We start from the raw sequence: 57,671 nt of genomic DNA on the forward strand, positions 1-57,671 counted from the left end.
TATGTTGAATAATCGGAGATAGAGTTTATGGCTAGCGGTAAAGAGATAAAAGGTAAGATCGGCAGTATTAAAAATACGCAGAAGATCACCAGCGCTATGGAAATGGTTGCAGCGTCTAAAATGAAAAAGGCGCAAGATCGTATGGCTTCAAGCCGTCCATATGCTGAGAATATTCGAAATGTGATCGGTCACCTGGCAAACGCTAACCTTGAATATCGTCATCCATATTTGGACGACCGCGAAGTAAAACGCGTGGGCTATATTGTGATTTCTACTGACCGTGGATTATGTGGTGGATTAAACACCAATGAATTCAAAAAGGTGGTCAAAGAAGCACAAAAATGGCAAGAACAAGGTGTCGAAACAGACTTTGCAGCGCTAGGCGCTAAGTCTGTTGCATTCTTCAATCGTTTTGGTGGCAGTGTATTGGCCGCTGAATCTGGTTTAGGTGATGCGCCTACAGTCAATGAAATTATTGGCTTGGTACGTATTATGTTGGATGCATTTAACGATGGCAAAATAGACCGTTTATATTTGGTATTTAATAAGTTTGTAAATACCATGGCGCAAGAGCCGCAGATCGATCAATTGTTGCCTTTGCCAAAATCTGAAGAAAAAGAATTACAACACCGTTGGGACTACATATACGAACCAGATCCTAAGCCTATCTTAGATATGCTTTTGGTACGTTTTATAGAGTCTCAAGTATACCAAGGTGTCGTTGAAAATGGCGCGTCTGAGCAAGCCGCTCGTATGGTTGCAATGAAAGCAGCAACTGATAACGCGGGTGACTTAATAGATGATTTACAACTGGTATACAACAAAGCTCGTCAGGCTGCAATCACACAAGAAATTAGTGAGATTGTGAGTGGCGCGGCAGCGGTGTAGGCAAAGGTTTTAGAATTTAAGAGGAATTAACATGAGTCAAGGTAAGGTCGTCCAAATAATTGGCGCCGTAGTGGATATTGAGTTTCCACAAGATTCGGTTCCAAAAGTATATGACGCATTACGAGTTGCCGAAGGTAACTTGAAGGGTCTGACCCTAGAAGTGCAGCAGCAACTTGGTGGTGGCATAGTGCGTACAATCGCATTGGGTACTACTGACGGTTTGCGCCGAGGCTTAACAGTTGAAAATACTGGTGAAGCTATTCAGGTTCCAGTTGGTACAGCCACGCTTGGTCGTATCATGGATGTATTGGGTAACCCAATCGATGAAGCAGGTCCCATTGGTGAAGAAGAGCGTATGTCTATTCACCGTGAAGCCCCTTCTTATGAAGATCAATCAAGTTCAGTTGAACTGCTAGAAACAGGCATCAAAGTTATCGACTTAGTTTGCCCGTTCGCTAAAGGTGGTAAAGTTGGATTGTTCGGTGGAGCCGGTGTTGGTAAAACTGTAAACATGATGGAATTGATTCGTAACATCGCTATCGAGCACAGCGGCTACTCAGTATTTGCTGGTGTAGGTGAGCGTACTCGTGAAGGTAACGATTTCTATCACGAAATGAACGATTCAAACGTACTAGATAAAGTATCGCTAGTTTACGGCCAAATGAACGAGCCTCCTGGAAACCGTTTACGTGTTGCCTTGACTGGTTTGACTATGGCGGAGAAATTCCGTGATGAAGGTCGTGACGTATTGTTCTTCGTAGATAACATTTACCGTTATACCCTAGCCGGTACAGAAGTATCTGCACTACTAGGTCGTATGCCGTCAGCTGTAGGTTATCAGCCTACCCTAGCTGAAGAAATGGGTGTACTACAAGAGCGTATCGCGTCAACCAAAACTGGTTCAATCACTTCAATCCAAGCGGTATATGTACCTGCGGATGATTTGACCGATCCATCACCAGCCACCACCTTTGCTCACTTAGATGCAACTGTTGTATTGTCTCGTGATATCGCGTCTTTGGGTATTTACCCAGCGGTTGACCCACTTGATTCTACGTCACGTCAACTTGACCCATTAGTGGTTGGTCAAGAGCACTATGACACGGCTAACGGTGTGCAAACTACGTTACAACGTTATAAAGAGTTAAAAGATATCATTGCTATCTTAGGTATGGACGAATTATCTGAAGAAGATAAACAAACTGTATCTCGTGCTCGTAAAATTCAGCGTTTCTTGTCACAACCTTTCTTCGTAGCAGAAGTATTTACTGGTTCACCTGGTAAATATGTATCTTTGAAAGACACTATCAGTGGATTTAAAGGCATTTTGGAAGGGGAATTTGATCATCTTCCAGAGCAAGCTTTCTACATGGTTGGTTCTATCGAAGAAGCAAGCGAGAAAGCGAAAAACATGTAATTTTCGGCCCATTTAGCTCGGCCTCTTGGTCGGAAGTGCTCAGGTATAGTTATACATTGCGCGCTTCCTCCTAGACTCCAAACTAAATGCGCTCCGAAAACCAGTTTTTTCTTAGGAGGTTTTTATGGCAATGACAGTACATCTAGACGTAGTAAGTGCCGAAGTCAGTATTTTTTCTGGTTTGGTCGAAGCTATTCAGGTGACAGGTAGTGAAGGTGAACTTGGGATACACCCAGGCCACGCACCTTTATTAACTACGCTTTTACCTGGGATGGTACGTCTTGTTAAGCAACACGGTGATGAAGAAACAATCTACATCAACGGTGGCGTGCTTGAAATACAACCTGGTACAGTGACTGTATTGGCCGATACTGCTATTCGTGCAGAAGACTTAGACGAACAAGCAGCCTTAGAAGCGAAGAAACGCGCTGAAGAGCATATCGCCAACCAAGGTGCCGATTTTGATTACGCCGAAGCAGCCGCCGAGCTAGCCGAAGCCATTGCCCAGTTAAGGTTAATCCAAAAACTGCGTAAGTAAATCAAAATTAAATCATTAAAAAAACCAGCTTGATTGTAACGTCACGCTGGTTTTTTTGTTTTTATATTAGTTACTTGTCTAGCACTTGGCTTTGAATATAACTTTGCCATTGCTTGAGTGAGGGTAAATTAATATCACTCGGTAAGCCATCATTGTGTAATTCAATAACATTTCGCTTTGCTAAGTTTAAAGATTGAATACTTTCAGCAAAATGTTCCAAAAATAAAGTACGCATACCGCCATCACTTAGCACTTTAAGTAAACCCTTTTCAACTTGTTGGGCCAATTCCTCGGACTGGTAAGAAACGAAGTAATATACCGGTAGTGGATAATACAAGGCTAACCTTTGTCCGATAGCCAATGACGGAAATTGCTCAACATTTTCACGGTAATCACTCAATACTTCGTGTAAACCTCGGGGGAAATAATCACCGCGGTTACGCTCAATCATCGAGTATGCCAATTGCCGATTACTGGTAATAAAAGTAGGTATCTTATTGTTTTCAAGCACCTGAGTGTCAGCCCAACCATTGACAAAAATAGCGTTTAATCGTCGGAGCTCTTTGATGCTAGAAATACCAGTAAATTTGCTCTGATTTTTGTTATTAATCAAAAAAACACGGTAGCCCAGAGCACCAAAATAAATGGGAATTTGAATGGCCCTTAATCTATCCATTCTTTGCTTTGTTACGGCTAAAGCAGTTATATCAATAAATTTACTCTTAGCAATAAGTCTAACTTGGCGCTCTTTTGACTGCACCAAATCTTGGTTATATATAAATTGATACTGATCTCGCCAATCACTTGCGCTTAATGCTAAATCTAATAATTGGCGAACATAGGAATTTTCCTCACTGCCAACCCTTATAGTCCTACTCTGGCCATAACACCTGGGTATAAAAACTAAGCAGAAAAATACCAAAATCCATGGCAGGCTAAAGAGATGTGTGTAAAAAATATTATGTTTTAGGGAAAACGTTTGAGTCAAGACGCCCACAAACCTTACTAATTTAGAGCAAAAAACAATCATAACTGTATATTTAAAAAAGTTACACTCATAGGTTACTCTTTTTATATAGACACCCAAAACAAAAATGGCAATTTAACTAAACTGGACTAATCTTTGATAAGGAAACAAATCAAAGGATTGATGTCATGGCTCAACCTCGTAGTTCTCAAATTAGTTTGTCGGATACTCCTTATTACCATTGTGTTTCGCGCTGTGTTAGGCGCTCTTTCTTGTGCGGGATTGATAATTATTCAGGTCAAAGTTATGAGCATCGTCGTGGATGGGTGGAACAGCGCTTATTGTTTTTGTCTTCTGTGTTTGCCATTGATATATGTGCTTATGCGGTGATGAGTAATCATGTGCATGTGGTGTTACATGTGGATGTAGAGCAGGCGCAGTCTTGGAATGATAATGATGTACTGAGCCGCTGGCATCTCGTGCATAAAGGCACCTTACTCACTCAGATGTTTTTGAAAGGTGATGCCTTAAGCCAAGCGCAACTTCTAACGTTAGATGACACCATAGCCGAATATCGCAAACGCCTATATGATATTAGCTGGCTGATGCGGGACCTAAATGAATACATCGCACGAGAGGCTAACAAAGAAGATGACTGCACCGGAAGGTTTTGGGAAGGACGGTTTAAATCCCAAGCGCTGTTAGATGAATCAGCCCTGCTGGCCTGCATGGCCTATGTGGACTTAAACCCTATCAGAGCTAAAGTAGCCGATACCCCTGATACTTCAAAACACACCAGTATTCACACCCGTTTAGCAGCGATACCACACGCCCACACTCAACACTCGCTCATGCCATTTGTCGGCAATCCCAAGCAAAACATGCCAAAAGGCATCGCTTTTTCTCTCAAAGACTATTGTGAGCTAGTGGATACCACAGGCCGAATTATCAGAGGTAACAAAACAGGCCACATAGACCATCAACAGCCACCCATATTGCAACGATTAGGGTTATCAGATGAACAGTGGCTCACCCTTACCACCGAATTTGAACAGCACTTTTGTTATGCCGCTGGGGCAGAAATGCTGATGAATAAGTTTAAACGCCATACTGGCCATCAACGAATACGGGGTATGGGTAAAGCGAAAAGTCTACTGCACTGCGCTTAATCCTTTAAAACAAGTAAAACGAAACAATTTACAGAGTAGTTACGCCTGGAAAATGCAAAAACAACCTAAATCCAATCATATAAGCAATACAAAGCTCACCTCCTAAGACCCAAACGACACCAGTCACTGATTCTGCATAAAACGCTTTGCTATTTTTGTTAAGTTTTTATTATGGGTGGCTAGTTAAAAGGATGATGCGGTTTAGAGGTGAGATTTATTATAAGAGCCTCACTTTGTTGGTTTGTGCTACTTTTTAATATTATTCCATGGAAGGTGAGTGAATTTAAATGCTACATATTCAAGCAGACGACAGAGAAAGTACCAGTGGGATATTGGGTTTGTTACAAGATCATCCCCAAGTTGCCCTCGAAATTAAACGTATGGCTTATGGCGATTACCTTATTAATAACTGGCTAATAGTTGAGCGCAAACAAGTTAAGGATTTATTGGTTTCAATTATTGATGGTCGTTTGTTTCAACAAGCTAATAGAATGTGTCAATCGCCCTATCAATCCCTGTTGATAATTGAAGGGCAAGGATGCGATGTTCAAAATTCTAGAATGGACAGACGAGCGATATTGGGTGCTTTGACATGTATAATACCATTCTCCATAAATAAGTGACCACTCAGCGAGATTTTAAAATGGCTTAATCAAGGCGCTTGAATAAAGTAATAGTTATTCTATTGCGAATTCGAGCAACGCAGAGTAAGCCCTTTTAAAACTCGCCCTAAAGGGAAAGCCCCAGCCACTCTTGCGCTGCGTACTCACTATTTGAAAGGGATTGACCATTCCTGCATAGTGACCTTACGCAAAAATGGCTGGGACTTTCTGAGTGGTCACTTATTTATGGAGAATGGTATAAATTTAAGTTAATGTATTCCGCTACGTATTATTTTAAATAATGGATGTTAGCCCTGCTAAATAAATGGATGCAAATACTTAAAAAATTCACTAATCCTTGGTTTACTTCTGAAAATGTCATGTCACTTTCCGCTCCTTTAATAGGAATGTGTGTTGTCTTTAGTTGTCTAGCATTACTTGGCTACCTTTGCGGTATTGAATTGCTTTATCGGCCATTAGGTTATGACGAAGCCACTCATCCGTTAACGGCTATTAGTATTTTCCTTATTGCGCTTGCTATGTGGTTTGGGAGAAAGTCACCCACCTCATTCTCTCCTTATATAATGGCACTTGTTGCGGCTCTTATTGTTGGCTTTAGGCTGATAGATTTTTACTTTTCCTTGACACTGTCAGAAATTTTCACACCTTTTAAAGCACAAGTTGCGGCCGATATACAATCCGGCAAAAGCAATGCTATGGGTGTGAATACGGCCGTGATGCTATTTATTATGGCTGCGGCAGTTGTGTTCAAACAAGCTAATAAGCTGGTTGTTTCACAACTGCTTGCTTTTATTAGTTTAGCCATACCTGTCACTTCTTTAACCGGTTACGCGTACAACATTAGTGCTTTTTATGGTCAAATGTCTGAGCCCACTAGTATTTTTGGTTGTGCGCTTGGAATTTCAATACTCGCTGCAACGGCTAATGCCGGTGGACTAAAAGCAATTCTAAGCACACATTCTGGTGGCACTATTGCTCGCGTGCAAGCCTTGGCTTGCTACTTAATCCCGCTTCTTTTGGGTTTTTTAGTCATTAAATCTTTTAATACCACGGCCCAACAAGCGTATTTAGTTTTTATGTGGTGGCAGTTTGTTGGTTTATTATCTTCATAATCACTGTTTCGGCCATGATGCATGAGGCAATTGAGCAAAAGCATCAAGAAGCCAAGGCTTTATTAGAAGAAGCGGCAATGACAGATCAACTAACGTCTTTACCTAATAGACGTAAGCTTATGGAAAGGAGTGAGTTTGAATTCGCGCGCATTCAGCGCACCCAAGTTCCCATGTGGCTGCTACTAATTGACCTAGATTATTTCAAAAAAATTAATGATACCGCAGGGCACTTAATCGGCGACAAAGTGTTAGTAGCTGTGGGTAAGGTAATAAAAGACACTACCCGTACCACCGATATTACCGGTAGGTTTGGTGGTGAAGAGTTTGCAATAATATTAACCGATACCACCAAAGAGGGGGCGCTGCGAGTTTCAGAAACCTTACTAGAAAGGATTGCCGCCATGGACGTAATTGGTTGGACAGATACCCATGGGGCCATTACCGCTTCAATTGGAATTGCTTCATCACAAGATGTTGCTAGCCTCAACCAGCTATTTGATAATGCCGATAAGGCGCTTTACCGCTCTAAATCTAAAGGGCGAAATTGCGCAGTTTTTGCAGAATTGAGTTAGCCAACCATAGTATTTCTTTATCTATTTAAATTTCAGCCGGTTATTTTTCTCAACTCACATTATTCTCTGTCATAAAATTGATACGTGAAGGCACAAGAGTGTCAATTTTTTTTACATTTAAGATAACTCTACATCCCACAAAAACCATAAGTCATTAATATTATTAACAAAAAAATAACTGGCACGATTTTAGCTTTGATTCAATAAACAAATCAATAACACTAATATAAATTGGGGAAATGTATGAAAATAACTACTATTTATAAAAAAACAGCGGCTTTGGTACTAGGTGCATCTATTGCATTAAGTAGTACTGTGGCTACTGCTGGCATCGAGTATTCTGATATATATGTTTTTGGCGATAGTTTGTCTGATACGGGTAACATTAAAGATTCCGCAGGGTTTCTTGATTTTTTTGTCAAGAATACTGTTGGCTACGGTGACAATGGCCGTTTTTCAAATGGTGATGTATGGCATGAATACTTATCTGCAGATTTGGGACTAAATTCAACGCCAATTTCTCGTGACGGTGGCAACAACTACGCTTATGGCGGTGCATTATCTTCTGGTAGTCAAGGTTTAGAAGATTTATTTATAGAAGGTATGGATGCGCAAGTTAACCAATATATTTCAAAATCATCAAATACCGCTGATACAGATGCGTTATATATCACTTGGATAGGTGGCAACGACGTACGTGGTCTAGTTGGTCAAGCAAATCCGCTTGCTGGTATAGAACAAGCTCTTGATACTATGGCTGCATCTTTAACGCAACTACTTGAAAGTGGAGTAAGCACATTATTGGTACCTAACTTACCTGATCTTGGCGCTATTCCAGAGTTTGCGAATACAGTCAACAGTGCTCAGGCTCATGACTTGACGGTTGCATGGAATGAAGGCTTAGAAAGTCGTTTAATGAAGCTAAACCTTCTATCGAATGCCGATCTCTATTATTTTGATGTGTTCACTACCTTCAATGAGTTGCTGGCCAATCCTGCAGATTTTGGGTTTACCAATACCAGTGACCAATGCCGTAGTTCAAATTTCTTCGGAGAAAGAGCCTGTTCTGGGGCTGATGGGTATGCGTTTTGGGATGAAATTCACCCAACTACTGCCGCTCACAATTTACTAGCCGATTATGCTTTTGACTTATTAGAAAGCAATAATGTTGTAGTACCAGCTCCTAACGCTGTTGTTTTAATCATCTCTGGTTTATTGATGATAGGTGTACAACGTAAAAAGTTTCGCAAAAACTAATTGTGGCTTCGTTTATGCTGCATTAAACAATTAAAGCTGTAAAACTATTTGGGGATGCATATTTGCATCCCTTTTTTATTTTATGTCACAATGCATTTAAGCTTATTTAAGGTACTGATTTTATGATGATTTTTCGTTTGTTGTTAGTGATATTACTATTCGTTTCGTATTCTAGCTTTGGCCAAGTGGCCACTACCGTGCTTGATATGCAGCTACAAGGAAAAAATCAGCAAGATTATTCGTTATTTTTAAGCCAAAATCATGTTGCAAATATCAACAAGCAGCAACAACTTCAAGAGCTGTACGACCGTTCTAGCAAAACCTTATATATTCTTGATCATAAACAGCAACAATATCGCAGCTTTAGCACAGCAAAAGCCAAGCGCTATGCCGACGGTATACAGGCTATGTTTGCTGATTTTGAAAAGAAAATCGGCCAGCTACCCAAGGACCAACGTGCAAAACAAATCGCAAGGTTAAACAAGCTATTTAACGGCGGCAAAAATACTCCCCCCGTGAAAAGTCAATATAGCGCCACTAAGCAACAACAAGAGTTAGCAGGCGTAGGATGTGAGTTGTACGAGATATACGAGCAAGAAGCATTAAAAGGGCAAACTTGTGTGGCCGAGCCAAACGCTATTATAAATGGAACGGGGTTATTAGAAATGTTGCAAACCATGGATAGCATTTACACTCTAATTGTTGACTCAGTTCAGGGAAAACTTCACCTTAATTTACCTAATAACCCTATGGCACCACTGGCGAAGCTGGGAAAAATTCCCCTTAGCATTGAGCGCCATTCTTCGGGTTTATCAATGCAGCTAGTGTCCGTCACACAATCAACAGTCGATGAGGACTTTTTTAGCTTACCATCAGGCTTTACAGAAGTTAAAGACGATATGAATAAGCAGCCCGCTAGCCGCTAGAGGCATTTTTAGAAAGCGTGGAAAAGGCGTTTATTTATTTGGGAAACAGCCAATTCCAGAATCCATTCCACGCTTGTATTATTAAATAACCAATAAGAATAGCGCCAAGCATCTGGCCTATCACTTCAATAATTAATGCCACTTGTCACCTTTCTTGGGTGGATTTTATAAACTTCGCTTTACCCGCCACCCAGGTTTCTAGCACTTGAATAGCGGTTAAGTGTTCAGTCGGCGTTTCTAACGGGTTACTAGAAAGGCGCACAAAATCGGCGTATTTACCCTGCTCGATGCTGCCTATTTTGTTATCAAGCCCTAACTGCCATGCACCATTATAGGTTAGGGCTTTAAGACCTTGTTGCTTGCTAATACTTTGAGAGGCGCCTAACACTAAACCCTGATTACTTTTGCGGGTAATGGCCGTTTGCATTAGATGAAATGGCGCCGCAGGAAACATAGGCCCGTCTGCATGTAATGTGGGGTGCATATCCAAATCAAAGGCATCTTTTACGCGTAGTACACTTTGGGCTCTTTCTGGACCTATAAGTCCGCCAGATAAAGCATCACCATAATAATAAATGTGGTTGATGTGAAAACTCGGGGTCATGCCGATTTTGGCCATTTGTTGTAAGCTTTGCGTCGAAATAAGTAAGCCGTGCTCTATCCTATGTCTTTGCTGTTTAAATTGAGCACTTTGAAAACTGCTCATAACGTCTGCTACTTGCTGACTAGACAGATCGCCTTGGCTATGGATCGCCAGTTGCCACCCTTTTTGGCTGTACTTTTCAATCTCTGATAAAAATGCGCTTTTTGATAATCTCGATGCCCCTGCATCATCTGGTTTTAAGCCCAAAGATGTGGTTAGCTCGCTGCTAGTATAGTGCTCAGCAAGCTGCATAGAGCCGGTATAAGGCGAGCCATCGTGCCACAGTTTTACCCCTAAAATAGCGAAGAAGTCATCACCATTATCTGGCTGCTCGGGAAGGGATGCAATTTCATCTGTGGTCAAATAGAAAAATTGCCGTATTTTGTAATCAAATGACTCTAGCGCCGCATACTTGGCTATCCACTTAGGTACATTTATACCTAAGGAGGCAACTGTGGTGAAGCCCGCAGCCAGATACCCATCTAACACGGTTTCGTAATTGCTGATAAGCCTAAGGGGCGACTTTAATTCTTGTAAAAAAGGCGCGGCCGCCTCGGATTCGGCGATAAAGCCTGTTAGTTCGCCCTTGTCATTTTTTTGATAATAACTGCCATGGCCGGGATCAGGTGTAGCTGCTGTTACATTGACTGCGGCAAAGGCACGAGAATTTGCCCAAAAAGAGTGCATGGTTTGAGAAACCAGAACTAATGGATTGTTGGGCGAAATCTTGTCAAGATCCCTTTTGGTAGGCAATTGCATATCGGGAAATAAGATAGGATCAATGCCCATCGCAAACACCCAATCACCTTCTGGTTTATTGCTAATTTGTTGCTGTAAAAATTGCCACATTTGCGCCGCCGATTGATGGCTAAAGCCACTAATATCAATTGTGCTGGCAAATATTGCTTCTAAGGTTGGATGTTCATGAACCCCAACAAAACCTGGGATTAAGGTGTCACCTGCTAGGTCAATGGTTTTAGTCGTATCGGCCGCTAAGGCCAATATTTCTTCGCTACTACCCAATTGGCTAATTTTGCCATCTTTAATGGCCATCGCTTCATAAACAATATTATCTTCATCAAGGCTAATCACCACACCGTTGTATAACACAGTGTTTGGGCTGGTGTTTTTTGAACAGCTTGGCAGTAATAGTAGCATTGCCACCCATACAACCGACTTAAAAAAGAGTGCTTTCATACTGCTACCTTTAGGTTATCTATTTTACTGATATTTTTGCGGCTGCAATGGTTTCTGTGGATGGGTAACCATCTGCAATTAACCCCACAGATTGTTGAAATGCCCGCACCCCTTTACGAGTGGCAGGACCTAAAATGCCGTCAGCTTCACCCACATCAAAGCCTAATTGATTCAGAGCTACTTGAAACTGCTGCATCTCGACTACCTTATACTTAGGTAGGTCAGGTAAGGGTTTTGAAAGCGCCCCTTGGCCTCTTATTCGGTCGGCCAAATGACCCACTGCAAGACCATAATATTCGGAGTTGTTCCAACGTAATATCACCTCAAAATTACCATAAACCAAAAAGGCCGAACCTGTGTGTCCAGTAGGAATAAGCAATGCGGCGCTTAAATCACTATTATCTAAGGCTTTATTATCAACTTGGGTTACACCCTGCTGTGCCCAAAACGCCAAAGTTTGGGGTGAAGATTTACCCGCTAATTGATAATTAAAACCTTGGGGTAAAAGGACTTCCCTGCCCCATCGGTAACCGGCTTTCCAGCCCAAATTTTGTAAAAAGTGGGCTGCCGAAGCCAGTGCATCATGTTCATTATTCCACAAATCAATCTTGCCATCGCCATCGCCATCTATGGCATATTTCATGTAGGCCGTTGGCATAAATTGGGTGTGCCCCATAGCCCCTGCCCAAGAGCCAACCATATGCTTAGGATCGAGGTTTTCGCGCTCTAGCAACAACAGGGCTTGCATCAGTTCTTCAGAGAAATACGCGCTTCTACGCTGGTCACAAGCCAGGGTTGTTAAAGCTGCAATAGTGGGGATTTTGCCCTTTATCCCTCCAAAGTTTGTTTCAAGCCCCCAGAACGCCAATAAATAGTGGGCAGGAACCCCATATTGGCGAGTCAGTTTTTCTAAAAACTTTCTATGCTTGGCTAATTTTTCGCGGCCTTTATTAATTCGCCAGTTGGTCACTCGCTGAGAAAAATAACCACTAAAAGTCTGCACAAATTCTGGCTGACTACGGTCGTAGTCCAAGATTTTTGGTAACGGCTTTATTTGTCCTAAGATAGCTGTAGTAGTGTGCTCAGAGACGCCCGCGCTGCGAGCTTGCTGCTGCAGGCGCTCAATACACTGTTGGAAGCTTGGCAGCTCTGGGGCTTGGTTTGCTTGGCTGGAGGCTGAAAAAAATACCGATGTGAGCGCGGCAGCAATTAAAATAGGTTTAAACGATGCAAAAGAAATCAAAATCACTCTATCCAAAAATATCAAAAAACGGGTTTGTTAGCTCATGCTAACCGACTTAGTCCATTTCCTTAAGCAAATTTAGCCATCCCCAGTCAATTTGCCATAATATTCCTAGAGTCGGTCGGATGAACCCGCCATATTTTGCCAATTTCGATGGCTTTTCTCTGTGCATTCTATGGTTTATTTTTTGCTTTTAATGGCTGTGGCGGGGTTGTTAAAGACAAGAGATTCCCGATAAAAGCACTCGGGAATGACTGGCAGTGGAAGCACTGGAGAATGACTGGTAGTGGGAGCACTGGAGAATGACTGGAGGTGTAAGCACTGGAGAATGACGGGTAGGAGGAGCTCGGGCATGACCGGCGTGGAGAGCTATCGGGTTTGACCGACAGGGAGAGCATTCAGGCCTGACCGGCTGGGGAGCACTCGGAAATGGCAGAATGGGGGCATTCAGGAATGACGACAGTCACTTTCGTCATCCCTGCATGTTGTTAGCAGGGATCCACTTGTTTTGCATTGGCTGTTTTATAGGTCGTTTAAAAACGAATTCACCACAGAGATCACAGAGCGCTACGCGGCACAGAGGAAAAGAAAACAAACATTTTCAATGGTTTTTCTCTGTGATCTCTGTGCCCCTGTGGTTAAAAATTCTTTTGCTTTTAGCTCGCCGCTGTTATCAACTCACTAACTGCAATTGAGCAAACTCTCGGTACAACAAATTACTGGCTACTAATTCTTTATGGGTGCCAATTGCGACTATCTCGCCTTGGTCCATTACCACTATTCGATCGGCATTGATAACGGTGGCAAGTCTATGGGCGATGATCAAGGTGGTTTTATCTTTCATCAACTCTTCAAGGGCCAGTTTAACGTGTTGCTCGTTGGCGGCGTCCAGTGCGCTGGTCGCTTCGTCGAGTAGCAATATTGGGCGATCGGCCAAAATGGCTCTTGCTATGGCAATCCGTTGTTTTTGACCGCCAGATAAGCGGGTGCCTCGTTCGCCTAGGTTGGTTTCATAGCCTTCAGGTAAATCGTTAATAAAATCATGGGCTCGCGCAGCTTTGGCGGCGTTTTCGATGTCTACTTGGCTAGCATTGGGGCGACCATAGGCAATGTTTTCTTTAACACTGGAGGCAAAAATCACTGATTCTTGGGGCACTAAGGCGTATTGATGACGCAGTGTCGATACATCTAGTAATTTTATATCTTGATTTTCTAAGGCAATCTGGCCACCACTCACATCATAGAAGCGTAGTAGCAGTTGAAACAAAGTGGATTTTCCAGCGCCGCTTGGGCCAACTAGGGCGATACGTTCACCACTTTTGATTTGCAAGTTTAAGTCTTTGATAACTGGCGCCGCTTTGGATTGAGGGTAGTGAAAATTGACGTTTTTTAGGTTTATCTCTCCTTTAACATTAGCGGGTAATGCAATAGGTGACTGGGGTGACTCAATACTGGTTTGGGTGTTGAGTAATTCCATTAGTCGTTCACTGGCACCCGCGGCTTTTTGCACCTCGCCAATCACTTCGCTGATGGTCGCCACTGCACCACCCGCCATCACAGCGTAAAACATAAATGCCGTTAATTCACCTGCGCTCAGTTCACTTGTTAACACTTGTTTAGCGCCTACCCAAGCCACTATCGTTATGGCCACTATGCTTACGGCCATAATACAAGCCACCAGCAAAGCGCGGTACTTAATTCGAAAATGGGCGGCGTCCATCACGCTTTCAATCCGAGATCGAAACAAGGTTTTGTCTATTTCTTCATGAGAATAAGCTTGTACTGTGTGAATTTCATGTAGGGTTTCATCCACATATGCACCGACATCTGCCACTTTATCTTGGCTATTTTTGGAATAAACTCTTACTTTGGTGCCAAACAACTTAATCGGTAGCAATACAATTGGTACCGCAATTAACACGTACAAGGTCAAGATTGGGCTAGAAAACAGCATCAAAAATAATGCGCCAATAAAAGTAATGCTGGAGCGCAATCCCATAGACAGCCCCATACCTACCACCGATTGCAACAAAGTAGTATCGGCGGTAAACCGAGAAATCACTTCGCCGGTGCGGGTTTTGGCGAAAAACGCTGGTGATAGACTCAATAAATGGGTATACACTTTTTGCCTAATATCGGCGCTGACTCGTTCGCCTAGCCAGATCATCCAGTAGAATCGAAAATAAATCGCAATACTACCCACAGCCGCAATCCCCATGACCATCAACATAGTGTGATCGAGCTGGGCTGCATTATTCGCAACAAAACCTTCATCGACGACTGCCTTTATGCCTTGTCCCAATATAAGCCAAGCTGCGGCACTCACAATAAGTGCAATTAAAGCAATAGTTACTTGCCATTTATAGGGACGCAGCTGGCCAAATAGCCAATGCATTACAGTACGGGTTTTAGGAGGATGCAAGGTACTTCTCTCTTTAATTAAGGGGGTAAATGATAAATTTATTTAGCAGGTCGCAATTATACCCGTAATAGTAATTCATCCTAATTATTCGTCTCATTGCTACTAAGATATACAGCTCGACAATGCAATCTCGCTTTGTTTATGCATATAGGCATTAATTTTGAAATGTTCAGGACTCCACCCTAATAAAAAGCGATTAAAATCTGCCCAAGCTAACGGATATAAACTGCGCCATTCTTGTTGCAGTGATTCAAAATCAATGCTGACATGATAGTGCTCTAAAGCCCTTTTAAGTTGCGAAAAATATTCAGTTAATATTTCTGTTTCATGTTCAAATAACTCATTAGAGTTTAGGCAAGAGCCTAAAAAGTACGCAAGGTCTTTTACCCCCACGCCTTTGCCCACGTATTGAAAATCTACCGCGGCTAAGCGGTGAGTGCGCTGGTTATCGGGAAAACAGAAATTTGCCAACTTAGCATCACCATGGATCAGGGTTTGGTATTGCGCAGCATTCAATTTTGAATCCAACACCTTGGCAGCACCTTTTAATTTTCCCTCTGGCATTGCTCTATATTCGTCTTGCCGTGTGGCCAAATGCCAATAACTACCAACGGGCCACAAGTCAGGAGTATCAAGTTGCAAAAACCTAGCATGAAAATAAGCCAACCATCTTACCCCCAATTTCAGCTCGGCCATATTCACAGTGGTTTTACGTTTAGAATAACCAGCCTGATCTAAATCTTGTAGCACAATTATTTGCTGTTGCTCCTCAAGGAACTCTGCTAATAGTTGCGGTACTCTGCAATGTTCATCGCAAAGAGCCCCATATTGACGATAGAAGCTAGCTTCAATTTTATAAGATAATAATTTGCGTTGATGACTGGTTTGAGTATTCCAGCCTTTTGGGTGAGTTTGCTCAACAGGAGGTGAAATGTGTTTGGTAATAAAGGTTGTGTTTAACCTAGGACTTACAAATCGTGATATTTCACCATAGCCACTCCACAATGTTTGTACACTTTGCAATTTGTATAGCGAACTATCGTTAAAGTGATGTTTAAGCTTGGCCAAAACGTCGATGATTGATTTCCAATTTTGGGAGATTTGCGCTCAAAAATTAAAGATGTATTTGAGCGCATTTTTGATGATGATAGGGAAACTAGGTGAGATCCATACCCTGAATAATTTCATGGGCAATTTCAGGGGTGGTCACACTAGGCTTTTGGTGTAAATCACCTTTTAATTGTCCTTTTCGATGTTTAAGTGCTGCATCTAACTTTTTAGCTGCCTGAGAAACAGCAGGATACATAACCGCTCCTTTGCCTTTTACTGCAATACTGCTGCCTTCGTACTTAGTGGAAACCTCTGCGCTATATTCACCGTGCTCTTTAGTCACAATGACATCTAAGGCGATTAAGGTTGGGAAATGACTGGCTATTTTAGAAAACTTTTGAGTAATATCGTCTTTTACTGATTCTGAGATATCGCAATGATGGCCTGAAACATTTATTTTCATAGATTTTCCTCTTTGCTCTGTTTACATTTTTGAAACGCGAGGGAGCGTTGCCCCCTCATATATAGCTTGGGACAATATGACTAAAAAACAAGGAATAGCCAAGATAAAAAATCATACTGATTGATATTATTTGTTTCCTTATTGCTCTGTGCTAAATTTGCTCCCCGTTTAGATTTATAATTTTGAGTAGTTTTTATGGCCTTGTATCAAGGTAATATCCGCAAAATGCAGGTCAGTGTAGATAGCAACAACATCGCGCAATATGTTTTACCGATTGGCGAAAACCAAATCAATATGAATGCCGTAATTGGTGAGTCTCTTAAAGTGGATTATAAGGGCGAAATACACTGTGTACATTGTGCGGTTAAAACCAAAAAAAGTTTCAATCAAGGCTATTGTTATCGCTGCCTGATGAAACTGGCCCAGTGTGATACCTGTATTATTAAACCTGAATTATGCCACTACGAACAAGGCACCTGCCGTGAACCCGCTTGGGGGGAAGCCAACTGTTTATCCGACCATTTTGTGTATTTAGCCAATACTGGCACAGTAAAAGTAGGCATTACCCGTCATGTTACCGATGGCGTGTCGAGCCGTTGGTTAGATCAGGGTGCCACACAAGCCATAGCCATAATGCGAGTACAAAATAGACTAACCAGTGGGTTGGTTGAAATGGCATTTAAAGAACATATTGCAGATAAAACCAATTGGCGCACTATGCTTAAAAGTCAGCCAGAACAAGTAGATTTAGTGGCGTTAAAAGAATCGTTACTGGAACAAGTTGAGGGAGACTTAGACGAAATCATCGAGGAATATGGATTTCAGGCCATTGATATCACCGACACGCCGGCTATTGATATCCACTATCCCGTGGCGCAATACCCAGAGAAAGTAAAGTCTATTAATCTGGATAAAGAGCTTGGCTTCGAAGGTAAACTTTTAGGCATTAAAGGCCAATACCTGATGTTAGATGATGATCGGGTGATCAATATGCGCAAGTATTCTGGATACGATTTAAGCATAACGACTTGACGTTAAACTGTGCCATGGTTTCCCGCTAAAAACATGCGGGAAAGACGGAAATAATGGGAAATAGGGGATATTTAACACACTGTTGAATGCCACCCACATCATTCCCGAATACCGCCTACATCATTCCCGAATACCGTCCACGTATTGCCCTAATATCACCCACGTCATTCCCGAGTGCTTTTATCGGGAATCCACTCATTCAAAGTCGCACTGTGGTTTCCCGCTAAAAATATGCGGGAAAGACTGCTGTTACACTCATTACTCATGTATGTCCTATAACCAATCCTAAAACATCATTTCTTTGCCGCTTTGGCCATTTCTTCGTCCAGCATTTTTATCAATCTAGCGCGATCAAACTGATGCAGTTGTCCGTTGTTGAGTTCTAACATCTTGCTAATTTGACGACGTACTGTAGCGTCAGCTTGTTGCTCAGTTGCTGTCACCATGTACCTGATCTTAGGTGAATCACTTTGCATTATGTGTAAGGCAGCCCTACCAACATCAACGGGATCAGCCCCTTTATCTGTCTGAGCTAAACCTACTATTAGATTGTCACGCTCTTTTTTGTATTGGCTGTCGTCTGTCCAATATTGGGTATCATCGAGTAACTTTTTAGCCGCATTGCCGATGTTAGATGCATAGTTACCGGGTTCGATAACATGCACACTTACATCAAATCGTGCCATTTCTTTTGACAAAGCATCGGTATAGGCCTCAACAGCGTGTTTACTCATGCTGTAGGCACCAAACATTGAACTCGACAAAATACCTGCAATTGAGCCTGTGGTAGCAATGCGGCCCTGACTTTCGATAATCATAGGCGCAAAAGCTTGGGTAACACGATACGGCCCGAACACATTAACATCTAACTGGTACTGCAGTTGCTCGAGTGGTAGTTCTAACATGGGCCCAAACACTGCCACCCCAGCATTGTTAATTAATCCATATAAACCGCGGCCTTGTTTTTCAACAAAGTTAACCGCTGCATCAATTTCATTTTGATTACGCACATCAAATTGTACTGCCGTGACGTTTTTCATGGCGTTCATGGCTTTCATTTCGTGCTTATGCAATACCCCAGCATAGACATAAAAGCCATGTTGACTAAGTTCTTGGGTCATTCTTAAACCAAGACCTGAATTAGAACCTGTGACTAACACCGCTTTTTGCGGGGTGGTTGATTTTGATTGTTGAGCTGTATGACCATTAAAACTAACCAGTAGCATTATGCTAAGCAATATAACTGAGAGTTGTCTCATTGAAGTTTCCTAGTAGATGATTAAATGTGAATAATTAGCGGCGATGGCATCAGTATAAGGGAACTAAGAGCAAGATTATATTTACATCAACTATTGGGAAATATTCCCAATAGTGATTTGGTTCCGCTATTTTTTTTGCAAATGTTACTTAAATCAAAGGGGTATAAAAGCGATTTTTACGAGGCAAGTAGTAATTATTGGCGTCAAGAGACACCAGTACTTTATGGGCTTTACCTTGAATTTCTTTAGCCGGAACAAATCCGTAATATCGAGAGTCTGCGCTATTATTTCTATTGTCACCTAAAACTAAATAGTGCCCTTGTGGCACGGTGACTTCAGCAAAGTTATCCCGCGCTTCAGCCACAGCTATAAATTGCACTGAATGGGCAACTTTGTCTAAATATTCGGTTTTTTGAAGAGCATTTTCGCCTGCTTCATAACGTACAGCTTTGCCATTAATGATCAGTTGGTTATTTTCCATGGCTATCCTATCGCCCGGTATTCCAATCAACCTTTTTACCAATCTATTGTCGGCCTTTTCAGAGTTAAACACTACTATGTCACCGCGCTCTGGCTGTCCGGTTTGCATAATTTCGATATCAGTAAAAGGCACTTCTAAACGGTAGGCCATCTTATCGACGAAAATGCGATCGCCTTCTACTATAGTGGGCTGCATCGAGCCAGTAGGGACCAGATACCAGTCGGCAAAGCTACTGCGCGATGCGAATAACACCAATATACATAACAAAAATGTGCGATTTTCTCTTATATATCGAGTGAATGAGGTTTTAATCGTCATAGTTTAATCCTTGTGTGGGTCTCGCGATATTTGACCTCAATAATTTTGCTTAGTTTACTGCGAGTTTGTAAGTCAATGTGTCTGCGGTGCCGACACAAAAAAACGACAACTTACACTTCTTCTCCTTGGTATTTATTGGCTAAATCATCAAGCTCAGAACAAGTATAGTCAAACCCCTTACCATCGAACTCATAGGTGATTTTCACCGAGTTAGCCCCCTGATATAACTTGGCTTTTACCTCTGCCACGGGCCAGTGTTTTAACTCATTTAAAAATCGATTAGCCAATTGCGCTCTGGTAAATCGATAGCAAATTTCGGTCTGCATTAACTTCGCCCTTTTGCCAAACGCCCTATAGAAAACGCCATTAAGGTAGTGCTCCTATCACGCATACTTACTCACATAATCTAACCCACCTACCACAGCTGCAACTTGGGCCTGAATGCAATTCTCGCCATCAACCTTTGGGCTATCTGGGTATACCTCTGTGGTACTCACGAATTTAGCATCGGTTACGCTCGCACATAAACCAAGGGCTTTGGTAGCATAGTTAATCACACCTTGTTGCTGAGTAAGCTCACCAATTATTTTGCCGTTTTCATCTGCTGGGGCAATATGGGTAACTTTTTCAACGGACTCAATTATCGCGTGTTGAAAGTCAGGACTAGGCTTTAAAGTATCCCCCACTGTATAAAAACCATCGGGTATGGCCCAATTTTTATGTTCAACGGCGTCTCTGGCGGCAAGTGCTGGCCTAAACTCTGAATTATCGGTATCTGTGGTTTCGTGCAAATCTATGTGCATCAGAAAATCTAAACCAGAAACCAATTTCATTAACGCAGCAGACTCTTGTGCTGGACTATTTGTATAAAATGAGCGGTTAGGATCAATAGCATGGGGATTCCAGCGATTAATTGTTTCGTATGCCCAAGGACTCACGCAAGGCACTATCATTAGGTTAAATCTATCTTGATATTGCTGCGCTGCGGTTGCGGCAAATCGAAGGGCCCCAAATACACCACTGGTTTCATATCCATGTACACCACCAGTCACCAACACATTTGGCTTAGACTTATCCCAAGTTAAACTACCCAAAGCAAACACTGGAAACTTACCTGTGTCGTATTCCAAACTAGCGTACTCTTCAATATCAAATTGGCTGCTCAAAGCGTCTAATTGGCTCAATACATCATCTGTATAAGAACGCTTAACCTGTTGCGCGGCCAACCATTGAGCTTTTTCTGGTGCAGCCCATTTTTTACCTTGACTACCAATAGGATAATTGTTGTTCGAGTTCATAAAATCATACCTTAATTTTTGTGTGGCAGACGCTAACGGGATTTGATTAATTTGTAAATAGTATATATCTGGGTAAAATCTCTTTGCTTTAGCCTCCTAAGTTCTATTGTTCTTCTTTACGGACATCACTTTTACAATTTTATAAGGTCACACTGAATGCGTCGAAACAGATTTTTGTGCTTATTTATCTTCACTAGCTTGTTTGCTTGCTCTAATCAAAAAAACTCAACTGAAGAAAAATCATCCCAAGTGATGGTCGTCACCGCCAATCCCCTTGCCACTGAAGCTGGCTTGGAAATTCTCAGGGCTGGCGGCTCTGCAGTGGATGCAGCCGTGGCGATTGAGGCAGTACTAAGCTTAGTTGAGCCACAAAGTTCGGGATTAGCAGGTGGCGGATTTATGGTGCATTTTGACGCCTCAGAAAATGCCATATCAGTATTCGATGGCCGTGAGACAGCGCCATCAGCGGCCACCAAAGATATGTTTTTAGATGCCAATAACCAACCCATGGGTTTTCTAAACGCCAAAAACAGTGGCTTATCGACGGGCGTACCCGGTATGGTGGCTATGTTATCCCTTGCCCATCAAGACCAAGGCTTATTGCAATGGCCAGTGCTTTTTGACCGCGCCACACAATTGGCAACCGATGGCTTTCATATTTCCCCACGTTTACATGGCATGGTGCAACGGTTTGGAAAATATATTCCTGATACGCCAGAGAAGGGCCCTACCGATGCCCATGAATATTTTTTTGACGACCAAGGGCAACCACACCCAGCAGGGTATTTACTAAAAAACCCTGCCTATGCCAAGACCTTAAAAATTATTAGCGCCGACCCAACAGCATTTTATACCGGCTCTATCGCCCAGCAGATTGCCGAAATGGTGCAGCGCACACCTCGTGCCGGCAGATTAACCGCGCAGGACATTGCTGCCTATCAAGCACTGAAACACCCAGCTTTATGCCAAACATACAAAACCATGCAAGTATGCGGTGCGCCGCCGTCTTCATCTTGGGTCGCGGTTGGCATGATTTTAGGTATTTTAGAAAATAGCCATGGATTTTCTGACAAAGGCGCTACCGATCCCAATAACTGGGCATTATTTGCTCAAGCCCAGCAATTGGCGTATGCCGACAGAGATCAATATGTCGCCGATACTAGGCAGGTTGATGTGCCGCTACAAGGCTTATTACACCCAGATTACCTTGCACAGCGAGCATCTTTGATCACTAAAGATAAAGTTTTGTCATCTATCGGGGCTGGTGATCCTTGGAAATATAACCCCACCACAACAGCTCAAGTCAATGGCAAAGATGCCACCCAAGACGTACATGGTACAACCCACTTTGTGATTGTGGACGCTCAAGGTGATGTGGTGTCTATGACGGCAACAGTAGAAAGTATATTTGGTACCACACGTATGGTGGGCGGGATGTTTTTGAATAATCAATTGACTGATTTTTCATTTAGGCACACTGACGCTAACGGTTTACCCATAGCCAATGCCGTTGCCTCCAACAAGAAGCCTCGCTCGTCTATGTCACCTAGCATAGTCTTAGATAATAAAGGGCAATTTTTAATGGCCACTGGCTCTCCCGGCGGTAACAATATTATTGCTTACACCGCCAAAACGTTAATCGGTGTATTTGATTGGGGATTAAGCCCACAACAAGCGGTCGATTTACCCAATTTAGTGGCAAGGGGCAAAAAAGTCAGACTCGAAAAAGGCGCAGCACCCCAGTCTTTGGTTAAAGCCTTACAAGACGTTGGCCTAGATGTGGATGCCTCACGAGGTGAAAACTCAGGGTTAAGCGTAATTTTACGCAAGCCCGACGGCAGCCTAGAAGGTGCCGCAGATAAACGCCGCGAAGGGGTAATTGGTACTTTGTAATACCATTTTCCATAGATAAGTGACCACTCAGAAAGCCCCAGCCATTTTAAGTCTCGCTGAGTGATCAATTGTTAGGATGGATTGGTATTACCTATTGAGGATGTGTTGTTTGCAACTTGTATTCTTTTCGTTTTATTGGTTATCCACAGCTAATTTTAACAAGCAGCTCAATGCCATATCGGCTTGAGCTTTGGGTACAAAAATATGGTCGTGATAATACGCAGCCACCACATTGGCGCTGATCCCATTCGTCGTCAAAACCCCTGATACTGCGGCCGTCAAGCCTACGGCTTCAAGACTAGAATGTACCTTGAGAGTTATACATCGAAATACACCATGGTAAGCCACTCCTAAGGCATCGGCAGTCGCTTTTAACACTATTACCGTTACCCCTTCTTTTTCGTTAAAAATCCCAAGGGGTGCCAATTCATTGATAGAGATTGAGCTATTTTTACCTAAACAAGCAAACACATACTCCTGTTCTGCAAGTTCAGGCTGTATAGAAGCAAGTAACTTACCTAAATCTGTTTCACCGGTCACATTCATTCCTTAATTTTTTACTTGGTACTCGTCGTTCACAAATCAAATCCCCACTTGCTTAAACAAACCCGCAATATCCCTTTCGAGTTGCTGCTCCCATTCTGGTTTTTTATTTATGACTAATTGTTCAAGCAAAGGGGTGATGGGAATGTTAAAACCATCGCAATACATGTTTGATTTAGGAACAGGCACAGATATTTCAACATGTGCTTTCGATTTAGGGGGTTGAACTATAGGTTCGATATCTAATCTGGCTTGGGTAAGGACTTCTGAAACACAATTCAGTAGGATTTTTTGCCCTAAGATTTTCCTATTAACCTTGCCCCTCATTAACACTTTGATGGGTACGGTAAGGCTCAAGTATTTATGAGTACTCGAAAAAGTCGCGCTTCCCATTTTATATACTGTTAGGTCGTAAGTCCCCATTTGCCAAGGCGTACTTTGCTCTTGATGAAGTACTTTGGGTAAGTGTTTATCTACCAAAGTGATCAGGAGTTTATCGGTAATACTTTGAGCATTTGACTGTTGTATCCAAGTAAACATCAGGCCAAGTACGATAATCCATCTCATTTTTTGTTACTCAATTTTAAATCAAAAATAACTAACTGATAAACTTAGCGGTTGTTTGCCTTTCGCGATTTACAATAAGTTGCGTTACATCGGGGCGCGAATAATGCCCAACTGGATCAAAGTTATGGCGTTCTTCATACACAATATTATGATCGAGGGTGGCACAATATACTGCTTCTTCACCTAGTTGAGGCTCCAGCAACCACTCTCCTGTAGGCGCTGCAATACAAGAACCGCCATTGGCAAAATATTCTGGGCAATCCTGTAAAATTTCATCTAAATAAGGAGTATCTTCAGGAAAATCTTTTGGACGCATTAAACTTGAAACCGACAGCACATAAGAGCGCCCTTCTTTAGCCATAAAACGCGTAATGTCCTTAGTGTTATGTAAACCACCCGGCCAAATAGCCACATGTAAGTCTTCCCCCTGAGCATACAAAGCCGCGCGTGGTAGTGGCATCCAGTTTTCCCAACAATTAAGCGCACCCACAGTAAAGCTCCCTAAAGCGTGAGTTTGCAAACCATGACCGTCACCGGGCGACCAAGTTAATCGTTCTTCGTAAGTGGGCATTAATTTACGGTGCACATGTAATATTGCGCCCGCTTGGCTGATATACACCAGTGAGCAATAAATACTGTGACCACCTCTGTCAGACGCCCGTTCGGCGGTGCCTAATATCACTTGAATCTTACGTTGTTTGGCCAATTGGCAAATAGAGTCTAAGTCACCGCGCTCAATATTCACGCCTTGCTGTAAATACAAACTATGGAGCTGTTTTTGTTTGGGACTTTCGAACACTGCGCCGCTCGTTCGTTCAAGCCAAAACGGATAGCCCGGCAGTAAAGCCTCGCCAAAGGTAACGAGTTGACTACCTTGATCTGCGGCCTCTGAAATAGCCGCGAGGATCTTATCCATAGTTTTGGCACGGTTCAGCCACACAGGGGAAATTTGTGCTAAGGCCACATTGAGATAACGATTGTCTGACATGCTTTTCTCCCAGATAAAGCGGCGCTTATGTTAGCGCGGAAATTTTATAACCCACCCGAGGGAAATGCACATACAGCTCCCCTGCCCTTTCGTCTATGCGTTTTATTACCACTTCATCTTGTTTTGATACCAGCAATTCACCTACAACAGGATCAATGCCGTAGTCATTTGCCGCTACCGCAACAGGCTCACCAAAGGTGAAGCCATTTACCACTATAAATTCATCTTGTGAAAACTGCTCGGTTGGCGCAGAGCGCGCTATATCAATGGCGTCAGTCGCATCTATGGGTGTTTGCGTACCATGTCCTATGGCCTGTATGGTTGCAAACCATTGGTTTAACTTAGGATGGTTTTCTAAAAGATATCTGACGCCAGCATTATTATTGATAAACCACAAACAGTGATAAATTGAAAAATCAGCAATGCTAATTTGCTCACCACATATATAAGGGCCAGCAAGATCAAGCTGCTTTTCTAGTTGTTGCAAATAAATGGGAATAGACTGCAAAGCAGTATTAGCATCCATAGACAGTCCATTGCCGCCTTCTCGTAACTTTGCTCTATCGGCAACAAAAGCAGCAACAAACTTTTCGGGTACCGCCTCGCGAAATGCCGTAAAACCAGCAGGTGAAAACGCCAAAGCCGCCGCCACACTAAACAAATGTTGATCCGCCCACTGGGCCAAAATATTCGCAGTAAAATCCAACTCATCGGGAAAAATGCTATCTTGCGTAAACTGCTGGTCAATCAAGCGCGCCATCAAACGGGTATCACAATAAATATGATTCTGCTGCTGCAGAACAGGTGTTTTTCGAAAACCACCTGTTAATGCAACAAGATCAGGCTTGGGCATGATCACTGGGATATTAACGACGTTATAACAAACGTTTTTGTGACCTAGCAAAGTACGAATTTTTTCAGCAAAAGGTGAATTGGCATAGTGATGTAAAATTAAATCACTCATAGACGAGATCCTATATAAGACTTTTAATCCATCCTAACAATTATTCATCCATTCAGCAGCCGCGATTTTCTTTTACTGCAAGACTGACTGCAATGTCTCCAAAAGATCAGAAAGCTCTACCGGCTTGGCCAAATGTCCATCAAATCCTTCGCGTTTATACTTCTTAATGTCGTCTCTCATAGCATTGGCTGTAAGTGCATAAATAGGCACTTTGGGTTGAATGGATTTTATATTTCTACAGGCTTCAATACCGTCTAACTTGGGCATTTGAATGTCCATTAAAATAATATCAGGAGAATTATTTTTATGGGCTTCTATTGCCTCTTGCCCATCAACTGCAAATATCAGCTTGGCTTGAGTAGGTTCAAGCATCGCTTCAACTACCAAGCGGTTTATTTCATTATCTTCCGCTATCAGGATAGTCTTTCCAGCAAAATCAACGTCCTCAGCTTGAAAGCTTCTTGGTTCCACCGCGGGCACACTTGCCTTTTTAAGTGGCAAGGTTACGCTCATCGTTGTTCCTTGCCCTAGTTGGCTCTCGACTTTGATTTCTCCGCCCATTAAATTGACCAAAGAGTAAGTGATTGACAAACCTAGCCCGGTTCCTCCAAATTTTCGAGTTGTTGTATTATCGGCTTGTTCAAACCGCTGAAAAAGCCGCTGCTGATGCGTCTCCTCTATGCCAATGCCGGTATCTTTTACAACAAAAACTAAATGTTCATTAGCCTTATCTAGACTAGCGCTTAACGCGACACTTCCTTTTTCCGTAAATTTAATCGCATTTGAACCGATATTCAGTATCACTTGGCGAATACGTGTGGGATCACCCACCCAAAACTGATGTTCAACATGATTCGATAGCTCAAAGGCAATATTTTTCTGGCTGGCCTGTACTGATAAATCAGAAAGTAAATACTCTAACAATTTGGCTAGATTAAAGTCGCTGCTCTCCAGTTCAAGTTTACCGGCTTCAATTTTGGAAAAATCAAGAATGTCATTAATGATGACATTCAAACTTTTAGTGGAATAAAGGGCTTTTTCTAACAAATTGCTCCCTTGCTTAGTGATCACTTCTTTCTTAAGCACTTGCAAAGTGCCATGGATCCCATTGAGAGGGGTGCGAATTTCGTGGCTCATATTTGATAAAAACTCAGACTTGGCCAAATTAGCTTGCTTAGCCTGCTCAGTTGCTTGGGCCAACTCCTTTTCATGATTCAGCTGCTCGGTTAAGTCGTAGGCGATACCCAGAAAGCCAAACAAGCGTCCTTGGTCGTCGAATAAACTACTCACATTAAGCCGCACGGGAATATACCTTCCACTCTTATGTACGTAATTCCAACGGTTAACATCAGGCTCGCCAAGGCGCGCTTTGGCAACAAACACTTCAAACCCCACTTCTATTTCCTGTTGCAATTCCTTGGATAAGACGTCTGCTCTAGCGACGACTTCATCAATAACATGAAATATCGCTGGTGTTTGCTTTCCTATCACCTCTTCATCTGAATACCCTAACAGCTTTTCGGCGGCGGGATTAAATGCAGTAATATTGCCAATTTCGTCGGTGGCTACAATCGCATAACCTGCGCCTTCAAGAATGTTGCGCTGCAAAGCACTCACTTCAGATATTTCTTTGGTCCTTCTCGACACTTCATCTTCAAGTCGGTGATTGACTTGTTTAAGGTTTTCTTCGGTTATCTTGGCTATTTCAGCTTTGTAAGCGGATGCCTGAGCTCGCCTTAACATGGTTAATTGCACACTAAAGACAATCAACATAAGTAAAACGGTGGCGCCTAAAGTAGTGGCAAAAATCTGGTAGTTTTTAGGAAGTAATAAAGCATCAATATATGCTTGTTTGGCAGTTAATTGTAATTGCCAATGACGGCCAAAAAGGTCTATCGCTGTATTGCTATGATAATCAGGGATTCCTTTATCCAGCGTGCCAAATTGAAAAAAACTGGTAGCGGTTTCAAACTCAACATCCGTGATATTAAAGACTACATCAGGTTTTAAGACACTCATAGAATTTAATACATCACCTATTAATATGGATGCATAAGTCCAACCTGTTACGCTGTTCAGCCTTTGCTCAATACTTTTTGGTACGGGAGTGGAGCTATAAATTGGCATCATAATTAAGAATCCATGACGTACCTTATCTTCAGCCTGAACCAGAGTAATGGGTGACGTTAATCTCACTTGGTTATGCTTTGCAGATTCAATAGCCGCAAACCTTCTACCGGGCTCCGAACCTATATCTAAGCCAACGGCTTGTTGATTTTTTTGCTCAGGCTCAATATATTGGATCACAAATAAGTTATCTTGATGAGGGGCTAATTGACGGATATCAAAAGTTTTGTCGGGTCTATCTTGCCTTGCCTGCTCGGTAAACAAACTTTGTTGTTCTGGTGTAATTAAGCGGATTAAGCCAAAACCGTTAGCCCCTGAGAATTCAGTCTCTATATCTCTGGTTTGGCTATAGGCCTGCATTTGGGGATAATTAAATTTATCTATACCCGTGGCCATAACGACGCCACCAAGCCCCTTTAAACCATATTGAAATAGTGTTACCGACTCAACTACAACTTCTGCTATTTGTTCGAGTCGAGTATCAAGGCTTGCTTGAATATGTTGTTTGTTTTCATTCGCCTGTTGATTTTCTAAGTAGGTGGCAATGAAAAAACCAACAATAAAGATAGCCAAAGGCAACCAAATCAAATTCGGCTTTTTATACTCTGCATAAGATGCAGTTTGTTCATGTTGTTGCATTTATTTCCTTTACCCTAAAGTGCATGATATTACGCAAATCACTCATTTCCTTTGTAACCACTTTTACACATCAATCTGTGCTTGCCAAGCTTAACATTAGTGCATAGTTTTCTGCCAGTCGATTGGCATCCTGTCGATCAAACTTGACTGACGGCAATTCGGCCATATTGATGGTTTGACTAGCGTTAAACAAGGCCATTACATCAACCGTAAAGTTAAGTGGTGCGGCGTTTGGCACCAAACTACTATTGAGTTCAAATTGCAGAATTTTTAGGTTTTCGCTAAACCCAAGGTGATAAACCAAGGCCTGCTTTTGAGATGTTAGAGACAGGTCGCCTTCAAATAACACAAATTTATAGCCTACCTCCCAACTCCAGGCCATTCTGCTGTTGGGATCAAGATCGCCTCTTGGCATAATAGAAGCATTAGCTTGATCATCCACACCTATAGATATTTGTACGCCGCTGTATTCATCGTAAGGCACATCTTTGAGGGTGATTTGGTAACTTTTAGTATCGTTATCGAATCGGGCCAAATGATAGCTATCACTAGGCTTATAACGGCTGTGTTTACCCACTAATTGCACATTGCTGAGATAAAATTGAAAGTTACGAACGCTGAAGTGACCTTCTCCTCCGGGATTGGAGTAAAGGGGTTGGTTGAACTCAAGGGGGGTGTTGTTGGCAATGGCACGGAATTTCAATATCACAGTTCCGCTTTGGTGATAATAAAACTGCAAATAAATACCGCCTAATAGTGCGACACAACCAATGGATAATGCTAACCAAAATTTTTTCATCTAGGTTATCTCTCCTCGGCGAAAGGATCAGATATAGATGGGTCCTTGATAAAGGTGTGGTCGGTTAAAGTATGTAAAAAAGCAATAATCGCGACTTTTTCATCCTCTGATAGGTTAAGGCTAAGAGTGCCTTGATGCTGTTCATTATTCGCTTCAACAATTAACGGGCTTAACGTAGAACTGTATTTTATTTGACCATTGTAGTGTTCTAATACCTGTTCTAATGTGGTAAAACGTCCATCATGCATATAGGGAGAGGTAAGGGCTATATTACGTAAACTTGGCACCTTAAATTTACCTCTGTCGCTGGGTTGTCCTGTGACGCTCTGCAGACCCGGTTGCAGATTTTCTTCAGTGTCCAAACCATTATTCAAAAATCCGTCGAATTTGTCTTTGAAACCGCTGGTTAAAAACTGGCTATGACAATCGATGCAATTTCCGCCACGTAGATTCACTTTTACATCGGGATGGGCCATAAATAGTTTTCTTCCCAGCTCTTCCGTAGCGTTGAGTTTTAACTCTCCCCGTAAATATTGATCATACTTAGAGTTGGCAGAAATCAGGATGCGTTCAAAACTGGCAAGAGCACGGCCAATGCTACTGGCGCTAATTTCACCATAGGCGGTTTCAAACAACCTCACATAAACCGGTACGGCCTCTAATTCTGCAATTAATTGATCCATATCTTGGTCCATCTCATCGGGATGCAAGATAGGCAAGATTGCCTGCTCCTCTAGTGATGACACCCGTCCATCCCAAAAAAAATGCTGAGGCCCCCACATGGCATTGGCTAGTGTCATGCTATTAAAAGCAAGGGGAATGCCAGATACACCTACAGAGTGAGCTTTGCCGTCAGTAAAAGCTAGATGTTGCTGATGGCATGTGGCACAAGATACCCTGTTATTGCCTGATAACAGCGGGTCATAGAACAACCTACGACCCAGCTCCACCCCTTCAACCGTCAATGGGTTATCAATGGGAAGACTAAAATTTCCGTAGACAAAAGGGGCGCTGAACGCAGTAAAAGGCGTGCTTGGAGGTTTAGCAGGGTTAAATACCACAAAGAGCATCAGCAATACTGCACCGCTCAATATCAATAGTAAAAGTTTTGACATAGTTACAATCGTTGAGCCTTATTAATCAGCAAGAAGCTCTGGTGAGGCACAACACAGGGGATACCAAATGTTTTGCCTCACCAACTAAGGCTTAATGATGATGGGTAAAACCCGATCCAAATAAAGATTCGATGTTATCAATGCCTTTATTATAACGCTGCTTAAAATCGATAGTGGCCAAACGCTTGCTGTCTGCAAGGTCATGTACAGTCACTGTATGGGCATTCAATTTAGCCATAAAATCAACGTCGGTGGGGTCATTATCCTTAGCATTACCTAAATTAAGCAGGTTGTTCTGCACCGCCACCAGTTGTTTTCCCGTTTTAGATGGAAAGAAAATGATATGATGGGCGCCTGCGCCTGTGACCAAATCAGGACCCGAAGTCACAAGTTCAGGCAAACTAGCTAGGTCGTAGCGTTTGACTGAGCCAGGTATTCCGTGACTAATAAAGAGTTCAGTTTCATTGCCATAAAATTCAAGAGGAACGCCCGTTCCTTGTTCAGCACCATCATAGAGTTTAACTGGCTTGCTAAAGGTTTTGCTGGCGGCGTCAAAAGGCACTTTCCAAGTTTCAAAACCAAACATAGTATTAACCAGAACGGCAGGCTCAACATCCTCAACAATACTGGGACGTAAAAATAACACTTCAACAGGGGAAGACGGGTAACCAACGGGCTTTGAATCTTCCACCACAATGTTTTGTATCGCCGTAAAAGTGTTGAGATCAATGACGGTGATGCTATTACCTACTCCCGAAGCAAGATCCGGATGCACTGTAGAAGTAACCACCATGCGATCGCCATAGGCTGAAATCCCGTGGGGATACATAATGAAAGGTTCTCCTTCAGCAACTAGGCTCTTGCGAGCTTCAATTGTTTTAACCAAAGCATTACTCTGGGGATCAAACACACCAACAGAGCCAGCATCTACTTGCTCAACCCCAGTGCCGCCCAAGAAAGTGACATACATGTATTCAGTATCATTCACTGTATGCCACATAATATCCTCACCAACCTGTTGACCACCTGTATCCAAACATTCCAGTCCCGTTATTTGCGGGGTGCCGGTCAAGTCTCGCGAAAGCCCAACTTCTGCCAAGCTGCAAGCGGGGTCAAGGCCTGTGGCATAGACACGACCGGTGGGACTGTAATAAATATGATGCAGCGGGGCATTGATATTGATGTTGGGAGTTTCAAACTCACTCAAAATATCGCCGAAATTTTCTGACTCAGGATCCAGCTCAATAATCGCAATGCTACTTACTGTATTCAGAGTAGGTAAACCACGTAATAATGCGATGGCTTGGGTTTCCTCGCTATTGGAGTTATCAACTTGGGGCGCGGATGCCTCAGAACTCGGAGTAACAGCTGGTTTTTCAACTTCTTTGGAACATGAGGATAAAACAAAAACAACACAAACAGACAATAAAATACTGCTTAGAAACCTTTTCATGAAGATACTCCCTAACCTTTTTTATTTGCTTAACAAAGAGTTAATAACATAAAAAAGGTATAGACCAACTTGCCTTTTTTACAAGCTGACAGCGCTCAAGGGACAATATATCTTCGCTGGTGTAACTTTGTGCGCCTCCTCGATATTCTAATATTGGCGGAGCGGCTACCTTATTTTTCTTGCACACCTGTGCAATTTTGCATCCGAGCAGAGAGTCCCCAGCCCCCAAACTTGTCTGCAACCACAGCTCGCAATATATTTTTGCCCTTATTCAAAGGAACAAAGGCAACCAATTGTTCCGGATGCATCAAACCATCTTGAGGTCTAAAGCCATAACGATAACTCGCATCTTGATAAACAATAAGCTGGTCGTTTACTGATAAGGTTAACTCATCACTGAAGCCCAAATGCACTTCGCAAACGCTTGCTTGGGACGACAGCAACACAGTATCTGCAGCAACCGTCCAATGCTTAAAGCCTTTAGGAATATCTCTTGAACGTAGAAACTCAAAACTGCCATCATGTTGCATACTTGGCTTAGACCATTTTTTGGCAGAAACCTCGGCCGGTATTTCGGTGACAGGGCCTTTTTTTGTATCGAATGCTGGTGATACGCGCCAGTTCGTCAATTGCCCTTCGGGTGAAGACATTGTGATGGCCGTAACACCTGAAGATTCAGATGGGGTGACGGTTAACCCACTAAAATAAGCACTATAAGGTGCGGGACTATTTTTTGGCACAAAACCACGAAACGCTAACCAACCTGCTTTAGGTGCATGCCCTAACTGATTAACCACCATGGCAGGTTTCGACATATCACCTATCCAAAACTTGGCTTTTTCTCCCGCTAATTCAATTTTGACTTTTATCCATTTATCGGCGAGCAACGCAGCGCCAGCAGTGCCTTTGTCGCCATGGTATAGCTGCCAAGCTGAACGTTTTTGGAAAACAGGAGCATATTGCAGCGCATCGGGAGAATTATGTTTATGAGTCCGAACATAAAACGCCTCAACATCACGCTGAGATTGCCCTCTGAAATACAAATAAGCAAAGGCACGCTCACCAGAAAGGTACATATCAAATTCAATAGTGCCATCTTCAAACAACACGTCTTCAAGCAATGCTTTTCCTGAACCAATTTTTATGGCCTTTTTACCCGCAATTGTCTCAATTTTTATATTCTTATTGTCAAATTTCCAATTTTTACTATCAGCAGTAAACACTTGTTGTGCTGAAACATAATCCGAAACGAGAAGTAGCAACATTATGCTGAAGTGACAGATTAGCTGGTTACGTGATTTCATGGATTTAACCTATTTTTAAATTGCCCAAAAGCCAGAAAAGTTAAAGTGAGTATATATAACAAGTGAATGTAAGCGGTTTTGATTTGTAAAGCGGGAATTTTCGGCAAGCTGAAGATAAATTACGACAAAAAGACAGTGTGTGACCTTCTAGAGGATTTAACTTTGTTGGGATCCCGATACTTGTTGTTTATTTTTTGTCTTTAAATTTAAGCGTAAAAAAGAACAATATGAAATAACTTGCGAAGGCAAACCAATAGGGTAACGCGCCATCAACTGAATATAAATAGGTGCCAAGCAACGGCCCAACAGTGAACCCTAAAGGCGGACAAGAACCAGCCACACCCGCCACAGCTCCCTGCTCGTCTGATGAAACAGCCACAGAAGCGCCGGCCATAAATCCAGGCCCTGCTAGGCCCATGCCTAATCCTAGAATACACATAGACAAGATGTACATGTTCTGCGTTTGACCCATTGCCATAATAGCAAAAGCGACCATCATGATTGGCATTGATATTCTGAGTAATACAAAGGGTCTAACAGACAATCGCGGTATCACTAACAATTGCACAAATAGTGCCGCTGCCGCCGAAAACATCAGGCTAATGCCGACAATTTTGGCCGTTTCGACACCACTAAGCCCCAACTCATCTTGAAACCTAAAAGCAATAGTTTGTTGCACTATGGCAAAGCCCATAAACAAAAATACCCCAGCAATGACTATGGGTAAAATCCTTGGGTCGGTGTATTTAAGTCTAGGTGGCTTTTTTATCACTGTTGGTTTGGGTAACTCAGGCAAGGCGTACAAGGTTAATACTGCGGCCGCAAGCGTCAAAAAAATTGAAAAGTACAAAGGCGTGAGCAAACTAATACTGGCGAGTAATCCGCCTATCGCTGGCCCTAATATCGCACCAATATTACCTGCGGCGCCAATGGCCCCCATACCTTTGATACGATCGGAGACACTGGTAATATCAGCCATATAAGCATTGGCTGAGGGTGACACTGCTGCCATTACCGTTGCATTGGCAACACGGGTAAGAATAAGTAATACCAGGGCGGTTACTGGAACAAGATAACCTAACAATGCCGCCTGAAACACACTGGCAAACATTACCGTGCCTGCGGAATAACCAAACAGCCCGATCAATAAGATTTTTCGCCTACCCCATACGTCACTGGCGCGCCCCCACAGCGGGCTGACCAGAAACAAGGTTAACGATGATGAAGAAATAATCGCACCAATCTGCACTTCTACCAAACCCACTTCTCGTCCGAGCGGCGCTAAAATGGCAAAAAGTACAGTTTGCGCAAACCCCATAGCCGCCGATGCTAACAACAGCGTACGTTTAGCTAAAACATTAGCAGCATAGGTTTGCGTCATTGGGAGTTGGGCTTACGACAAAGTCGTAAGCGCTTCTCCTGAGTACTGCTCGAGTTCATCGAGTTCACTATTGCGAATCTTGTTTGCCCAGTTGGGATCTTGCAACAAAGCACGGCCCACACCGACCAAATCAAATTCACCTTTGTCCATACGTTCAACTAAATCATCAATTGAACGGGTACCCGAGCCTTTACCAGCAAAAGCACTGAAGAAGTCTTCATTTAAACCCACAGAGCCAACAGTGATAGTAGGTTTACCGGTGATTTTTTTAGTCCAGCCGGCTAAGTTAAGCCCATCAGCATCAAATTCACTTTCCCAATAACGACGAGTTGAGCAATGGAAAATATCCACACCCGCATCGCTTAAGGGTGCTAAAAACTCTTCTAGCAATTGTGGTGTTTCGGCCAATCTGGCACTGTAATCTTGCTGTTTCCATTGTGAGAAGCGGAAAACAATTGGGAAATCAGGCGCCGTGGCGGCACGAATTCTTTTAACAATTTCTACGGCAAAACGACCACGGTTAGCCATGCTGCCGCCCCATTCGTCTGTTCTTTGGTTGGTACCAGCCCAGAAGAATTGATCAACTAGGTAGCCGTGTGCACCGTGAATTTCAATGCCGTCAAAACCGATACGTTTAGCATCTACCGCCGCACTCACAAAACCACTAATAGCCGTTTCAATTTGTGCCGCTGTCATAGGCTCTGCCACTTGTTTTCCAGGCACAACCAGACCAGAAGGGCCGACACTGGGTAATTCTGGATAGGGAGCTTTTTGAGGATTACGGGCCATGCCTACATGCCATAATTGCGGCATGATTTTACCACCAACGCCATGCACCGCTTTCACAGTATTTTCCCAACCTGCCAATGCTGCTTCACCATGAATTTGCGGAATACGCTCACCCATAGTCGCAACCGGATCGTTAATGGTAGTGCCTTCTGTGATAATTAATCCGGTACCACCTTGTGCGCGGCGCTTGTAATAATCAGCCACATCCGCAGTAGCAACTCCGCCTGGCGAAAATTCGCGGGTCATAGGTGCCATCACAATTCGGTTTTCGAGTGACAAACCTTTGTGGTTGAATGGTTTAAATAACGCGTCTACATTTTTACTCATGTGTTTACCCTTGTTGAAATTGTAATTTTACTAAATTCTATTTTCTGTTACGCCACTGCATGCTTGTTAACCCTTGAACTTACCGCTCGAACTAACGCGTCTGTCATCACAGTGGCTAGCTGATCAAAGTCTTGCTTGTTGCCTATTAAATCTGCGAGATGTAATGAAATCAGACCGTGTAGCCCTGCCCATAAGATATGAAAAATATCCGCAGGTTCACCCAACATAATGCCCGCCTCTACCGAGATACGCACCACTTGGCGCATGGGTTGGGCGCTGCGTAAAATCTCCGCCTCCAATCCTGCATATTGAGCTGAATCTGGCTGAGCTACGGTATACATCACCCTATAGGAGTCTGGATGTTGTATTGCAAACTGAATGTATGCTTTTAATATGGCTTGTAATTGTTTGCTGGTATCCGATTCTTGTGCCAAGGCAGCTTCCAGGGTATCGGCAATACGCCCATATTCACGCTGACGTAACGCAGCCAAAATATCGGCCTTATTCTTAAAATAGCGATACGGCGTAGTGCGGCTGCAACTTAAATCAGCGGCAAGACCTCGTAACGAAATCCCCTCTACCCCATATTTTCCAAAGGCCACTAAGGCGTGATCGCACATTCTATCGCGAAAACACAACACTTCTTCATGTGTTAACACTTTAGGCATACGTCTCCTTATTCTTAATGCTCGAATGGTTCATGAATCTTTGCTTTATACTTAAAAATTCAGATTCTTTACGAATACCCAAGCAGCTAAGATCAAAAAAAACACATCATATATTTTTTATTGACAGTGTCAATTTTTAAGAAATTATTACTTATATTAGAAATAGGGGGGTGTGAATTACAAAGATGGGGGCGGTATAGTAATTAAAGGGGCATAACCTACCCCTTTCTTAGCTACAGGTTTTCTATTTTAGCTAGCATTTCACTGAATTCGGCCAGTTCTAGCTCTAGGTATTCGCCACCATCGCGCCATTCTATGCCTATCAAAACATTGTCGTTGGCTAAATCTTCGACCCAAAATTCTAACCAATCCGCCAAGGTGATGGGCATGGGAGCGTAGTCTTGCCATTCATCGATACAATGATTTTTGGCCAGTTCACAACTAGACCATACCGGCATCACATCGGTATCTTCAAAATTGGCGGAGTCGAGCACTACCCAGCCTTCGCTGGCTGTATCTTGCAGTGCCCAAATAATTTGAGTGCTTTTTACCGCAGCGATAAAATCGGCCGAGGATGAATTATTTTCTGTCATAGTTTTTTGACCTTATTAGCTTAGTTTCACCGGCAACTGGCGAATTCGTTTGCCCGTTGCGGCAAAAATGGCATTGGTTAATGCGGGTGCTATGGGCGGTGTGCCTGGTTCGCCGGCTCCGCCTGTTCTTTCTCCGCTGTTGATGATTTCAACAAAAATATCCGGTGCTGTGTTCATTCTTACCATTTGATAATCATGTAAATTACTTTGTTTCACAGCGCCATCTTTAATGGTGATTTCGCCATGCAGGGCGGCGGTTAAACCAAATATGATGCCGCTTTCCATTTGCGCTCTAAACGCATTCGGGCTATAGGCAAAACCCGCATCTGCCACGCAATATACATTCATTACTTTTAAGTCGCCAGCAGACATGTCCACTTCCACTACTTCGGCCACTATGCTGTTGAAAGCACCGTGAATGGCAATGCCTCTGCCCCAGCCTTGTGGCAACGGACTATCCCAATTCGACATTTTGGCAACCGCATTTAGCACGTTCAAATAACGGGGTTGTGACTGTAACAAACCACGGCGATACGCTAAGGGTTCTTGCTTAGCGGCTGCGGCCAGCTCATCGATAAAAGATTCGGTGAAAAATGCGTGCTGAGAATGGTCCACACTACGCCACGGTCCAAAAGGAATATGGGTAGGGCTTTCAATGTAATGAATAAATTGATTAGCAACCTGATAGGGAATATACGGCGCTTCTTTAGGCTCATGTTTGTCGACGTATTGATTGTCCCAAGCGGTCGGCAAACCCGAATCATCGAGTGCCGCATTAAAGCGGCTTAGCACCGCTGGACGATAGAAATCGTGCTGGGTATCTTCTTCCCGCGACCAAATCATTTTAACCGGCAAGCCCGGCACAGCTTTGGCCAAAAGTGCGGCCTGTGTGGGATAATCGTTCATGGCTCTGCGGCCAAACCCGCCACCAAGGTAAACATTGTTGACTGTGACGTTTTCAACATCGATTTCTAAGTCGTCGGCTATTGAGGCTTTAATGCCCAGAGGGTTTTGTGTGCCTGTCCATACTTCCACTTTGCCATCTTTTACTAAAGCCGTGCAATTCATTGGCTCCATAGTGGTATGCGCTAAATAGGGTACGCTGTATTCTGCGCTAACAACCTTAGCAGCTTTCTTGATGACTTTACGGGCATTGCCCACAGAGACGTCTGTTTCTTCATCACCATTTGTGACCGCCTTGTCCATATCTGTGCGAAATTGCGCCATGATAGTATCGGAGCTGGTGTTATCCGCTGCACTTTTGCTGTAGCTAACATTCACAGCGGCAATGGCTTTTTTGGCCTGCCAATAACTGTCGGCAATCACGCCTACCCCATTGCCAAGTTTAACCACCTTAATCACGCCTTGCATTTTTTCGGCTGCGGCTGAGTCGACGGACTCAAGCTTGCTACCAAAAACCGGTGCGGTTTTGACTGTGGCGTATTTCATATCGGGTAACACCACATCGATACCAAATTGGGCCGTACCGTCAACTTTTTCGGGGATATCCAAGCGCTGAATAGCTTCATTGCCCATCAGCTTAAATTGATCGGGCGTTTTTAGGGTTGGTAAGTCCGAGCCTTGCTGTGCAGCAGCACTCTTTGCGAATTCAATATAAGGAGCTTGACGGTTGCTGGCATCGTGATACAGATGACTATTTTCTGCTCTAATTTCTGTAGCGGCCACTTGCCATTGTTGCGCAGCTGCTTGAATTAACAGCTCTCTTGCTGCAGCGCCAGCGACACGCATGCCACGCTCGCCGGTTGAGCGAATAGAATAACTGCCACCTGTGACTTGTAATGCGATGGATTTAGAAATAGTGAGAAAGACACCATTGATAGTTTGATTGATGACCCCGGGCATTTTTCCCGGTAATAAAAACTCTCTGGCCATATGAAAATTGGCGTATTCGCCATGTGCTGGGGCTTCTTCAACTGTGACTGTGGCCCAATCCACATCCATTTCATCGGCTAACATGGTGGCAAGGGCCGATTGCGCGCCTTGGCCCATTTCGGCGTGGGATACAATCACTGTGACACTGTTATCTGGCAATAGCTTGACCCAAGCGTTGACTAAGACTTCATCGTCTTTTTGCATAAACTCAGCCAGTTTTGGAGTGCGATGGCCGGGGCGGATCGCTACGCCCACTACTAAACCACCACCTACCACTAAGCCAGCAGTTAAAAAGGCTCTACGGGTTAATTTACTCATAGTATTCCCCTTATGCCTTAGCGGCGTTTTTGATGGCTTGTTTGATTCGCCCATACATGCCACAGCGACACACATTACCGCTCATGGCAGCATCAATGTCACTATCAGTTGGGTTAGGGTTACTTTCGAGTAAGGCCACCGCCGACATAATCTGCCCCGACTGACAATAACCGCATTGTGGCACTTGTTCGTCTATCCATGCTTGTTGCACTTTGGATAATCGTCCGTTGTCGTCTGCAATACCTTCAATGGTGGTGATACTTTGCCCCGCTACTGCCGAGACCGGTGTCACACAAGAACGAATAGGTTGACCATTAAGATGCACAGTACACGCCCCGCACTGGGCCATGCCACAACCAAACTTGGTACCAACTAAATTAAGTTGTTCGCGCACCACCCATAAAAGCGGGGTATCTGCTTCTACATCAACTGTTTGTATTTGCTCGTTAACCTTGAGTTCAATCATGTTTTACCTTTATTTAAGTGGCCGCATACTTATGTTTACTGGTATTGCTGGAATATTCAATTTACTTTGCCTGTCTATTTTAAGGGCGGGATGCCATTTGGACGGGCTTTTTCCATGGTTTTGATATAAGCAGGTCGAGCTTGCACTTTTTCACGCCAAGCCAATAAGTTTTTGTAAGGTGTTAAGTCCGCAACATACCATGCTTGCGCTAAATTCGTGGGAAACAACATCATGATATCCGCAGCCGAAAACACATCGCCACCAAAGTAGGCATTTTCCCCTAAAAAGTCATCTAAGAAAGTCAGCACCTTAGGGGTGTCGACTAGCCTTGGTTGCCCCGGCTTAATGTCTGGTTTAGGCAGTTTATTTTCCATACGGATACGGTTTTTAACGAAATCAGAGATCACTCTTGAGGCAAACGATCCTTCGGCAAAGTGCATCCATTGTAGATAGTATTTGTAGTTTGGCGAGTCCATTGCCGGCATCAATTTGCCATCGGTGTATTTGTCCAAAATGTATTCCATGATGGCACCCGACTCCACCATGATTTGCCCTTCAATTTCTACCGTTGGTGCTACAGGCATGCCTGGATTTAGTGCTCGAATGGTTTGCATCGAGCCACGCAAATCACCCATTTTGTATTTTAAATCGTAAGGAATACCCAACTCTTCACATAACCATACTAGGCGCTCTGAACGACGCCCTTCTAAGTGATAAATAGTTAGATCTAACCCAGTATATTGAGCTGTTCCTTTGGATTGACGATCATCAGCATAAACTGCGGTAGATAAGGATAACGCTAGGGTTGCACTTGCCAGAATTTGAATAAATTTCATGATTGCGACACTCCAAGTTAGATTCTTGTTTATTGATGCAAAAACATCCAGAAACTCAGTGTGCCATAGCCAATTAATACTTAAAATCAATTTAGCTTATAGTTAATTATCCAAGACATATCCCTATACTAAGTTAATTTGGCAGCTTGTATGCCTAAGCCTTCACATACGGAGTTAAAGGCATCCCCTTGCATTAAGGGTAAGTTTGGCAACATATCTAACAATTCTTTGGTGACAATTGGCGATAGACTCATGCCTCCGGTGATAAATAACATCTCGGGTGGCTCAGAGCTGTTTTGTAAACATTCGGTCACTAAGTTTTTTACTCTGGTTAACCAAGTTTGCATCGAGCGTTTTAACTCAGCCACGTTTAGGTTCACCTCGTAATCATCTTCGATATAATGCAAAGGTAGAGTGATTTCATCCTTGGTAGAAAGTAATTCTTTGGCTAAACGGGATGAATTAACTAATCTGGCCGAAAGTTTCTCTTCTTGCACTTCTTGTAAGCGAGACAATAAGGCTGGCTCTTTGACTAAAGATTTAGTGTTAGCAATTTCTAGCCAATATTCCTCAGAGAAAAAACGATTAAGCCTAGGAATATCATCTACGGCGCACATGTCTGAGAAATACGCCGGAGGCACCGGCAATCCGTTGTGCATTAATAAGCCTTGCCCCATAGTGGGAGAGATAGATTTTATAATAAGGTTTTTATCACATTCCATTCCGCCTAATCGCGTCCCCGTTACCGACATCACGTCTTGTTGTCTATCAAGGTTTTGGCTCTTTTCAGGTGACAATTTAATGCAGCAAATATCTGTGGTACCACCACCAATATCGACCACTAATACATTGGTTTGTTTATCTAAGGTGCGCTCAATTTTATAAGCTGCCGCTATGGGCTCTTCGAGGAACTCTACCTTATTAAAGCCTGCCAAATTCGCGGCTTGAGTCATGATGTCAATGGCTTGATTGTTGCCTTCTTGGCCTCGGGTGCCATGAAAGCGAACGGGGCGACCTATCACCGCCGAATCGACTGATTTTCCTAGTTGTTGCTCGGCACTTACACGAAAAAACTCTAGCTGTTTGGCAATCAAACCCACAAAGGCTTGATGTTGACCGGCCACTAAGTTGGCACCTAGGAAGTTTTTGGGTGAATAAATCAACCGGCCTTTTTCTGGGGTTTTAAGGTAACGCCTAAAGCCCTCTTCACCAAAGGCAAATTCACCGGTTTCGACTAGCTGTTGCAGCGACAAGTCTTGTACTGTCATATCTTCAAGCAACAGTTCTATGGCGCGTTCTTGTAAGGCGGGAAGATTGTGGAGTTCGGTTCTTAGATTGCCAATTCTATCACTAAATATTTGCTGTTCTCTTGGCTCTTGAGCCTCGTAGTAACCATCTTTAGCTTTGTCGATTTTGTCAGAAATCGCACGCTTTAGCTGTGCTACTTTTGCTTCAATCATAGGGATAGGCGGCCTAGGCAACTCACCCGTATAATATATAAACACCGAGGAGCGAATTTTATTTGCAGCTTCTAGACTAGGATCGAGTTTAACAAAATGATGTTGCTGCCCATCAAAATACACCACTTCTGAATTCGAAGTCCCATAATCTATACCTATTGCTGCCATATCCGCCGTTCATCACCTAAAAAATAAGGGCGGGGATTGTAAGGTAAAAGGCTAGTGACTAAAAGTGTTGTTTCACCACATCAATAAAGTGTTGAATATCATCGCTATCATTATATATATGCGGCGAAACCCGCATGCCCAAGTGACGCGCATCCACACTGATATTGGCTAGGGATAGCGCGTCCATAATCTTAGTTTGTTTATCTTTAAAATCTAAAATCACTGTGCCGCTGCGCGTGCCTGTATTTAGTGGCGACTTTACTTCTGCGTCAAATTCATTGACCAGCAACTCAATCATCTGTTGATTATGCGCTCTCACCTGATGACTCCCTAAAGACGCAAAGTAGTCAATAGCATGGCCTGCCAAAGCAAAAGGGGCAATAGAGGGCGTACCGCCCCAAAACTTCATAGCAGATTGATGATAACTAAAGTGATGGATATCAAATTCAAAGGGATTTTCATGGGAAAACCAACCCACATCTTTGGGGTGGCATTGCTCGATAATAGCAGGATTGACCCACAAATAAGCCGCACCTGGGCCACCACATAACCACTTTACACTGGATCCCAACATAAAATCCGGGCGAGTGTGCTGAAGATCTAAAGGAATAACGCCAGCAGATTGGGCAATATCCAAAACCGACACTATCCCCAACTCTTTAGCCAGCGTAATCACGGTATTCACCGGAGCCAGTTGCCCAGTGTTTGAATAGGCATTGGATATAAAGACCAGATCAACATCATTAACTAAATGTTGCTGCCACACATTAGCATCGGTAATGTCTAGCTCTTTATCTATAAAACGGATTTCGGCACTTTTTGGTAGGGCTTTTTGTAGCGCGAATCCCATGCTAGGAAAGTCAATTTCGCTCATTAGAATAACCACATCATCTTTATTGAGCGAAGCAAGGGACATCACAATTTTTGTGAGGCTACTGGATAAATTAACCTGTGGGCAAAACTGCTCTGCTGGCGCGTTAAACAATGCACCCAAAGCCGTTTGAAACCTTGTAATAATCTCTAACCAACTTGCCCAAGGCTCTTTGCCTGACTGTTGCCAAGGGCATAAAAAGTGTTCTTTAAAGGCTTGTTCGAGCGTCTTTAAAGGCCGTCCGACTGAGTGATTCAGCAAATAGTGACTGTCAGCTAACAAAAAATCTTGTTTAAATTGGCCCATAGTTATTTATCTACGAGTGTGCTTTTTAAGGTTTGAATATCGGCGTATCGGGTGCGAATATCGTCTCGCTGATGGGCCGCACGCCTGTCTCGTAATTTTTCTAATTCGTCTAACAATACATGTAAGGGCGGACCACTGGCGGTAATTTTGTCCATATGTTGCTGGGCGATACCTGCTGAAGGTTTACTGATGTAGCGTTCAACTAATTGATTATGGTGCTGAATGGCCGTTTTGCCGTGGGCTTTACATACATCCAAAAATAAACCTAAGTTTTGTTGATACCATGACTGTTGCTGGCAATCCTGTGCATGTAAAAAGTCTTCCATTAAACTGGTACTGCGCATACATTCACGCAGAATTAATTGATCTTCTGGCATCATATATAAAAACTTATCCACCAGCATTTGCGAATAAGAAGGTTCATTGGCAAAACATAACCCAAGCTGTAAATCGATAACGTTAATGCCAGCAAAATCCCCCGCATTGGCACCTCTGTAGATTTCCTTGCCTACACGATAGGGCTTGTAATAAGGGCGTACACAATTAAAAAAGCGATCGGTATCCAATTTATTAAACAACAATTTATTGGACTCGATGACATCTTTTAGTCCTTGCTTAGCCGCTAGTAATAAATCCGCTGTGATGGGATGAGAAATACCAAGAGGCTGTATTTTTATGAGTGCATCTGCGGCACGTTTATAGGCCAAAATGCCCTTGGTGTTGTAATCGATAAATACTTTTTCATCTTCCAAGTGAGTAAATTTTTTATATACGCCATTCTGCGCTTTATTGTGTGTGGTTAAATGAGCGGTAGCAAAACGCGGCGTCACTCCAATTGAGGCACCAATATGCATGGCAAGTGCCGAGGCTTCTATTAAAGGCGAAGACTGCTCTCGTGAAGGCTCGGTAATTTCATGACGACGACAGGCCGCCATGTATAGCCCCACATTGCCTAATAAATCAAAAGCATTATCAAAGCCATTGTCGGTATTGCCTTCATCCAATAGCGGTAATATTAAGGATCGGCCTTGATCTTCAAGTTGTTGCTTGAGTTCGCTTCCAATACCTTCAACATTGGCCTTGTCTTCTTGTTGCCAATAGAGATGTTCAAGCTCGGTGTTGAGATCACAAAAGTCGGTTCTAATCCATTGTTCAAATGCTTGGGAGTGGGCTGTCACGTTTTATCCTGAATGGGAAGTAAGCTAAATTATTATGGTAATAATCATGTTAGCAGAATCATAAAGCTGTCACTCGCCAAATCGCAATGTTGAGAATGAAACAAGTTGTGGTAATAACTAGAAGATCGCAGCTCTTGATTCAATTACTTCCTCAAATGCAACAACATAATACCCTTCCAAAAGCCCACTTCTGTGTTCAGTGTAAACTTTAAAACGCTTGATACCTTGGTGTTTTGTCATAATATTAACAGTCACAATAACAAAATTGTTGTTGCCTAAGCCACTGGATTCCATACTAATTTCCCACAGCCTTTCAACTACTTTTTGATACTGAGGATCGGGATAAGCTGCTTTCCACCAATGCTCTTTATCGGGTATATCTAATATATTCCAGCCTATAACTTCAGTAAAACTAGGATTTATGTACACAATGGGATGATTTAAAGAGTCTTCCACATTTTCTACAACAATTATTGGAATGGGCAACATATCAAAAAATTTAGTGGGAATAGGCTTAGGCAAAATGGCCCCTTTCAAAAAGTATGTCTATTTATTATCAATATGGCTAATTGGGTTCTCAGATTCCTAACTGAAAGATCTCGTTCTAACGTCTTTAGATAATAAAGATAGACGACTTCCCCTAATAATATACCCTATTTCGTATAACCCGTTACTGAACACCTGACTCTGCAAATACTGGCTTTGAAGGCTAAAGAGCAAAATAAACAAAAAAACCTAACCAACTTAAAATCAGCAATATCCAAGGCAAAGGTTTTATATACCTGTTAGTGGAAACTGTATTTTCCGTTACGGTATTTTTATTTTCCCGCTGTTTTGTTTGCTGTTTGCGTTGCTTATCTAGTTCGCGTAGTTTTTTATTCTGTTGCTTTTTATATTCGGCAATGCCTTTTTCAATGCCTTGGGCAACCAGTTTAGTTTGTTCTTTGGTTTGCTCTGGTCTTTGGATCCCCTTGGCTATTTTCAAGGCCTGAGTTGCAACTTCTGGTGATACTTTGTTTTTCATTTTTCACTTAATCGATTAAAAACGTTGATGAATTTTAGCAGTCAAATTGCCCCAAGTTCGAGTTGTTTGATTTTGATACTAATACTCCAATTTTTATACGTAAATTAGACTTTAGGGGAATAGCGTGAAATAGAGAAAATTATTAAGCTTAGAACCATAAATCATTTAAAACGAAATATTTGAGTGAACATAGATGAATAGAACGAACCGAGGTTTTACTTTAATAGAACTGATTATTGTTATCGTAATTTTGGGAATATTAGCAGTTGTTGCTGCCCCTAAATTTGTCGATCTGTCATCAGATGCAAGAATAGCAACACTAACTGGGTTAAGTAGCCAAGTGAAAGCAACAATCACTTTAGCTCAAGCAAAAGCAAGGGTTAAAGGACTCAAACCTGTGGCTACCAATCCTAGCGGCAATGGCAATCAAGAGGGCTATGTGGTTGATTTCGGATTTGGCAGTGTTGAAGTGGATTTTCGCAACCTATGCCCAGAAAGCAGAGGAGAAATGGAAGACAGGCTAACCATGCTTGATTTTATAAACCTATCAGACGAATTTGAGACCCGTATGGACAACCAATATACTTTGATAGGTTATACAGTACCTAATAATGGGACTCCCACAAACCAAGGTTGCTATATTATTTACGACTCGTTTGGGGAGCCTAATTGTACGGTAGAAATTGTTACCACTGATTGCTAATCAACAGTCGAAATTATTCAAAGGTTCAATTTTTTGCTTTAAGAAATATAGGATGTTGGCATTGGAAAGTGGATCCCCGATAAAAGCACTCGGGAATGACGAGTAGGAGTAGCTGTCAGGATTGACGAGTAGGAGTAGCTGTCAGGAATGAGAATTGGGGTCACACTTGAGAATGACGGGCTGGGGTGTATTTTTTCTTTGAGTCATAATTCTTTGGTTTTTAACTGCATGGTATTAGTGAATAGTCTTGAGTCGGCGATTTTGTTGAGCATGGCAATACTGGGCAAACAGTCGTCGTCCACATAATCAGCAAAATCAGCGGCTGAATCGAACACTAAAATATCTAAGGCTAATCGGTCCATGCCGTACAAGCCTCGGTGGATCATATCCGCCGAAAACACTAATAAATCACCAACAGACAACGGTATTTTTATACCGGTAGATAGGTCCTCGCTACTCTCCCTACCCTTTTCTTCTTGGCGCACATTAAATTCTTCTTCATTATCCCAGCGTTTATGGGTTTCTGGCACCAACTCCATGCCGAGTTCGTCGAATAATGGCACCCGAAGGTGGAGGACTTGGGTTTCTTGAATGGCTTTTTGTTGGCCTTCGATGTCGTGATCGTACTGACAGTCTCTATGCCAAAAATCTTTTTGCAGCGGGTTAACCGGATTAAAAAACAACTGGGTATTCATAAAAGCCGGTTGGTTAGGAATAAGCCCATCCACCACGGCCATCATTTTTTTTGAACTGATAAAATTAAACAGCTTTAATCTATCGTCAGTTGATAAATACTGGCTTCCGGTAATAAGTGAAGAGTTAAACGCTTCTTCGTGATAAAAAGTAGCGTGGTCTATTTTCCACAAATCATGAAATTTTAAGATAGTTTTTCTAAGGGTTAAAATTTCAGGCTGGGTAAAATACTCTCTTAGGACAAAATAACCTTGACTATCATATTGGTTTTTTAGTTTTGCTAACTTACCTACCATTAATGCCCTTTGCCTCTTGTTCGTTTACAAAAAATGTATGATTTTTTAGTTAATTATGAATGAAATAAAGCGCATTATATATCACTCTTAGAATGAGATTGACGAGGTAAAAATGAGCGACCCAATCTTAGCTTGTCATTTACATGACTATCTAGAAATAGCGTGCCTGTATAACATCGAGGTAAATTTTACCTTAAAAAGTGGTGATATTTTAACAGGCTTGCCTCGCACCACCGAGATCCGTAAAGGTGTAGGTGAATGCCTGATATTTAGGCAAAATGCCTGCAAAGAGGATACCGCGATACCTGTATTGTCTTTAAAAACCATGCAAGCGATATCTCACAATATGCATTTTGATACTGTCGATTTCTAATTGAGGCGGCTGCCATTTTGCTCACGACCAGCCACCTGCAGTGCTAGCCCTAACTATCTGCATTTGTTAGAGTTATGACACTCATCACCCTTCAAAGAGTTGCTATCCATGTCACAGATGAATACCTTTAAAGCGGTATTGGTGGAAGAAACTGCCGACAAACAATTTACCGTAAACATTAGCCATCGCTCAGTGAATGACTTGCCCAATAATGACTTACTTATTCAAGTCCACTATTCATCGTTAAATTATAAAGATGCGTTATCTGCAAGTGGCAATAAGCGAGTAAGCAGTCACTTTCCTCATACTCCAGGAATAGATGCCGCTGGCGTGGTTGTAAGCGATAAATCCGGTACTTTTTCGGCTGGAGATGAAGTATTAGTATTTGGTTATGATTTGGGTATGAATACCCCAGGCGGCTTGGGACAGATGATTGCTATCCCTGCCGACTGGGCTGTGAAACGCCCGAATAACTTATCTTTAAAAGAGGCGATGATCTACGGAACGGGCGGGTTAACAGCTGCGCTTTGTGTTCAAAAACTAGAAAAAATGGGCGCGCGCCCAGAAGATGGTCACGTTGCAGTCACAGGCTCAACCGGCGGTGTGGGCAGTATTAGCATTGCCTTGCTTAAACAACTGGGCTATAGCGTGGTGGCCTTCTCTGGTAAAGCCGAGCAGACAGATTATTTACTATCGATTGGCGCAGATGAAGTATTGCATCGCGATGTGCTCAACCAAGTGGCTGACGTGCCTATGGGTAAAGAAACATGGGCCCACGGTATCGATACCTTAGGCGGCGACTACCTAAGTAACTTATTAAAACAAATAAAATCGGGTGGCGGTGTATCGGCCTGTGGGTTAGCTGCCTCTGACTCCTTTTCATCAACCGTATTTCCTTTTATTATTCGCGGCGTCTCTTTACTTGGGGTAGATTCAGTTTATATCCCACTTAGCGACAAACAACATATTTGGAATAGAGTGGCAACTGATATGAAGCTGCCAAACCTGCAAGATTTATGTGAAGAAATATCATTGCAGCAAGTACCTGAATATCTACAGCGTTTTATGCAAAATAAAGTAGTAGGCCGTTATTTGGTTAATTTGTTGAATTAATAACGACCCCACTTCTTACTAGTTTTTGAGGTATTTTTCTACGACGAACTCACCTATTTTTTCGCCCATTGCACTGCCAATATCCGTAGACGTCCGATAGTGAACGCCATCATAAATTCGCGCATCAGACACTTCTTGCACAAAGGCTTCTATGCTTGACCAACTGCGAGTTGCACCTTTGGCAGTATCGCTATTTGTGGTTAGCAAAGGCATCTTACCGTTGCCCACTTCTGCTTTCAAAATAGCACCTACTGTTCCCGCCACCACACAATGAGCACATGGATACTCAGGATGCATAGGAGTGGGAATAAATGGTGTCCACCCCTCACCTTTTTCAGTGGCATCATTTCCATCAATATCACCATTACGGATTGCTGTAATGGGCCGCCAAAAACCGTAATGATATTTTGCATCAAATACCGAGAGCATCGCGTCATCAATTGCTTGTGTAATCTTTGCAAATAAACGAGCATTCTGAGTTACGCTTCGTCCAGCTTGATTCGCCACCGAATGTACAACACCATGATAAATAGGTGGCAACGTTGCTTCCCAAAATTTTGCCATATCGGTTTGTTGCTGATTACGTTTGCTACTGTTTTTAGCGCCCATCAATTTAACTTCTTCATAGTCCTTTGCCCATTCTTTGCTATTTAAAGCAGGTGGAGGTCCAGGCCTAAATTGAGCAGGGCTGTTTAACAACCACGGCATCCTATTTGGCCAATGAGGAACGGCTGGAATAGCAGTAGGTACGTAAACTCCAGCTCTTGTATATGGTCGATAAGTTTCTGCAACTTCAGCACCATCGAAGTTTCGTGCTGCCAAAACCAATTCGGCAGACTTTTTCCCGATTGCAGCTCCCGCTTGCTTTGCTTTTCCCTCAGGTAAATGACTCAAGGCTTGCAAATAGGCGGTTTTGATTGCGTCCTGCTGGTTAGGTAATAGCTTTAACAACGATGTATAACTCGCTGCAGCAACGGCGGCCTCAACAGATGCTTCATGATGGGCATTCAGTTTAAAACTACCATGGGGATACTCTTGAGTGATAGAGTTTACCGATGCGTAAACGGCAGTATGCACAATAGCCATCACTCGGTTGGCTGGAGGTGTGTATAGCTTCGAATTGACTACAATATCTCGCGTAATTATATTCCATTCGGATACCACATCGGCTTGACTAGAAAAACTCGTTAGAAATAAGATCAAGTAAGAAATCCGTGAGCCTAGATAACCGCTTTTTTTGATACTAATCATAATAATGTCCTTCTTTTGGATACGGCATTAATTTTCACAAACTAAGTATTTCACTTAAGTTAATGCCTAGATAGTCCAGAAACTGTACTTAGGCTAACTCTCTGCAAGGATGTTAATTTAACATTACTTGCAGTACAAAAAACGTACTACAAATTGTAATTTACACGTGATAGTTTAAATACTTCACTATTGAATTAATGAGAAAACACATGAGTTCTGATAGAAGTTACGGTCAATTTTGCCCACTGGCAATGGCAGCGGAATTTTTATGTAATCGTTGGACTTTGTTAATCCTAAGAGAATTACTTTTAGGTTCTCACTCATTTAACGATATCAGTAAAGGTGTGGCGAGAATGTCGAGGACATTACTGTCTGAGCGTCTTAAAGAATTAACAAAACGAGGAATAGTGAGTAAACAAGTTTCAGAGAAAACACCTCACGCAGAATATCGACTCACTCAAGCTGGGCAAGCATTAAGTAGTGTTGTGTTCAGCATGGCCGATTGGAGCCAAGAATGGCTACAAATAGAACCGTCATTAGAAAATATAAGCGCAGATCACCTAATGTGGAGTTTACGACGTAGTGCTCGCCATCACTCTTCGCTACCTAACCCGTTTATAGTCCACATTTATCTTTCAGACCAAACTAAAGAAAAACAAAATGCTTGGTTGGTTTTCAAAAATGAGCAAGTAGATTTATGTATTGTTGATCACCAATTCAATGTTGATGTACAGATAGAGGCAAGTACTCGAAATTTGACATGTGTATACATGGGTTGGACTGACTTTAAAGAAGCCATCAAAAATAAAGAAGTGATTTTTCGAGGCCCAAGTCAATACACTAAAGTAGCTCAACAATGGCTAGGAAGAAGTCGCTTAGCCAACATTAAAAAGCAGCCTAAAGAATTACAGGTGTCGTAAGATCTAGAAAACGTTGTAAACGACTCTCATATTTTTACAGTGCTTTTCTTGTAGGCATTACCACATTAGCAAATATCAACCCTGCCACCAGCGACATCAATATCAAAAAGGTTTCCTGCCCTATGTGATCGGTTTTGATGATGTCTTGGCCTGAGATAAACGAATTGAGTCCAATATAGGTTTTTGAACCCGGCACCAACACAATTAAACCATGCATAGCCACTATGGTAGATGGGGCGTTGGCAATCCGTGAAAATGCATTAGCAAACACACCCAAAGCAAATGCACCCACAAAGGCACCCAGTCCATTTTCAAGATAACCAGAACTCCAGTTAGATACGGAAAACGCAATAAAAGTAGAGGTGATTGCCCAAGGCACGTGCTTCATACGGGTTCGAAATATCGCAACCAACCCCACACTCAGCATAAATACTCCCAACCAGTGCACCCAAAAAGGTAAAGTGGCAGCCTGTGCTAGTTCTTGTTGACCAAATAATTGGTTGCCCAAACTTACCCCTAAAAATGCACCAAAATACAGTTTGAACAACTGCATGGTGGCGTCCATCACACGAGCGGTACCCGACACCATATTGCGTGACGATAATTCAGCCAATCCCATAGTCAATGACAAACCAGGCACCAAAATAATCAGTGAGGAAAGAATGACCAACCAGATATTAAAACCGGACGAGGAATAGTAGCTGATAGCACAAGCCCCAAAACCCACTGAAAAAGCGGCCACCGGCTCAAGCATTAAGCTAACGCGTTTTGAACGCAGCGCCCAAAGTGTCCATAAATAAACCATCAAACCCAATAAGCCAGAATATATAATTTCTAACCAACCTGCGCCCATCAACATAGCAAATGCGCTGGTAGACAAGCCAAACGCTATGCCAGTTAGCTCTTTGCCGTAAGGGCTTGGCATAGCATCAATGGTGGTTAATTGCCTATCTGCCTCATCAAGTGAAATATCGCCACATAACAACTTATATGCTAATTCATCGGTGAGAGACAAAGAATTCATATCCAGCTCACCCGGTTGCATACGTGCAGAGTGGTTATATTCCTCTTCGTGACGATCACTCCACAGCACTATAGATAGGGTGGTAGGTGTCGAGTTAAAAGACGCATGCAAGCCAAAGTGTGTGGCAATCTCGGTTAAATAGGCTTCTAGCCTAAATGATGGCGACCCGTACTTATGCAACATTTTTCCTAATTTAAGGATAAAACGACGTATTTGAATAAACTCTAACTTGTCCATTTCGCGATAACTTCAACTTTGCGGTAATGCTGATTATTCTTATCAAGCATATACTAGGGTAATAAATAGGGCGCGGATTTTAGAGATAGATCTTCTCAGATGCAATGAACATTTTATGACCATTTAAATTAGAATAACTAATGAATAAAACATTTAAATTTTACACTTTTGGTAAAAATAAAGCAGGTGGACCAAACCCAACAATAGTAAAAGGTTGTTGATTAATTTTTTTACCTTTAAGGGGCGGATTATAGCTTGATATAAGAGTCAAACTAAGCAAGAGTTACAGCCAAGATTTAGTTCACTTTACTTAGGGCTTATGGACATCAAAATTTATCAAGTGGATGCCTTTGCATCGAAAGTATTTGAGGGCAACCCCGCAGCTGTTTGCCCATTAGACTCATGGCTTTGTGACGATATATTGCAGAAAATTGCCCAAGAAAATAATCTTTCAGAAACGGCTTTTTTTGTACCAAATGGACAAGGCTTTCATTTGCGATGGTTTACTCCTAAAGAAGAAGTAGAGCTTTGTGGTCATGCCACACTTGCCGCTGCCCACGTGTTATTTCAACATCTTAATTTTACCCATAACACCATCGAATTTATGACCTTAAGTGGAAAGCTAGCTGTAAGTCGGGTTGCTTCTGGCTATAGCATGAGTTTTCCTGCGAGTGTTGCAACGCCTCTTGAACCTTCTGTTTTACTACAACAAGGCTTAGGCGTAACACCCAAACAAGTCCTCAAAGCATTTGATTATATAGTTGTGCTTGAGAATGAAGCACAAGTTAAGACGATAACTCCTGACTACTCAAAATTACAACAACTGGACTTAAGAGGGGTTGTGGTAACTGCACCAGGTGACGAGGTAGACTTTGTTAGCCGTTGCTTTTTTCCTAAGCTAGATGTAAATGAAGATCCTGTTACTGGATCGGCCCACTGCGAACTTGCTCCTTTTTGGGCAAAAATGTTTAATCGCACCAACCTAGTGGGAAAACAACTATCTCAACGAACTGGTATAGTCAATTGTCAGGTACAGGACAAACGCGTCATCCTACTAGGTCAAGCCGTGGATTACATGACAGGCACAATTACAATTAATGAGTCAATTTAATTAACTTATGGGGGCAGCGCATTTGATTTCTGGTGATTCATCTGCCTTAAATCCGTAAGTACCCCCTTACAATAATCGTTTCACTTGATTCAAGGCCGACACGGCAAACCCTTCATCATACATATACAGAATTATGCCTTTCTCATCCAGCAGAATAACTCGCGCATTGTTAGGGCTTTCATTTCCAGTAAAAGCTTGAATTTTATCACCATCTTTATAAACGGTTATTACACCTTTCCATAGCGATTTAGGTATACCTGCTCGCATACCATTATCGATAAAAGTGTTAAACATTCTTGGGAACATGCCTTGAATAGTTGGAATTTCGTACACATCGACTTGAGTATTGGTCATATCCAGACCGATAAGCCATCGATCAATATCAAATTGCGAGTTCTGCTTATATCCCAAAAGCAACAATGTTTTTTTGCCTTTAAAGTCTTCTGGGATATTTATTTGTATTTCTTCGAGGCTTTGGCCTTGAATCGAAGGAAAACTTTGCCCTAGTTGAGATTGATTTTGGTAATGACTACTACACCCCAACAACATTAGCGTACTGATCACCGCAAAAAAATAACGCATAAATAACTCCCAAAAGTTTAAACAAATAATTGAAACACCTTTAGCTTTACGTACTAAGCGGTCTAATAGTTCAATTACCTCATTTATAGAAAATCAAACTAACTCTCCCTTAATTATCAGTAAAAACACTCAAGCCATTGATTAACTTGCATTAAATGTCCTTACGCCAGCGATACAAAGCTTACGATTTTACGTCAAAAATCCTAATTAATACGTAGAACTTGTGCTTAAGATCACCATAAAAAATTAAATTTATTAACGTACATTTTTTATGATCTGTTTTCATTTTGCCCCCGTAACTTGCTTTGAATTTTAAAAATGAGGGAATCAAAGTGAAAAATTTAAAGACTTTCAGTATTACTGTTTTAAGCGTTTTATTTTTACAAGCCTGTGACAGCGATGACGACGATAAAGTTGTAGAAGAGGTCATGCCTAATACCATTGTTGACGTGGCAGTAAGTAACGGAAGCTTCACTACTTTAGTGGCTGCGTTGCAAGCAACAGGTCTGGATACCACCTTATCCGACCCTAATAGTGAATTTACGGTATTTGCCCCCACTGATGATGCGTTTGCATTACTTGGTCAAGAAACCATTGATGCGCTGTTAGCAGACACAGATACTTTATCTGACATTCTTACTTATCACGTAATTGGTAGTGAAGTTGACGCGGCCACAGCTATAAGTGCCGCGGGTACAACCATCGCAATGGTGAATGGTGATAACACTGGATTGTCTCTTGATGGTGACAATTTGCTTATCAACACGGCCACTGTAGTGACAACAGATATTCAAACAGATAATGGTATTATTCATGTAATAGATGCGGTTTTGTTGCCACCACAAGACATGGAGCCAGCAAACTTAAACATTGTTGAAACAGCTGTTGCAAATGGTAGTTTCACAACACTTGTAGCCGCTCTTCAAGCGACTGACCTGGATATGGTGTTGGCTGATGAGAGCTCCACCTTTACCGTATTTGCCCCTACCGATGCTGCGTTTGCATTAATCGGTGAAGACACCATCAACACTTTATTAGACAACACTGACGTACTAGCAGATATTCTATTACAACACGTAGTAGTAGGTGCAGCCGTGGATTCAGTGACTGCTTATTCTTTGAACGGAGCCAGCGTAGAAACAGCCTCTACAGCTCAAATTCCTGTAAACATTAACTCCTCTACAGATATGTTAATGTTTGGTGGCGCTAATATCGTTATGAAAGATATCTATACCACTAACGGCGTAATACATGTGATTGATGCTGTGATTGTAGCTGACGTTGCACTACCCGCTCCTGCTATGAGTTTAGTTGATGTAGCCAGCAACAACGGCAGTTTCACGACTTTAGTTGCTGCCCTAGGCGCAACAGGTTTAGATGCTACCCTTGCGAATTTAGATAATGATTATACTGTTTTTGCGCCGTCTGATGCAGCATTTGCAAAGCTTCCTGAAGGTACCTTAGACAGTTTAACCACTGAGCAATTAACTGACATTTTACTGTACCACGTACTACCTGGAAAAGTGTTAGCTGATGGCGCAATCGCGGTTGCTCAGTCAGCAGAAAATAAAGTAGAAGTCGCCAATGGCGATAACATAGCCCTATCTTTTGTTGATGGCACTTTATTTGTGAACGGCGCCAAGGTCAGTGCCGCCGACGTGATGGCTGACAACGGTATTATTCACGTTATCGACAACGTCATTATGCCTCCAGCTATGATGCCTACACCTACTCAAAACATCGTTGAAGTAGCCTTAGCTGATCCAGATAACTTTTCGACTTTAGTGACGGCGCTTTCAGCCGCTGGTTTAGTTGACACCTTAGCTGACGAATCTGCTACCTTTACTGTATTTGCCCCAACGAATGCTGCATTTGATGCGGTGGATTCAGATGCCTTAGCAGCACTGTTAGCCGATAATGCTGCCCTTACAGAAGTTTTGTTGACCCATGTTGTTAGTGGTGCCGCCTTAAGCTCTCTAGACGCATATGGTGCCAATGGAAAAATGCTAACAACGGCTTCAGGTAGTGAGATTGGTATTGCTGTGGACTCGGAAACGGGTATGTTAAAAATTGGTGGCGCCAATGTAGTAATTTCAGACATTTACACTACAAATGGCATCATTCATGTAATTGATGCAGTTATCCTAAACTAAGTCTTTATTTCCTCTCTATGTATTGAGTTACATGAGCCTTTGCCCCTAGAAACAGGGGCTTTTTTTTAAACTAGGGCCTGTATTCAATCAATCACAATGTCGCTATTCGATGGATATTAAAACGATAAAGATACACCAAAATGAATATCACCAACTCACCTATTATCCCCCTGCCAATCTTTCTATTACCTAACGGAATGTCACGTTTGAGAATAGTAGAGCCCCGCTATCTTAAAATGGTTAGAATAGCCTATGAGCAACAAGGCTTTGTGATAAAGAAAGTCAATAATCAAACCCAAGTATCAGATCCAATCTGGGGAAGCTGGGTACAGATAATTAACTTTCATCAAGGTAAGGACGGCATATTAGAATTAGATGTACAGTGCCAATCGTTAGTTACCATTACCTCTATTGAAGAAGATGCCGACAATCTGCAGTTTGGAAACATAGTTGAACAAAAGCATTGGTCACAGGAGCTAAAACAAATCAAGCGGCAGACCCTTTCAAAGCCATTATATGATCTAATAAACAAAGATGCTTTATTGGCAGAACTATACCCATACAATGCTAAACCTAGTGAAAATTGGGTGGTAGCGCGGTGGCTTGAACTTCTGCCTGTTAATCTACACGTAAAAGAAACCTTTATAAAACAAGACTTCGAACAGGCGAGGCAGTTTGTAGAATCAATTATTTTGCAAGAATAGAGCCTGTTTATCTTTGCTGTAAATAGGTATAGCCTCAACAAACCCTACTTAAAAAATTAATGTAATTAAGAAAGATGCAAATTTAAGTGATCTTAAGTATTTACCCCTACGTACTGACTACCATATTCAAAACGTAATTTGGTGTTAAAGCAATGCAAACAAATTTGCTAAGCGTTGTGACAAATGGTAAACCCTATCAAATGTCAGATAAAATCAATCATCCCCAACTTTGCCAATGGCTTGATGCTGTGGCAAATATTCGCGATAAAAACGCTTTTACAGAATTGTTTAAATTCTTCGCACCAAAAATCCAACGTTTTGCACGCAGCAAGTTTTCAAACGAAGCCCAAGCTCACGAAGTGGTTCAAGAAACCATGAGCAATGTATGGCGTAAGTCTCACCTTTTTAACCAAGACAAAGGTGCGGCCACGACTTGGGTGTATACCATAATGCGCAACGTAACTTTTGATATGTTACGTAAAGTTCAGAGCAATAAAGAGCACAATGTCAGCGACGATATATGGCCTATTTCTGAAGATATCGTTTTGGAAGAAGAGCCTTTTCAAGATCACCTAGAAAATAGAGAATTATTGGCAGTGATTGAAGACTTACCCGAGTCACAACAACAAGTGGTAAAGGGTTTTTACTTTATGGAAATGTCTCAAGAGCAACTTGCAGAGCATCTAAATTTACCCCTTGGAACTGTTAAGTCGAGGCTACGTTTAGCCCTTGGGAAACTCAAATTGCAGTTAGGAGAAAAACCATGATAACCCATCACCCTAAATTTGAGCTAATACATTCGTTTGTTAAGGGCGACCTACCAGCCTCTATTTCTGCTGGTATCGCTATGCATGCTGAATTGTGCCCTCAATGCCAACATCAGATAGCGCAACTTACCGATCAAATGGCAGAAGCCAGTTTTGAGGAGTCAAGCACAAGCGATGTGACAGCTTTATGCAGTGATAG

Annotated in this window: 55 protein-coding genes (1 of these 55 running past the window's edge); 20 read left to right on the forward strand and 35 right to left on the reverse strand. The window is 42.4% G+C overall.

Annotated elements, in window-relative coordinates; all coding sequences use genetic code 11:
• Positions 1-27 precede the first annotated feature (27 nt).
• From atpG to Q0688_RS18455, 3 genes are all read left to right on the forward strand, one after another.
• Positions 28-888, forward strand: a complete 861-nt coding sequence (gene atpG, locus Q0688_RS18445) for a F0F1 ATP synthase subunit gamma (protein WP_299080469.1) — start codon at positions 28-30, stop codon at positions 886-888.
• 31 nt (positions 889-919) lie between these two features.
• Positions 920-2,305 carry a F0F1 ATP synthase subunit beta gene (gene atpD / locus Q0688_RS18450; RefSeq protein WP_299080473.1) on the forward strand — a complete coding sequence of 462 codons (1,386 nt, stop codon included), beginning with the start codon at positions 920-922 and terminating at the stop codon, positions 2,303-2,305.
• 124 nt (positions 2,306-2,429) lie between these two features.
• The gene (locus tag Q0688_RS18455) at positions 2,430-2,843 is read left to right on the forward strand and encodes a F0F1 ATP synthase subunit epsilon (RefSeq protein WP_299080478.1); all 414 of its coding nucleotides are present in this window, start codon (positions 2,430-2,432) and stop codon (positions 2,841-2,843) included.
• Positions 2,844-2,913: 70 nt separating this feature from the next.
• Here Q0688_RS18455 and Q0688_RS18460 read toward each other — a convergent pair whose 3' ends face one another.
• Positions 2,914-3,930 (reverse strand): hypothetical protein, encoded by a 1,017-nt coding sequence (locus tag Q0688_RS18460; protein ID WP_299080481.1) that lies wholly within the window; start codon positions 3,928-3,930, stop codon positions 2,914-2,916.
• 68 nt (positions 3,931-3,998) lie between these two features.
• On the opposite strand from Q0688_RS18460, the gene Q0688_RS18465 reads away from it, so the two are divergent.
• The 6 genes from Q0688_RS18465 (at position 3,999) to Q0688_RS18490 (ending at position 9,469) form a co-directional block, all read left to right on the forward strand.
• Positions 3,999-4,979: a transposase gene (locus Q0688_RS18465; RefSeq protein ID WP_299080484.1), complete on the forward strand. Its 981-nt coding sequence runs from the start codon at positions 3,999-4,001 to the stop codon at positions 4,977-4,979.
• Positions 4,980-5,266: 287 nt separating this feature from the next.
• Positions 5,267-5,602 (forward strand): ERCC4 domain-containing protein, encoded by a 336-nt coding sequence (locus tag Q0688_RS18470; RefSeq protein WP_299080487.1) that lies wholly within the window; start codon positions 5,267-5,269, stop codon positions 5,600-5,602.
• A 308-nt stretch (positions 5,603-5,910) separates the two neighbouring features.
• Entirely contained in the window at positions 5,911-6,714 is an 804-nt protein-coding gene (locus Q0688_RS18475) for a hypothetical protein (protein WP_299080490.1), read from the forward strand.
• Positions 6,715-6,728: 14 nt separating this feature from the next.
• A complete protein-coding gene (locus Q0688_RS18480) occupies positions 6,729-7,286 on the forward strand; it encodes a GGDEF domain-containing protein (protein ID WP_299080494.1) in 558 nt (185 codons plus the stop codon).
• Positions 7,287-7,529: 243 nt separating this feature from the next.
• Positions 7,530-8,543, forward strand: a complete 1,014-nt coding sequence (locus Q0688_RS18485) for an SGNH/GDSL hydrolase family protein (protein WP_299080497.1) — start codon at positions 7,530-7,532, stop codon at positions 8,541-8,543.
• A 122-nt stretch (positions 8,544-8,665) separates the two neighbouring features.
• On the forward strand, positions 8,666-9,469 hold the full coding sequence (locus Q0688_RS18490) for a hypothetical protein (protein ID WP_299080500.1): 804 nt from the start codon (positions 8,666-8,668) through the stop codon (positions 9,467-9,469).
• Between the two features lie 145 nt (positions 9,470-9,614).
• Here the strand turns inward: Q0688_RS18490 and Q0688_RS18495 are convergent, their stop codons facing one another.
• The 5 genes from Q0688_RS18495 to raiA form a co-directional block, all read right to left on the reverse strand.
• Positions 9,615-11,309: an amidohydrolase gene (locus Q0688_RS18495; protein WP_299080503.1), complete on the reverse strand. Its 1,695-nt coding sequence runs from the start codon at positions 11,307-11,309 to the stop codon at positions 9,615-9,617.
• A gap of 19 nt (positions 11,310-11,328) precedes the next feature.
• Positions 11,329-12,552: a lytic murein transglycosylase gene (locus Q0688_RS18500; protein ID WP_299080506.1), complete on the reverse strand. Its 1,224-nt coding sequence runs from the start codon at positions 12,550-12,552 to the stop codon at positions 11,329-11,331.
• A gap of 673 nt (positions 12,553-13,225) precedes the next feature.
• Entirely contained in the window at positions 13,226-14,974 is a 1,749-nt protein-coding gene (locus tag Q0688_RS18505; protein WP_299080509.1) for an ABC transporter transmembrane domain-containing protein, read from the reverse strand.
• A 102-nt stretch (positions 14,975-15,076) separates the two neighbouring features.
• The gene (locus tag Q0688_RS18510; protein ID WP_299080512.1) at positions 15,077-15,997 is read right to left on the reverse strand and encodes an oxidoreductase family protein; all 921 of its coding nucleotides are present in this window, start codon (positions 15,995-15,997) and stop codon (positions 15,077-15,079) included.
• A 133-nt stretch (positions 15,998-16,130) separates the two neighbouring features.
• Positions 16,131-16,487, reverse strand: a complete 357-nt coding sequence (gene raiA / locus Q0688_RS18515) for a ribosome-associated translation inhibitor RaiA (RefSeq protein WP_299080516.1) — start codon at positions 16,485-16,487, stop codon at positions 16,131-16,133.
• A 195-nt stretch (positions 16,488-16,682) separates the two neighbouring features.
• On the opposite strand from raiA, the gene Q0688_RS18520 reads away from it, so the two are divergent.
• Positions 16,683-17,519: a DUF2797 domain-containing protein gene (locus Q0688_RS18520; RefSeq protein WP_299080519.1), complete on the forward strand. Its 837-nt coding sequence runs from the start codon at positions 16,683-16,685 to the stop codon at positions 17,517-17,519.
• A 293-nt stretch (positions 17,520-17,812) separates the two neighbouring features.
• Here Q0688_RS18520 and Q0688_RS18525 read toward each other — a convergent pair whose 3' ends face one another.
• From Q0688_RS18525 to Q0688_RS18540, 4 genes are all read right to left on the reverse strand, one after another.
• Complete coding sequence (locus Q0688_RS18525) at positions 17,813-18,778, reverse strand: SDR family oxidoreductase (RefSeq protein WP_299080522.1); 966 nt, start codon at positions 18,776-18,778, stop codon at positions 17,813-17,815.
• Positions 18,779-18,926: 148 nt separating this feature from the next.
• The gene (lepB, locus tag Q0688_RS18530) at positions 18,927-19,577 is read right to left on the reverse strand and encodes a signal peptidase I (RefSeq protein WP_299080525.1); all 651 of its coding nucleotides are present in this window, start codon (positions 19,575-19,577) and stop codon (positions 18,927-18,929) included.
• 110 nt (positions 19,578-19,687) lie between these two features.
• Positions 19,688-19,903, reverse strand: coding sequence for a hypothetical protein (locus Q0688_RS18535; protein ID WP_299080528.1), 216 nt, complete (start codon positions 19,901-19,903; stop codon positions 19,688-19,690).
• Positions 19,904-19,960: 57 nt separating this feature from the next.
• A complete protein-coding gene (locus Q0688_RS18540) occupies positions 19,961-20,875 on the reverse strand; it encodes a M14 family metallocarboxypeptidase (protein ID WP_299080531.1) in 915 nt (304 codons plus the stop codon).
• Positions 20,876-21,031: 156 nt separating this feature from the next.
• On the opposite strand from Q0688_RS18540, the gene Q0688_RS18545 reads away from it, so the two are divergent.
• Positions 21,032-22,768, forward strand: coding sequence for a gamma-glutamyltransferase family protein (locus Q0688_RS18545; protein WP_299080534.1), 1,737 nt, complete (start codon positions 21,032-21,034; stop codon positions 22,766-22,768).
• Between the two features lie 132 nt (positions 22,769-22,900).
• On the opposite strand, the gene Q0688_RS18550 is transcribed toward Q0688_RS18545, so the two are convergent.
• From Q0688_RS18550 to Q0688_RS18650, 21 genes are all read right to left on the reverse strand, one after another.
• The gene (locus tag Q0688_RS18550; protein ID WP_299080537.1) at positions 22,901-23,308 is read right to left on the reverse strand and encodes an ACT domain-containing protein; all 408 of its coding nucleotides are present in this window, start codon (positions 23,306-23,308) and stop codon (positions 22,901-22,903) included.
• A gap of 42 nt (positions 23,309-23,350) precedes the next feature.
• Complete coding sequence (locus tag Q0688_RS18555) at positions 23,351-23,878, reverse strand: DUF4403 family protein (protein WP_299080540.1); 528 nt, start codon at positions 23,876-23,878, stop codon at positions 23,351-23,353.
• A gap of 31 nt (positions 23,879-23,909) precedes the next feature.
• Positions 23,910-24,866: a carbon-nitrogen hydrolase family protein gene (locus Q0688_RS18560; RefSeq protein WP_299080542.1), complete on the reverse strand. Its 957-nt coding sequence runs from the start codon at positions 24,864-24,866 to the stop codon at positions 23,910-23,912.
• Positions 24,867-24,891: 25 nt separating this feature from the next.
• Positions 24,892-25,830, reverse strand: coding sequence for a glutathione S-transferase family protein (locus Q0688_RS18565; RefSeq protein WP_299080545.1), 939 nt, complete (start codon positions 25,828-25,830; stop codon positions 24,892-24,894).
• A 72-nt stretch (positions 25,831-25,902) separates the two neighbouring features.
• Positions 25,903-28,596: a CHASE domain-containing protein gene (locus Q0688_RS18570; RefSeq protein ID WP_299080548.1), complete on the reverse strand. Its 2,694-nt coding sequence runs from the start codon at positions 28,594-28,596 to the stop codon at positions 25,903-25,905.
• Between the two features lie 70 nt (positions 28,597-28,666).
• A complete protein-coding gene (locus Q0688_RS18575; protein ID WP_299080551.1) occupies positions 28,667-29,395 on the reverse strand; it encodes an MbnP family protein in 729 nt (242 codons plus the stop codon).
• A 5-nt stretch (positions 29,396-29,400) separates the two neighbouring features.
• Positions 29,401-30,510: a cytochrome c peroxidase gene (locus tag Q0688_RS18580; RefSeq protein ID WP_299080554.1), complete on the reverse strand. Its 1,110-nt coding sequence runs from the start codon at positions 30,508-30,510 to the stop codon at positions 29,401-29,403.
• A 91-nt stretch (positions 30,511-30,601) separates the two neighbouring features.
• Entirely contained in the window at positions 30,602-31,963 is a 1,362-nt protein-coding gene (locus Q0688_RS18585; protein WP_299080556.1) for a hypothetical protein, read from the reverse strand.
• A gap of 170 nt (positions 31,964-32,133) precedes the next feature.
• On the reverse strand, positions 32,134-33,267 hold the full coding sequence (locus tag Q0688_RS18590) for a hypothetical protein (RefSeq protein ID WP_299080559.1): 1,134 nt from the start codon (positions 33,265-33,267) through the stop codon (positions 32,134-32,136).
• 187 nt (positions 33,268-33,454) lie between these two features.
• On the reverse strand, positions 33,455-34,648 hold the full coding sequence (locus Q0688_RS18595) for an MFS transporter (protein ID WP_299080562.1): 1,194 nt from the start codon (positions 34,646-34,648) through the stop codon (positions 33,455-33,457).
• A gap of 12 nt (positions 34,649-34,660) precedes the next feature.
• Positions 34,661-35,764 (reverse strand): NADH:flavin oxidoreductase, encoded by a 1,104-nt coding sequence (locus Q0688_RS18600; protein WP_299080565.1) that lies wholly within the window; start codon positions 35,762-35,764, stop codon positions 34,661-34,663.
• Between the two features lie 47 nt (positions 35,765-35,811).
• Positions 35,812-36,432 (reverse strand): WHG domain-containing protein, encoded by a 621-nt coding sequence (locus tag Q0688_RS18605; RefSeq protein WP_299080568.1) that lies wholly within the window; start codon positions 36,430-36,432, stop codon positions 35,812-35,814.
• 233 nt (positions 36,433-36,665) lie between these two features.
• Entirely contained in the window at positions 36,666-37,025 is a 360-nt protein-coding gene (locus Q0688_RS18610) for a DUF2750 domain-containing protein (RefSeq protein WP_299080572.1), read from the reverse strand.
• A gap of 15 nt (positions 37,026-37,040) precedes the next feature.
• Positions 37,041-39,236 (reverse strand): molybdopterin cofactor-binding domain-containing protein, encoded by a 2,196-nt coding sequence (locus tag Q0688_RS18615; RefSeq protein ID WP_299080575.1) that lies wholly within the window; start codon positions 39,234-39,236, stop codon positions 37,041-37,043.
• 10 nt (positions 39,237-39,246) lie between these two features.
• The gene (locus Q0688_RS18620) at positions 39,247-39,702 is read right to left on the reverse strand and encodes a (2Fe-2S)-binding protein (RefSeq protein ID WP_299080578.1); all 456 of its coding nucleotides are present in this window, start codon (positions 39,700-39,702) and stop codon (positions 39,247-39,249) included.
• A gap of 74 nt (positions 39,703-39,776) precedes the next feature.
• The gene (locus Q0688_RS18625; protein WP_299080581.1) at positions 39,777-40,538 is read right to left on the reverse strand and encodes a glutathione S-transferase family protein; all 762 of its coding nucleotides are present in this window, start codon (positions 40,536-40,538) and stop codon (positions 39,777-39,779) included.
• Between the two features lie 128 nt (positions 40,539-40,666).
• On the reverse strand, positions 40,667-42,166 hold the full coding sequence (locus Q0688_RS18630) for an Hsp70 family protein (RefSeq protein WP_299080584.1): 1,500 nt from the start codon (positions 42,164-42,166) through the stop codon (positions 40,667-40,669).
• A 58-nt stretch (positions 42,167-42,224) separates the two neighbouring features.
• Positions 42,225-43,343: an aminotransferase class V-fold PLP-dependent enzyme gene (locus tag Q0688_RS18635; protein WP_299080587.1), complete on the reverse strand. Its 1,119-nt coding sequence runs from the start codon at positions 43,341-43,343 to the stop codon at positions 42,225-42,227.
• Between the two features lie 2 nt (positions 43,344-43,345).
• Positions 43,346-44,521: a monodechloroaminopyrrolnitrin synthase PrnB family protein gene (locus Q0688_RS18640; protein ID WP_299080590.1), complete on the reverse strand. Its 1,176-nt coding sequence runs from the start codon at positions 44,519-44,521 to the stop codon at positions 43,346-43,348.
• A 117-nt stretch (positions 44,522-44,638) separates the two neighbouring features.
• Positions 44,639-45,043 (reverse strand): hypothetical protein, encoded by a 405-nt coding sequence (locus Q0688_RS18645; protein ID WP_299080593.1) that lies wholly within the window; start codon positions 45,041-45,043, stop codon positions 44,639-44,641.
• A gap of 187 nt (positions 45,044-45,230) precedes the next feature.
• Positions 45,231-45,545 carry a DUF2956 domain-containing protein gene (locus Q0688_RS18650; protein ID WP_299080596.1) on the reverse strand — a complete coding sequence of 105 codons (315 nt, stop codon included), beginning with the start codon at positions 45,543-45,545 and terminating at the stop codon, positions 45,231-45,233.
• Positions 45,546-45,738: 193 nt separating this feature from the next.
• Between Q0688_RS18650 and Q0688_RS18655 the strand changes: the two genes are divergently transcribed.
• Entirely contained in the window at positions 45,739-46,248 is a 510-nt protein-coding gene (locus Q0688_RS18655) for a prepilin-type N-terminal cleavage/methylation domain-containing protein (RefSeq protein ID WP_299080599.1), read from the forward strand.
• A gap of 203 nt (positions 46,249-46,451) precedes the next feature.
• Here the strand turns inward: Q0688_RS18655 and Q0688_RS18660 are convergent, their stop codons facing one another.
• Complete coding sequence (locus Q0688_RS18660) at positions 46,452-47,237, reverse strand: phytanoyl-CoA dioxygenase family protein (RefSeq protein ID WP_299080602.1); 786 nt, start codon at positions 47,235-47,237, stop codon at positions 46,452-46,454.
• Between the two features lie 112 nt (positions 47,238-47,349).
• Between Q0688_RS18660 and Q0688_RS18665 the strand changes: the two genes are divergently transcribed.
• Together Q0688_RS18665 and Q0688_RS18670 are read left to right on the forward strand one after the other, a co-directional pair.
• Complete coding sequence (locus Q0688_RS18665) at positions 47,350-47,610, forward strand: Rho-binding antiterminator (RefSeq protein ID WP_299080605.1); 261 nt, start codon at positions 47,350-47,352, stop codon at positions 47,608-47,610.
• A gap of 108 nt (positions 47,611-47,718) precedes the next feature.
• Positions 47,719-48,723 carry a YhdH/YhfP family quinone oxidoreductase gene (locus Q0688_RS18670; protein ID WP_299080608.1) on the forward strand — a complete coding sequence of 335 codons (1,005 nt, stop codon included), beginning with the start codon at positions 47,719-47,721 and terminating at the stop codon, positions 48,721-48,723.
• An 18-nt stretch (positions 48,724-48,741) separates the two neighbouring features.
• On the opposite strand, the gene Q0688_RS18675 is transcribed toward Q0688_RS18670, so the two are convergent.
• A complete protein-coding gene (locus Q0688_RS18675) occupies positions 48,742-49,974 on the reverse strand; it encodes a vanadium-dependent haloperoxidase (protein WP_299080611.1) in 1,233 nt (410 codons plus the stop codon).
• A gap of 209 nt (positions 49,975-50,183) precedes the next feature.
• Between Q0688_RS18675 and Q0688_RS18680 the strand changes: the two genes are divergently transcribed.
• Positions 50,184-50,894 (forward strand): helix-turn-helix domain-containing protein, encoded by a 711-nt coding sequence (locus Q0688_RS18680; RefSeq protein ID WP_299080614.1) that lies wholly within the window; start codon positions 50,184-50,186, stop codon positions 50,892-50,894.
• A 34-nt stretch (positions 50,895-50,928) separates the two neighbouring features.
• Here Q0688_RS18680 and Q0688_RS18685 read toward each other — a convergent pair whose 3' ends face one another.
• Positions 50,929-52,155: a threonine/serine exporter family protein gene (locus Q0688_RS18685; protein ID WP_299080617.1), complete on the reverse strand. Its 1,227-nt coding sequence runs from the start codon at positions 52,153-52,155 to the stop codon at positions 50,929-50,931.
• A gap of 319 nt (positions 52,156-52,474) precedes the next feature.
• Between Q0688_RS18685 and Q0688_RS18690 the strand changes: the two genes are divergently transcribed.
• The gene (locus Q0688_RS18690; RefSeq protein ID WP_299080620.1) at positions 52,475-53,266 is read left to right on the forward strand and encodes a PhzF family phenazine biosynthesis protein; all 792 of its coding nucleotides are present in this window, start codon (positions 52,475-52,477) and stop codon (positions 53,264-53,266) included.
• Between the two features lie 66 nt (positions 53,267-53,332).
• Here the strand turns inward: Q0688_RS18690 and Q0688_RS18695 are convergent, their stop codons facing one another.
• Entirely contained in the window at positions 53,333-53,848 is a 516-nt protein-coding gene (locus Q0688_RS18695) for a hypothetical protein (RefSeq protein WP_299080623.1), read from the reverse strand.
• 332 nt (positions 53,849-54,180) lie between these two features.
• Here Q0688_RS18695 and Q0688_RS18700 point away from each other — a divergent pair, with 332 nt between their 5' ends.
• The 4 genes from Q0688_RS18700 to Q0688_RS18715 form a co-directional block, all read left to right on the forward strand.
• A complete protein-coding gene (locus Q0688_RS18700) occupies positions 54,181-56,001 on the forward strand; it encodes a fasciclin domain-containing protein (protein WP_299080626.1) in 1,821 nt (606 codons plus the stop codon).
• 140 nt (positions 56,002-56,141) lie between these two features.
• Positions 56,142-56,705, forward strand: a complete 564-nt coding sequence (locus Q0688_RS18705) for an LON peptidase substrate-binding domain-containing protein (RefSeq protein WP_299080629.1) — start codon at positions 56,142-56,144, stop codon at positions 56,703-56,705.
• 152 nt (positions 56,706-56,857) lie between these two features.
• Complete coding sequence (locus Q0688_RS18710) at positions 56,858-57,472, forward strand: sigma-70 family RNA polymerase sigma factor (protein ID WP_299080631.1); 615 nt, start codon at positions 56,858-56,860, stop codon at positions 57,470-57,472.
• On the forward strand, positions 57,469-57,671 hold the start of the coding sequence (locus Q0688_RS18715) for a ChrR family anti-sigma-E factor (protein ID WP_299080634.1). The gene runs 499 nt beyond the window's last position; the window shows 203 of its 702 coding nt (coding positions 1-203); the start codon lies at positions 57,469-57,471; the stop codon falls past the right edge of the window. The genes Q0688_RS18710 and Q0688_RS18715 overlap by 4 nt, the downstream gene beginning before the upstream one ends.

Origin of the sequence: uncultured Paraglaciecola sp., assembly GCF_937123705.1 — a bacterium.
GTDB lineage: Bacteria > Pseudomonadota > Gammaproteobacteria > Enterobacterales > Alteromonadaceae > Paraglaciecola.

Excerpts from the sequence above, each read along its gene's own strand:
- atpG (WP_299080469.1), top strand. The coding sequence starts at position 28 with ATGGCTAGCGGTAAAGAGATAAAAGGTAAGATCGGCAGTATTAAAAAT.
- atpD (WP_299080473.1), top strand. The coding sequence starts at position 920 with ATGAGTCAAGGTAAGGTCGTCCAAATAATTGGCGCCGTAGTGGATATT.
- Q0688_RS18455 (WP_299080478.1), top strand. The coding sequence starts at position 2,430 with ATGGCAATGACAGTACATCTAGACGTAGTAAGTGCCGAAGTCAGTATT.
- Q0688_RS18465 (WP_299080484.1), top strand. The coding sequence starts at position 3,999 with ATGGCTCAACCTCGTAGTTCTCAAATTAGTTTGTCGGATACTCCTTAT.
- Q0688_RS18470 (WP_299080487.1), top strand. The coding sequence starts at position 5,267 with ATGCTACATATTCAAGCAGACGACAGAGAAAGTACCAGTGGGATATTG.
- Q0688_RS18475 (WP_299080490.1), top strand. The coding sequence starts at position 5,911 with ATGCAAATACTTAAAAAATTCACTAATCCTTGGTTTACTTCTGAAAAT.
- Q0688_RS18480 (WP_299080494.1), top strand. The coding sequence starts at position 6,729 with ATGATGCATGAGGCAATTGAGCAAAAGCATCAAGAAGCCAAGGCTTTA.
- Q0688_RS18485 (WP_299080497.1), top strand. The coding sequence starts at position 7,530 with ATGAAAATAACTACTATTTATAAAAAAACAGCGGCTTTGGTACTAGGT.
- Q0688_RS18490 (WP_299080500.1), top strand. The coding sequence starts at position 8,666 with ATGATGATTTTTCGTTTGTTGTTAGTGATATTACTATTCGTTTCGTAT.
- Q0688_RS18495 (WP_299080503.1), bottom strand. The coding sequence starts at position 11,309 with ATGAAAGCACTCTTTTTTAAGTCGGTTGTATGGGTGGCAATGCTACTA.
- raiA (WP_299080516.1), bottom strand. The coding sequence starts at position 16,487 with ATGAAAATAAATGTTTCAGGCCATCATTGCGATATCTCAGAATCAGTA.
- Q0688_RS18520 (WP_299080519.1), top strand. The coding sequence starts at position 16,683 with ATGGCCTTGTATCAAGGTAATATCCGCAAAATGCAGGTCAGTGTAGAT.
- Q0688_RS18525 (WP_299080522.1), bottom strand. The coding sequence starts at position 18,778 with ATGAGACAACTCTCAGTTATATTGCTTAGCATAATGCTACTGGTTAGT.
- lepB (WP_299080525.1), bottom strand. The coding sequence starts at position 19,577 with ATGACGATTAAAACCTCATTCACTCGATATATAAGAGAAAATCGCACA.
- Q0688_RS18535 (WP_299080528.1), bottom strand. The coding sequence starts at position 19,903 with ATGCAGACCGAAATTTGCTATCGATTTACCAGAGCGCAATTGGCTAAT.
- Q0688_RS18540 (WP_299080531.1), bottom strand. The coding sequence starts at position 20,875 with ATGAACTCGAACAACAATTATCCTATTGGTAGTCAAGGTAAAAAATGG.
- Q0688_RS18545 (WP_299080534.1), top strand. The coding sequence starts at position 21,032 with ATGCGTCGAAACAGATTTTTGTGCTTATTTATCTTCACTAGCTTGTTT.
- Q0688_RS18555 (WP_299080540.1), bottom strand. The coding sequence starts at position 23,878 with ATGAGATGGATTATCGTACTTGGCCTGATGTTTACTTGGATACAACAG.
- Q0688_RS18560 (WP_299080542.1), bottom strand. The coding sequence starts at position 24,866 with ATGTCAGACAATCGTTATCTCAATGTGGCCTTAGCACAAATTTCCCCT.
- Q0688_RS18565 (WP_299080545.1), bottom strand. The coding sequence starts at position 25,830 with ATGAGTGATTTAATTTTACATCACTATGCCAATTCACCTTTTGCTGAA.
- Q0688_RS18570 (WP_299080548.1), bottom strand. The coding sequence starts at position 28,596 with ATGCAACAACATGAACAAACTGCATCTTATGCAGAGTATAAAAAGCCG.
- Q0688_RS18575 (WP_299080551.1), bottom strand. The coding sequence starts at position 29,395 with ATGAAAAAATTTTGGTTAGCATTATCCATTGGTTGTGTCGCACTATTA.
- Q0688_RS18580 (WP_299080554.1), bottom strand. The coding sequence starts at position 30,510 with ATGTCAAAACTTTTACTATTGATATTGAGCGGTGCAGTATTGCTGATG.
- Q0688_RS18585 (WP_299080556.1), bottom strand. The coding sequence starts at position 31,963 with ATGAAAAGGTTTCTAAGCAGTATTTTATTGTCTGTTTGTGTTGTTTTT.
- Q0688_RS18590 (WP_299080559.1), bottom strand. The coding sequence starts at position 33,267 with ATGAAATCACGTAACCAGCTAATCTGTCACTTCAGCATAATGTTGCTA.
- Q0688_RS18595 (WP_299080562.1), bottom strand. The coding sequence starts at position 34,648 with ATGACGCAAACCTATGCTGCTAATGTTTTAGCTAAACGTACGCTGTTG.
- Q0688_RS18600 (WP_299080565.1), bottom strand. The coding sequence starts at position 35,764 with ATGAGTAAAAATGTAGACGCGTTATTTAAACCATTCAACCACAAAGGT.
- Q0688_RS18605 (WP_299080568.1), bottom strand. The coding sequence starts at position 36,432 with ATGCCTAAAGTGTTAACACATGAAGAAGTGTTGTGTTTTCGCGATAGA.
- Q0688_RS18610 (WP_299080572.1), bottom strand. The coding sequence starts at position 37,025 with ATGACAGAAAATAATTCATCCTCGGCCGATTTTATCGCTGCGGTAAAA.
- Q0688_RS18615 (WP_299080575.1), bottom strand. The coding sequence starts at position 39,236 with ATGAGTAAATTAACCCGTAGAGCCTTTTTAACTGCTGGCTTAGTGGTA.
- Q0688_RS18620 (WP_299080578.1), bottom strand. The coding sequence starts at position 39,702 with ATGATTGAACTCAAGGTTAACGAGCAAATACAAACAGTTGATGTAGAA.
- Q0688_RS18625 (WP_299080581.1), bottom strand. The coding sequence starts at position 40,538 with ATGAAATTTATTCAAATTCTGGCAAGTGCAACCCTAGCGTTATCCTTA.
- Q0688_RS18630 (WP_299080584.1), bottom strand. The coding sequence starts at position 42,166 with ATGGCAGCAATAGGTATAGATTATGGGACTTCGAATTCAGAAGTGGTG.
- Q0688_RS18635 (WP_299080587.1), bottom strand. The coding sequence starts at position 43,343 with ATGGGCCAATTTAAACAAGATTTTTTGTTAGCTGACAGTCACTATTTG.
- Q0688_RS18650 (WP_299080596.1), bottom strand. The coding sequence starts at position 45,545 with ATGAAAAACAAAGTATCACCAGAAGTTGCAACTCAGGCCTTGAAAATA.
- Q0688_RS18655 (WP_299080599.1), top strand. The coding sequence starts at position 45,739 with ATGAATAGAACGAACCGAGGTTTTACTTTAATAGAACTGATTATTGTT.
- Q0688_RS18660 (WP_299080602.1), bottom strand. The coding sequence starts at position 47,237 with ATGGTAGGTAAGTTAGCAAAACTAAAAAACCAATATGATAGTCAAGGT.
- Q0688_RS18665 (WP_299080605.1), top strand. The coding sequence starts at position 47,350 with ATGAGCGACCCAATCTTAGCTTGTCATTTACATGACTATCTAGAAATA.
- Q0688_RS18670 (WP_299080608.1), top strand. The coding sequence starts at position 47,719 with ATGTCACAGATGAATACCTTTAAAGCGGTATTGGTGGAAGAAACTGCC.
- Q0688_RS18675 (WP_299080611.1), bottom strand. The coding sequence starts at position 49,974 with ATGATTAGTATCAAAAAAAGCGGTTATCTAGGCTCACGGATTTCTTAC.
- Q0688_RS18680 (WP_299080614.1), top strand. The coding sequence starts at position 50,184 with ATGAGTTCTGATAGAAGTTACGGTCAATTTTGCCCACTGGCAATGGCA.
- Q0688_RS18685 (WP_299080617.1), bottom strand. The coding sequence starts at position 52,155 with ATGGACAAGTTAGAGTTTATTCAAATACGTCGTTTTATCCTTAAATTA.
- Q0688_RS18690 (WP_299080620.1), top strand. The coding sequence starts at position 52,475 with ATGGACATCAAAATTTATCAAGTGGATGCCTTTGCATCGAAAGTATTT.
- Q0688_RS18695 (WP_299080623.1), bottom strand. The coding sequence starts at position 53,848 with ATGCGTTATTTTTTTGCGGTGATCAGTACGCTAATGTTGTTGGGGTGT.
- Q0688_RS18705 (WP_299080629.1), top strand. The coding sequence starts at position 56,142 with ATGAATATCACCAACTCACCTATTATCCCCCTGCCAATCTTTCTATTA.
- Q0688_RS18710 (WP_299080631.1), top strand. The coding sequence starts at position 56,858 with ATGCAAACAAATTTGCTAAGCGTTGTGACAAATGGTAAACCCTATCAA.